Annotated in this window: 51 protein-coding genes (1 of these 51 running past the window's edge); 21 read left to right on the top strand and 30 right to left on the bottom strand. The window is 37.2% G+C overall.

Features of this window, described 5'->3' with window-relative positions:
- The 16 genes from pseC to Q4496_RS09515 form a co-directional block, all read right to left on the bottom strand.
- Positions 1-944, bottom strand: partial view of a UDP-4-amino-4,6-dideoxy-N-acetyl-beta-L-altrosamine transaminase gene (pseC, locus tag Q4496_RS09590; protein WP_303610357.1) — the 5' portion only. 217 nt of this gene lie to the left of the window's left edge; 944 of the gene's 1,161 nt are visible here — the first part of the coding sequence; the start codon lies at positions 942-944; its stop codon lies off the left edge, out of view.
- Positions 945-952: 8 nt separating this feature from the next.
- Positions 953-1,966 carry a UDP-N-acetylglucosamine 4,6-dehydratase (inverting) gene (pseB, locus tag Q4496_RS09585; protein ID WP_303610356.1) on the bottom strand — a complete coding sequence of 338 codons (1,014 nt, stop codon included), beginning with the start codon at positions 1,964-1,966 and terminating at the stop codon, positions 953-955.
- Positions 1,966-5,394, bottom strand: coding sequence for a hypothetical protein (locus tag Q4496_RS09580; protein ID WP_303610355.1), 3,429 nt, complete (start codon positions 5,392-5,394; stop codon positions 1,966-1,968). Before Q4496_RS09580 ends, pseB begins: the two co-directional genes overlap by 1 nt.
- Before the next feature lie 29 nt (positions 5,395-5,423).
- Positions 5,424-7,139 (bottom strand): polysaccharide biosynthesis/export family protein, encoded by a 1,716-nt coding sequence (locus Q4496_RS09575; protein ID WP_303610354.1) that lies wholly within the window; start codon positions 7,137-7,139, stop codon positions 5,424-5,426.
- Complete coding sequence (locus tag Q4496_RS09570) at positions 7,136-8,374, bottom strand: lipopolysaccharide biosynthesis protein (protein WP_303610353.1); 1,239 nt, start codon at positions 8,372-8,374, stop codon at positions 7,136-7,138. Before Q4496_RS09570 ends, Q4496_RS09575 begins: the two co-directional genes overlap by 4 nt.
- Positions 8,358-9,029, bottom strand: coding sequence for an ABC transporter ATP-binding protein (locus tag Q4496_RS09565; RefSeq protein WP_303602222.1), 672 nt, complete (start codon positions 9,027-9,029; stop codon positions 8,358-8,360). Before Q4496_RS09565 ends, Q4496_RS09570 begins: the two co-directional genes overlap by 17 nt.
- A 48-nt stretch (positions 9,030-9,077) precedes the next feature.
- Positions 9,078-9,827, bottom strand: coding sequence for an ABC transporter permease (locus tag Q4496_RS09560; protein WP_303610352.1), 750 nt, complete (start codon positions 9,825-9,827; stop codon positions 9,078-9,080).
- A gap of 200 nt (positions 9,828-10,027) precedes the next feature.
- A complete protein-coding gene (locus Q4496_RS09555; RefSeq protein ID WP_303610351.1) occupies positions 10,028-12,115 on the bottom strand; it encodes a hypothetical protein in 2,088 nt (695 codons plus the stop codon).
- 3 nt (positions 12,116-12,118) lie between these two features.
- Positions 12,119-13,231, bottom strand: coding sequence for a hypothetical protein (locus tag Q4496_RS09550; RefSeq protein WP_303610350.1), 1,113 nt, complete (start codon positions 13,229-13,231; stop codon positions 12,119-12,121).
- Positions 13,232-13,369: 138 nt separating this feature from the next.
- On the bottom strand, positions 13,370-15,919 hold the full coding sequence (locus Q4496_RS09545) for a hypothetical protein (protein ID WP_303610349.1): 2,550 nt from the start codon (positions 15,917-15,919) through the stop codon (positions 13,370-13,372).
- Between the two features lie 17 nt (positions 15,920-15,936).
- Complete coding sequence (locus Q4496_RS09540; protein ID WP_215972044.1) at positions 15,937-17,145, bottom strand: capsule biosynthesis protein; 1,209 nt, start codon at positions 17,143-17,145, stop codon at positions 15,937-15,939.
- Positions 17,146-17,548: 403 nt separating this feature from the next.
- Positions 17,549-18,070 (bottom strand): VOC family protein, encoded by a 522-nt coding sequence (locus tag Q4496_RS09535; protein WP_303610348.1) that lies wholly within the window; start codon positions 18,068-18,070, stop codon positions 17,549-17,551.
- Positions 18,071-18,444: 374 nt separating this feature from the next.
- A complete protein-coding gene (locus Q4496_RS09530) occupies positions 18,445-20,199 on the bottom strand; it encodes a sugar phosphorylase (protein WP_303610347.1) in 1,755 nt (584 codons plus the stop codon).
- Positions 20,200-20,208: 9 nt separating this feature from the next.
- Positions 20,209-21,441: a glycosyl transferase gene (locus Q4496_RS09525; protein WP_303610346.1), complete on the bottom strand. Its 1,233-nt coding sequence runs from the start codon at positions 21,439-21,441 to the stop codon at positions 20,209-20,211.
- Complete coding sequence (locus tag Q4496_RS09520; protein ID WP_252727379.1) at positions 21,434-22,273, bottom strand: mannosyl-3-phosphoglycerate phosphatase; 840 nt, start codon at positions 22,271-22,273, stop codon at positions 21,434-21,436. Before Q4496_RS09520 ends, Q4496_RS09525 begins: the two co-directional genes overlap by 8 nt.
- A gap of 8 nt (positions 22,274-22,281) precedes the next feature.
- Entirely contained in the window at positions 22,282-23,157 is an 876-nt protein-coding gene (locus Q4496_RS09515; protein WP_303610345.1) for a kinase, read from the bottom strand.
- Positions 23,158-23,534: 377 nt separating this feature from the next.
- Between Q4496_RS09515 and Q4496_RS09510 the strand changes: the two genes are divergently transcribed.
- The 3 genes from Q4496_RS09510 (at position 23,535) to Q4496_RS09500 (ending at position 27,880) form a co-directional block, all read left to right on the top strand.
- On the top strand, positions 23,535-24,899 hold the full coding sequence (locus Q4496_RS09510; RefSeq protein ID WP_303610344.1) for a hypothetical protein: 1,365 nt from the start codon (positions 23,535-23,537) through the stop codon (positions 24,897-24,899).
- 52 nt (positions 24,900-24,951) lie between these two features.
- Positions 24,952-26,097, top strand: a complete 1,146-nt coding sequence (locus Q4496_RS09505) for an imelysin family protein (RefSeq protein WP_303610343.1) — start codon at positions 24,952-24,954, stop codon at positions 26,095-26,097.
- Positions 26,098-26,182: 85 nt separating this feature from the next.
- Entirely contained in the window at positions 26,183-27,880 is a 1,698-nt protein-coding gene (locus tag Q4496_RS09500) for a di-heme oxidoredictase family protein (protein ID WP_303610342.1), read from the top strand.
- 57 nt (positions 27,881-27,937) lie between these two features.
- Here Q4496_RS09500 and Q4496_RS09495 read toward each other — a convergent pair whose 3' ends face one another.
- Positions 27,938-28,903: an NAD(P)-dependent oxidoreductase gene (locus Q4496_RS09495; RefSeq protein ID WP_215972052.1), complete on the bottom strand. Its 966-nt coding sequence runs from the start codon at positions 28,901-28,903 to the stop codon at positions 27,938-27,940.
- Between the two features lie 74 nt (positions 28,904-28,977).
- A complete protein-coding gene (locus tag Q4496_RS09490; RefSeq protein WP_215972053.1) occupies positions 28,978-29,463 on the bottom strand; it encodes a putative 4-hydroxy-4-methyl-2-oxoglutarate aldolase in 486 nt (161 codons plus the stop codon).
- Positions 29,464-29,604: 141 nt separating this feature from the next.
- Between Q4496_RS09490 and prmA the strand changes: the two genes are divergently transcribed.
- Complete coding sequence (gene prmA / locus Q4496_RS09485) at positions 29,605-30,486, top strand: 50S ribosomal protein L11 methyltransferase (protein ID WP_303610341.1); 882 nt, start codon at positions 29,605-29,607, stop codon at positions 30,484-30,486.
- Positions 30,487-30,633: 147 nt separating this feature from the next.
- Here the strand turns inward: prmA and Q4496_RS09480 are convergent, their stop codons facing one another.
- Genes Q4496_RS09480 through Q4496_RS09465 form a run of 4 tightly spaced genes read right to left on the bottom strand, consistent with a single transcriptional unit; the run spans position 30,634 to position 34,219 of the window.
- Positions 30,634-32,469 carry a GGDEF domain-containing protein gene (locus Q4496_RS09480; protein WP_303610340.1) on the bottom strand — a complete coding sequence of 612 codons (1,836 nt, stop codon included), beginning with the start codon at positions 32,467-32,469 and terminating at the stop codon, positions 30,634-30,636.
- A gap of 19 nt (positions 32,470-32,488) precedes the next feature.
- Positions 32,489-32,764, bottom strand: a complete 276-nt coding sequence (locus Q4496_RS09475) for a hypothetical protein (protein WP_215972056.1) — start codon at positions 32,762-32,764, stop codon at positions 32,489-32,491.
- Between the two features lie 42 nt (positions 32,765-32,806).
- On the bottom strand, positions 32,807-33,628 hold the full coding sequence (locus tag Q4496_RS09470; RefSeq protein ID WP_215972057.1) for an SAM-dependent methyltransferase: 822 nt from the start codon (positions 33,626-33,628) through the stop codon (positions 32,807-32,809).
- A gap of 54 nt (positions 33,629-33,682) precedes the next feature.
- Positions 33,683-34,219: a GNAT family N-acetyltransferase gene (locus Q4496_RS09465; protein WP_215972058.1), complete on the bottom strand. Its 537-nt coding sequence runs from the start codon at positions 34,217-34,219 to the stop codon at positions 33,683-33,685.
- A gap of 288 nt (positions 34,220-34,507) precedes the next feature.
- On the opposite strand from Q4496_RS09465, the gene dusB reads away from it, so the two are divergent.
- The 5 genes from dusB to purD all read left to right on the top strand — a co-directional run bounded on the left by dusB (position 34,508) and on the right by purD (position 39,927).
- Positions 34,508-35,530: a tRNA dihydrouridine synthase DusB gene (gene dusB, locus Q4496_RS09460; RefSeq protein WP_215972059.1), complete on the top strand. Its 1,023-nt coding sequence runs from the start codon at positions 34,508-34,510 to the stop codon at positions 35,528-35,530.
- 43 nt (positions 35,531-35,573) lie between these two features.
- Positions 35,574-35,861 (top strand): DNA-binding transcriptional regulator Fis, encoded by a 288-nt coding sequence (gene fis, locus Q4496_RS09455; protein WP_114325692.1) that lies wholly within the window; start codon positions 35,574-35,576, stop codon positions 35,859-35,861.
- A 127-nt stretch (positions 35,862-35,988) separates the two neighbouring features.
- Complete coding sequence (gene purH, locus Q4496_RS09450; RefSeq protein ID WP_215972060.1) at positions 35,989-37,593, top strand: bifunctional phosphoribosylaminoimidazolecarboxamide formyltransferase/IMP cyclohydrolase; 1,605 nt, start codon at positions 35,989-35,991, stop codon at positions 37,591-37,593.
- 148 nt (positions 37,594-37,741) lie between these two features.
- A complete protein-coding gene (locus Q4496_RS09445) occupies positions 37,742-38,584 on the top strand; it encodes a class I SAM-dependent methyltransferase (protein WP_215972061.1) in 843 nt (280 codons plus the stop codon).
- 50 nt (positions 38,585-38,634) lie between these two features.
- A complete protein-coding gene (purD, locus tag Q4496_RS09440; protein ID WP_215972062.1) occupies positions 38,635-39,927 on the top strand; it encodes a phosphoribosylamine--glycine ligase in 1,293 nt (430 codons plus the stop codon).
- A 112-nt stretch (positions 39,928-40,039) separates the two neighbouring features.
- Here purD and Q4496_RS09435 read toward each other — a convergent pair whose 3' ends face one another.
- From Q4496_RS09435 to Q4496_RS09410, 6 genes are all read right to left on the bottom strand, one after another.
- Complete coding sequence (locus Q4496_RS09435) at positions 40,040-40,903, bottom strand: sugar phosphate isomerase/epimerase (protein WP_215972063.1); 864 nt, start codon at positions 40,901-40,903, stop codon at positions 40,040-40,042.
- 70 nt (positions 40,904-40,973) lie between these two features.
- Positions 40,974-42,707, bottom strand: a complete 1,734-nt coding sequence (locus Q4496_RS09430; protein ID WP_215972064.1) for a GMC oxidoreductase — start codon at positions 42,705-42,707, stop codon at positions 40,974-40,976.
- 49 nt (positions 42,708-42,756) lie between these two features.
- Positions 42,757-43,377, bottom strand: a complete 621-nt coding sequence (locus Q4496_RS09425) for a gluconate 2-dehydrogenase subunit 3 family protein (RefSeq protein ID WP_215972065.1) — start codon at positions 43,375-43,377, stop codon at positions 42,757-42,759.
- Positions 43,370-44,593: a sugar MFS transporter gene (locus Q4496_RS09420; protein ID WP_215972066.1), complete on the bottom strand. Its 1,224-nt coding sequence runs from the start codon at positions 44,591-44,593 to the stop codon at positions 43,370-43,372. Before Q4496_RS09420 ends, Q4496_RS09425 begins: the two co-directional genes overlap by 8 nt.
- 24 nt (positions 44,594-44,617) lie before the next feature.
- A complete protein-coding gene (locus Q4496_RS09415; protein WP_303610339.1) occupies positions 44,618-45,685 on the bottom strand; it encodes a sugar phosphate isomerase/epimerase in 1,068 nt (355 codons plus the stop codon).
- Between the two features lies 1 nt (position 45,686).
- Positions 45,687-46,862, bottom strand: a complete 1,176-nt coding sequence (locus tag Q4496_RS09410) for a Gfo/Idh/MocA family protein (RefSeq protein ID WP_303610338.1) — start codon at positions 46,860-46,862, stop codon at positions 45,687-45,689.
- Positions 46,863-47,023: 161 nt separating this feature from the next.
- Here Q4496_RS09410 and Q4496_RS09405 point away from each other — a divergent pair, with 161 nt between their 5' ends.
- Complete coding sequence (locus tag Q4496_RS09405) at positions 47,024-47,767, top strand: AraC family transcriptional regulator (RefSeq protein ID WP_215972068.1); 744 nt, start codon at positions 47,024-47,026, stop codon at positions 47,765-47,767.
- Between the two features lie 207 nt (positions 47,768-47,974).
- On the opposite strand, the gene fusA is transcribed toward Q4496_RS09405, so the two are convergent.
- Positions 47,975-50,077 carry an elongation factor G gene (gene fusA / locus Q4496_RS09400; protein ID WP_215972069.1) on the bottom strand — a complete coding sequence of 701 codons (2,103 nt, stop codon included), beginning with the start codon at positions 50,075-50,077 and terminating at the stop codon, positions 47,975-47,977.
- A gap of 291 nt (positions 50,078-50,368) precedes the next feature.
- Complete coding sequence (locus Q4496_RS09395) at positions 50,369-52,015, bottom strand: AMP-binding protein (protein ID WP_303610337.1); 1,647 nt, start codon at positions 52,013-52,015, stop codon at positions 50,369-50,371.
- A gap of 395 nt (positions 52,016-52,410) precedes the next feature.
- Here Q4496_RS09395 and rpsJ point away from each other — a divergent pair, with 395 nt between their 5' ends.
- From rpsJ to rpsQ, 11 genes are all read left to right on the top strand, one after another.
- Positions 52,411-52,722 carry a 30S ribosomal protein S10 gene (gene rpsJ, locus Q4496_RS09390; RefSeq protein WP_070375080.1) on the top strand — a complete coding sequence of 104 codons (312 nt, stop codon included), beginning with the start codon at positions 52,411-52,413 and terminating at the stop codon, positions 52,720-52,722.
- Positions 52,723-52,736: 14 nt separating this feature from the next.
- Positions 52,737-53,375, top strand: coding sequence for a 50S ribosomal protein L3 (rplC, locus tag Q4496_RS09385; protein WP_215972071.1), 639 nt, complete (start codon positions 52,737-52,739; stop codon positions 53,373-53,375).
- 16 nt (positions 53,376-53,391) lie between these two features.
- A complete protein-coding gene (rplD, locus tag Q4496_RS09380) occupies positions 53,392-53,997 on the top strand; it encodes a 50S ribosomal protein L4 (RefSeq protein ID WP_159822967.1) in 606 nt (201 codons plus the stop codon).
- Positions 53,994-54,296: a 50S ribosomal protein L23 gene (gene rplW, locus Q4496_RS09375; RefSeq protein WP_159821677.1), complete on the top strand. Its 303-nt coding sequence runs from the start codon at positions 53,994-53,996 to the stop codon at positions 54,294-54,296. The genes rplD and rplW overlap by 4 nt, the downstream gene beginning before the upstream one ends.
- An 11-nt stretch (positions 54,297-54,307) precedes the next feature.
- The gene (rplB, locus tag Q4496_RS09370) at positions 54,308-55,132 is read left to right on the top strand and encodes a 50S ribosomal protein L2 (RefSeq protein ID WP_215972072.1); all 825 of its coding nucleotides are present in this window, start codon (positions 54,308-54,310) and stop codon (positions 55,130-55,132) included.
- Positions 55,133-55,207: 75 nt separating this feature from the next.
- Entirely contained in the window at positions 55,208-55,483 is a 276-nt protein-coding gene (gene rpsS / locus Q4496_RS09365) for a 30S ribosomal protein S19 (RefSeq protein ID WP_011041718.1), read from the top strand.
- A gap of 11 nt (positions 55,484-55,494) precedes the next feature.
- Entirely contained in the window at positions 55,495-55,827 is a 333-nt protein-coding gene (gene rplV / locus Q4496_RS09360; RefSeq protein WP_215972073.1) for a 50S ribosomal protein L22, read from the top strand.
- Between the two features lie 12 nt (positions 55,828-55,839).
- Complete coding sequence (gene rpsC / locus Q4496_RS09355; protein WP_159821674.1) at positions 55,840-56,535, top strand: 30S ribosomal protein S3; 696 nt, start codon at positions 55,840-55,842, stop codon at positions 56,533-56,535.
- 12 nt (positions 56,536-56,547) lie between these two features.
- Positions 56,548-56,961, top strand: coding sequence for a 50S ribosomal protein L16 (rplP, locus tag Q4496_RS09350; protein WP_159821673.1), 414 nt, complete (start codon positions 56,548-56,550; stop codon positions 56,959-56,961).
- Entirely contained in the window at positions 56,961-57,152 is a 192-nt protein-coding gene (gene rpmC, locus Q4496_RS09345) for a 50S ribosomal protein L29 (protein WP_159821672.1), read from the top strand. The genes rplP and rpmC overlap by 1 nt, the downstream gene beginning before the upstream one ends.
- Positions 57,152-57,403 (top strand): 30S ribosomal protein S17, encoded by a 252-nt coding sequence (rpsQ, locus tag Q4496_RS09340; RefSeq protein WP_215972074.1) that lies wholly within the window; start codon positions 57,152-57,154, stop codon positions 57,401-57,403. Before rpmC ends, rpsQ begins: the two co-directional genes overlap by 1 nt.
- Positions 57,404-57,671: the final 268 nt, after the last annotated feature.

Genomic DNA, 57,671 nt, shown 5'->3' with positions numbered 1-57,671 from the left:
ACTTCTTTATGCGTTAAAGAAATATTCTCTAAATTAAGTCTAATAACATAAAGGTGTAAGCCTGAATAACTATTATCAATTTGAAACGGGGTAGTAACTGGCAACGGCGCAAGTAGCTGATTGTATCGCTCTGCTAATTTGTGACGTGCGGCCACGAATTTGTCTAAACGCTTCATTTGACTTACGCCAAGTGCAGCCTGCAGTTCTGTCATACGGTAATTATAACCTAATGCAACTTGTTGATAGTACCAGCCACCATGCGACGGCTCTGTCATTAAGTTTTCGTCGCGAGTAATTCCGTGGCTTCGGTACAATGCCATTTTGTCAGCAAGTGCTTTATTATTAGTGAGCGCTGCGCCGCCTTCTGCAGTGGTAACAATTTTAACAGGATGAAAGCTAAAAATAGTAATGTCTGAATAATGGCAATTACCGATAGGCTCATCAAAGTATTTGCCACCAATAGCATGCGAGGCATCTTCAATAATAGCAAAACCATATTCATCAGCGAGTGCTTTTATTGCTTTCATATCACAAGGTTGCCCACAAAGATGAACGGCAACTAACACTTTAGGTAAGCAATTTTTAATTTTAGCTTGTTCAAGCTTTTGCTTTAATTTTTTAGGGCATAAATTATAAGTTGCTTCGTCAATATCCACAAAGTCAATATTAGCATCACAATAGCGTCCACAATTGGCAGAAGCAACGAATGTAATTGGTGTTGTCCATAACCAATCATTGCTCCCCAAATCTAAGGCCATACAGGCAACATGTAATGCTGAGGTAGCACTGTTCATAGCAAATGCATATTTAGCACCAGCATGAGTGGTTAATGCATTTTCAAATGCTGGTACTTGAGGACCTTGTGTTAAAAAATCAGACTTCAATACTTCAACTACAGAGTCAATGTCAGCTTGTGTGATTTCTTGCTTACCGTATGGAATCATAATTCTAACTACACCTTAAAACTTGCATCTACATGTTCAATAATAAGCGCTCTTAATGAGTCAATAGTTTCCCATTCAGTATTCGTTCCTGAGTTATACTTGAAGCCAAATGGTACTTTAACTGCTTTATGATGTTGCATGTATTCTTCTTCTGTATATGTATATGAAACAGAAGGTAAAATGGCATAATACTTTCCTAAATCAATTGTATTCAAAGAGTCAGTATCCGTAATCATTTCTTCATGTAGCTTTTCACCAGGGCGAATACCTACATCTTTTGTTTCACACTCAGGCGCGATAGCTTCAGCAATATCAGTAATCTTATACGATGGTATTTTAGGTACAAATATTTCACCACCAATATGGTTTTCTATTGCATACATCACCATATTTACACCATCTTGTAATGAAATGTTAAAACGGGTCATTTCTCTATGGGTGATAGGTAATAATCCTTCCTTTTTCTTTTCAATAAAGAAAGGAATTACAGAGCCACGAGAACCCATTACATTGCCGTAACGTACTACGCTAAATTTAATATCTTTAGAGCCTCTTATGTTATTTGCAGCAGCAAATAATTTATCTGATGCTAATTTAGTTGCTCCATAAAGATTAATAGGAGCGCAAGCTTTATCTGTTGATAATGCTACAACGTCATGAACCCCACAGGCTAGTGCCGCATGGATAACATTTTCAGCACCGTCAATATTAGTACGAATACATTCTGTTGGATTATATTCTGCCGTGTCTACTTGCTTGATAGCTGCAGCATGAATAATTACATCAATTCCTTCACATGCTTGTGTTAAACGATCTCTATCTCGTACGTCACCTATAAAAAAACGTAATTGAGGAAATGAATTATGTGGATATTTTAGTTTGATCATTGACTGTTTTAATTCATCGCGTGAATAAATAACAATTTTTTTAACGTCTGGGTATCGCGCTAAAATTGTTTCAATGAATTTTTTACCAAACGATCCTGTGCCGCCTGTTATTAATACTGATTTATTGTTTAACATTAGTTAGTTCCATTTTTTGTTTGTTCATTTTTCCAGTTCTCTAATTTATCGCATAGTTCCTGAACCAAAACCTTTTTATTTCCGGGAGGTGAAAATACATGTTTCATGGAATCAAACCACACATCAGTATTCTCTTCATCTTTCATTCTCCATAATATTTCACCGTGCGTGGACAAATATATTGTAGGACATCCTATAGCTCCAGCAAGATCAGTAGTAACAGTACATGGAGCTATTACCATATCTAAGTTTTCCATTAAAGAAAGAACACTATCAAAATCGTTATATTGATCAATATCATCTAGATTAATTAACTTGCCGGGGTATCGTTCTTCAACCCAGGAAATTTCAGAATTGCAATTGTCATATTGTAAATTTACAAAAGTGATGTTCTTTATTTTAAATAATGGTTCAAGCTCTTGAATTGTTAAATAGTGGATATTCCGCTGGCTATTCGTTAACTGACTGCGCCAGCCAATTCCCACTAAGGTTTTATTCTTAGGTAAGCGCTCAGCAAGTAATTTATTTTTATCATGATTAGTTTTGAGGTAGCCATCTTGTACAGGAAAATCCTTATAATTTTTTCTAAAGTGCCATAATAGCTCTGATAGTAATTTTATTTGTTTAGACTCTTTTGCAACTTTATAGCCAGTATTATCAAGTATATTAACTAAATCAGAGCCAGGAGTTTTATCAAAAAGCTCTCTTGGTATATTTGGATTAAAATTTCGGGCTCTTGTAACAGGTATAAACCTAATATTAGGAAATGATCTGGAGAAAATTTCAAGTAGCCGTGGCTCACAGGATATTTTAAAGTTTTCATTCCCTAATGCTGATGATATTTCATTATAAACAGATGCAAATCTAACTTCTTCAGCAGGTCCAAAACTACAAATTAGAAATAGATCATCTGCATCTAAACTTTCACTTTCCTTATATTTATCATTGCCAAAATATGAAACCAATTTTTCTCTAACAGCTGATTGTAAGAAACATTTAAAACCAAGTTCAATTTTTTTTAAACCAAAATATATTGGCATGATATGCCCATCATCAGTCAATTTTATGTTCTGTTCTTTCGCTACACTAACCCAATGAATAGCTTCAGAAAACCTCCCTTGAAACTTTAAAAGTCTTAGCAACTCAGTATAATTAGCATGTGATGGCTCTATGTTAATAGCCTGCATAAGTATATCCTCAACTTCATCATACTTACCTTCTTCGAAAAGAACTTTGCTATAAGTGACTAATAATTTATCAGTAATAGGGTTATTGCTTAAAAGGTTTTGAATAAGATGGGATGCTTGTTCTACTTTTCCTGTTTCAATAAGGGCGATGACCTTTTGGTGTGTTTGTGCATTATCTAAATTTAAAATGGCAAGAAATACTTCCAGAGGGAAGTCGTTATCAAAAAAATGTTTTACTATTGCTGTAGTCCTATTTAACCTATCCGGGTTCTGAATTAATTGTTTAGCTAATTGTATAAAGAGGTTTTTTTTGTCTAGAGCTCTGTCTGTTGGTATATTTTCTAGCCCCATATGAACAGCTGCTCTGTTATGTAATTCCCAGTTTATGTGTTGCATGAATGTAGAAAGCTTAGCTACGGACTTCCAATCAAAAGTAAGCTCTGCAATTTGAGCAACTTTTAAAAACAAACCGGAATTAGCTTCATTATTTAGCATGGCATAAAACGCTAAGTCCAATGATTCGTTAAACTGTTTTGAGTTTTTTAATATATCTAACTGTAAAGAATTATTTGATATTATTGGTGGCAGTATATCGGTATCATTTTCCTCAATATCATCGCAGGCACTCATTACTTGTATAGCATCATCGATATCTCCAACTTCACTTAATAACCAAGATAGGTTAGAAATTAAAACTGCTTCTTTTTTTATTTTTATTGCTCTTAATAAAAAATCATTCAGTATATGATACTCGATATGACTTCTTACTTTATGTAAAAATAATTCTTTTGATTTATGATTATTTAACTTCCCATAGACCGCGTGTAATAATGTACTTTTAAATAGATCTGCGTTTGCCCCAAATAGAAAATCAGAAAAATTAATATCATTAATTGCTGAATCAAAATCTTTTCCCGTATAGTTATTTGTAAAAAAATACATAGGCCAGAAATTAGTGCTTAAAAGATATTTGTCATTTTCTTTATCTACTGATATAGCCTTATAGTACTTATGTTCCTCTATTTCTCTCTCTGCACAGATACGGTAGGCAGCGGCTAAAAATCCAGTATGTATGTTTGAATGGTCACCTAAATACCTTGGGTATAATAAATACGTACCAGCAAAGACTTCTTCGATCGATAACTTAGCTGTGCGTCTTTTAATAGTTACTCTGTCATCAGTAACCCCCCAACCGGAATAAAAAGGTGCACCCACAGTGGTTACCTTTTTATTACGTATAACAGCTTCAAACCCTGATAAGGAGCTAATTGTGTAAACATGATCAACAGCTTCAATAAAATCAATAATATTTTCATCGGGCGTTGTTATTGTTGCATACTTTTCAACACTTTGAGCTTTAAACTTGCTATTTTGAAATCCTTGGTAAACTTCTGGATGGGGTCGGTAGAATATTTCGCAATTAGGGTTTTCATAAATGGCCAGCTTAATTAATTCTTCAGAAGTCCAATTGTCAGGGTTTCCTAATCTAATCGATGCATCACCATCAACTTGTCCAAGTACAGCAACTCTTTTTCTTAATTTTATATTTTGATTAACCCCTTCTACGTTTTTCCGAGGGAGGTTGTATTTTGATAATCTAAGTTCTTTAATTAATTTAATACATTCTTGAGCGTTCTGCATTAAAGCTGTATCAGCTTTAAAGTCATATGTATTAAGAATGTTCTCTATATCAGATGGCTCGTAACAATTATAATAAAAACCTGTTTTGTCTAAAATAAGCGAATAAGGTGTTGCATGTTGAGCACCTAATTTGGCAGAGCGAATAAAAGCATCTTCCATTCGGTATATAGGTAAATTATTCTTTTTAGCGTAACGGGTAACATGTTGTGATTCTGTATAGCCCCAAACAATAATAACGCTTGGTTTATGCTTTAATTTCTTTAGCTTATGAATATCTAAAAAAGACATTTTATTGCGAGGTAAGAAAGCAGTTCTATATTCAGGTAAGTAATCAGCAGTAAAACCTAATTTCCAGTCGTTAAAACCAACCATTAGTGCGATATTTTGATTGTTATTTTTTAACCAGTTGTTACCAACCAAATAAAGCCAATCATAACCAGAATTCAAACCTATAACATTATCAGAGTTATGAACTTTATAACTATATTCTTTACCTGATGGTTTTTTTTTATTAAAAACTTGTAATGCTTTGTTTTTAAAGTATAGATCCACTTCTTTTTTCAGTTTGATGGTTTGCTTGCTTTTTATTATTTCATTCATAATTTTGATTATTTGATTATTGGTACTAATTATAATGCTAATATCACAGCAGCTGAAACTGCTATTTGATACATCACTTGTGTTATATCTTTGGTTAATTGGAATGATTTTGCATCAGGTTTCGCTAACACAAATATTTCATCCCCTGGGTTAATCTGTTTTTTACTGTTTAAGTGTTCGTTGACATCAACAAAGTCGCCATTGGGCTTCATGATTAATATATTCATATTATCTACATCATCAGTAGCACCGCCTGCCTTAGCGATATACTCATTAATATTCATCTGGTTGTTGTAAGCGATAGCAGTAGGGAAGAGCACCTCACCATGGATCATGACTAAGTTACGTTTCGTTGGTACCACAATGCGGTCACCTTGTTGTAAAATAATTTGCGAAGCATTGTAGCCGTCAGATAATAATACTTGCCCTTTAGGCTCTACCAATTTTGCCTTTTCAATCCACTGTAATATAGTGCTTGCTTCAGCTGAGCGTAATTGTGCGGCTTCATTGGTTTGTGAACGCGCGGTTAATACGCTTTGCTCTAGTGCTGATAAAGAAGCCAGTAGCATATCTTTTTGGCGTGTGGCAACTGAGGCTCTAAATAACTGAATAGCGTCTTTATTAGATAATTTGGTGTATTTCACATCAGCCAATAAGTCCGCTAAACTTGCCCCCCAAGGTAATACAATTTCAAACTGAGAGTTATGCTCGCCAATGAGTTCAACACTAATTTTTTTGGCGCGTAGCTGTGAAGATACTTTAATAAGTGAGCCTGCTTTGACTTCAATGGTGTTATTGGTCAGCGCCTCACCCATGGCATATTGTTGTACTGATAATTCATTTTCACCATCACTATTTTCTGGTGCAATCACCGTAATATGGGTGGCTTTTTTCTTGGTAATAACCGCATTTAGGATATTACTTAATTTAGCGGTATCTTCTTTTAGCTGGTATGTGCCACTAAAACCAACATCGCCTTCAATGGTGACGTCGCCATGTTTAGCCGCAATAAAAATTACATCACCTTCTTGTAATTGAATAGCGGGCATAGTGCCATGTTGAATAAAGTCGTATAAGTCGATGGTATATTTTGTTTGGTTATTTCGCTTTACTTCAATATGGCGCATACTGCCAAGTTCAGCTTTTATACCACCAGCAAGATCAATAAAGCGTAAAATACTATCAGCACTTTGTCCTTCATATAAGCCTGGTTTGTTTACTAACCCTGATAAGAATACCTTTACCGTTTGGCTAGACATTAAATTAACATAAGCTTCAACATTTGATTTATAAACGCGCTTTATGCCTTTTAATACCACGTTATTAATTTCTGCGTTACTAACCCCTAATACTTTAATTGGGCCAACTTTAGGAATAAAGATATTACCTTGTGGGTCAACTTTTACTTCTGCTTGATAATCGATGCCACCCCATAATTGCACAAGTAAACTATCACCTTGGGTGATTTTATAATTTGGGTTACTGCCAACAAATGAATTTTCTTTAAAGCCTCCGGTAAATAACCATTGGCCATAAGCTTGGTTAGCGTTGTTACTGTTACTATTGTGGTTAGCATTTTCGCTTTTGTTTTTGTTATTTTCATTACTGTTATCACTAGTTAGTGATATTGCTTGCTTAACTTCATTGCTATCATCTTTGTTGATGGTTACCGCAGCGGAAGCAATATTACTGGTTAGCACTAGCATTAGCGCGCTGGCGATGCTTTTTATAAACAAATTTTTCACTCTTTGTGTTCCTTAATAACGGCCACTACCATTTTTAATACGCCATAGACTAAAAGCATGGCGATAAACCAGGTAAAAATACTGTATAAACGACGTGGGTATTTATTTTCTTGCGCTAAAATGGGCTGCTCTATTACCAGTAAATGTTTTAGCGTTCTAAAAGCATCACTACGAATCAGCTCTAAGCTTGCTAAGGTCGATTTATAAAGGTCTGCGGCTAGCTGGCTATTTAACTTAATTTCTTGATAATCTAAATTTATTTTATTTAACGATTGCTGTTCTTGATTAGTTAAACGGTTTTTTTCTTGCGCTAATTGTGTCTTTAACGCGTCTATATTTCTATTTATGGCTTTTATATCAGCAGAATCGGCACGCATAAAAGACGATAACGATTTAAGTTTAGTTTCTTCTTCTATTATTTTTGCTTCAAGGGCGTTCATTGCTGATACTATGGCACTGCCTTGTTCTTCAGGGCTGTATAGTTTGAATTTATCTTGAAAGTTAATCAGTTCATTTTGATATTTTTTTAGCTCGTTATAAGCACGGTTAACATCTTGCTGGGCATAATCTAATTGCTGAGTTACCATTTTTTGCCCAAGCTGGTTAATTAAGGTTTCACTTAGTGCTATAATTTCATTGGCCACTGTTAACGAAAATTCAGCATCAAAGGTTTGTACTTCAACCATCAGTACTTCTGACATTTCATCGTAATGGACCAGAATATGATCTTGATAATAGGCGTGATATTGTTCAACACTGCCATTACCGGTAAGCCGACTAAACCAGTCCCAGTCAGTGGCTTGATAATGCTGTTTTAAACCGACACTTTCTTCAAGGGCGACCGCCATCGAGCGTGATTGAATATACTTTTGCAAAATTAAGGCGTCACGGACACCAGGTGAGCTACTGGCAATAGACATTAAACCCGCCAGTGGAATGTCGTTTGAGCCAATTTCTTTTACCACAAATTGACTTTCGCTAACATAACGCGGTGACGCAATTAGGGTGTAATAAGCGATAATGGCGATTACTGCCGCAAGAACAATAATAAACGAGCCGAGCTTTGCCGCGGTGTAATAGGCGGTTTTCTTTGCTTTGATATAAGCTTTAGAGTCAGCAATAAATTGTAATGGCTCACGCTTAAGCTTGCGTGCTTTACGTGCAACAGAACTCAAATCCTGTTTACCGTCTTTATTAGCTGCTTGCTGAGTTGATTGTTTAATTGGTTTTGACATAGTGTTCATTATATTCTTTTATTGCAGACTCAATATCTGCATGATATTTCAGGTTTTGGTTAATAATAACTAACCCCGCTTGGCAGTTTTTACGTAGTTCACCCATAGAGTGACTCACCATAATAAGTTTAGTTTTTTCAAATTTTTCTTTTAATAGCGCCTCACTTTTTCGGCGAAAATTGGCATCACCGACTGCACCCAGTTCATCAATTAGTAATACGTCAAAATTAAAATCAAAGGCCATGGTTAAGCCAAAAGCCACCCGAGCTTTCATGCCATTAGAATAGGTTTTGACGGGTTCATCAAAAAACTTACCGATTTCGGCAAAGTCAGCTATTAATTTTTCAATTGGTTTGGTATTTTTATACCCGTGTATGCGGGCAACAAAACGGACATTTTCACGGGCACTCATCGTGCCTTGTAAACCGCCTTGCAAACCTAATGGCCAGGATATTTTTTGCTCTGATGTTATTTGCCCTTTACTGGGGAAATCGGCACCACCTAGCATTCTTATTAACGTTGATTTACCAACACCATTTGGGCCTAGTACCGCAATATTACGATCAGTTGGTAATGCTAAATTAACATTTTTAAGAACGTAATGCCGCCCCTGTTTTGTTGGATAATATTTACTGACATTATCAAAATGTATCATTAGCTCGTAAAACCTACGATAAGAAAACCCAACATAAAAAAATTCATCTTAGTTAATAAATCGGTGACGGTTAATTCTAAACGCCATTAAGCCAAGTGTAATACTAGTTAAGGCAATAAAACTAACAAAATACCAATCACCAATAGGGGTTGTATAAGAAACAAAAAATGCATCTCGGCTTAGTTCAATTAAATGAAAGATAGGGTTCCAGCTAAATAAATACCAATATTGTTCAGGTATCATGGTTGCGCAATATAAAACCCCTGAAATTAGATACATGGGGGTGGTAATCATAGCAAATAATTTTGCAGTATCAGGCCAGTAAGAAACTGCACAACAGAATAATAAACCAATCCCCACAGCCAATATTAATAATAAAAAGCAAGCAGCCAATAGTGCTAATAAGTCATTAGGCAATACCTCAAAATCGAGCCAAGCCATGGTGCCAAGTATTAAGACGTAAACAATAATAAAAGTAACGGTTTCAATTAAAATCCTTGTAATTATCGGATCGATAGCAGTAACTTGTCGATAAGTAAGTAACGCTTTATTTGCACTGACAGCTGCGCCAACCTGAGGTAGTAACTTCATAAAAAATTTAAACGGTAAAATACCGGTAAAAAGGAATAATGCGACAGGTATACCTGAAATACTCGAACGTCCTAATAAGGTAAAGATTAGTGCCATCACTGATGCTTGTGCTGCCGGCGATGCTACAGCCCAAAAGTAGCCTAAGCGATTAGTGCCAAACCGAGTTTTAAGTTCTCGCATTAACAGCGCATGAACGGTGGCGTTCATTATTTGTAATGGAGTCCTTTTTTGCGCTTTGATCATGCTTGAAAATATTCCATTATATCGACAGCAAAATGATTGACGCTGACGAGTACCTATCTTATTTGGTGTGATTGTATCAAAATTGTCTTAAGACGTTTAACTCATTGAGTCGATTTAAAGTAAATGTTTTTATTTTTTTGTATCAATCCATGTTTTAACCGAGGTTAAAATATTGAAATAAAGTTACCGTCATTAAACATTATACCTACTAAATCTTTTAGTACGCGTGGTGTTCCGTATTCATTTGATGTTAGTGATACATATCCATCGGCTTCTTTGCTTGCAAGTGTTATGAACCATTCAACACCGTCTTGGTTTTGGCCTTGATAGGTGAAGTTATTGGTTCTGCCAGCAAAGGTAAAATGGGCGAGTCGGCCTTCAAAATAGGCTGCCATATCAATGTTATCTATTGATAATCCTTCTTGGGCATTGTCTAAATCCATATATACCGTTAATAATGGCTCGCCTAACCCTAAAATAGCAGCAGAGTAGGTTACTGTCGCGGTCATGCCGTTTGGAATTAGGTTTTCACTGGTTTCTTGATTTACATTTGGATGAACCATACTGACTGATAGTTGATGTTCAGTGTCGTCATCAAAAAGCGTTCCAAAAATAGAAGCCGATTCAAGAGTTTCAATAACACCTATATTTTCAACCAAGTGCAGCTCAATTCGTGCCGTCATCGCCCCTGTAAACTCTTGCGTCTGTTTCGTTATTGCCATATTTTGTGCGTTGATAGCAATAAAGCCGCTGCCGTCAGGCGTTCCTGAGAAAATATCATCAGCAGGGTCTAGTTTTATTTCAAATTCAGCATCGGTTAGCGTTGAATGTAGTTCGTTTGACGTTATGGTGCCATTCGCCGCAATAGTAAACAAGTTACCTTCTGTGGCATTTAGCTGAATGGTGTTCATTCGTATGGTTAAATCAAGTATTAGGTCTTGGTATTGCCCTGTTAGTACCCATTCTAATTCACTGTCTTGATAAACAATATTAAGGTCATTCAATTGGTAAGAGCCGTCATTAGAGTTTAACGGTACTGTATCGAGTACATCATTAAATAACGGAAAAACATCTACTAATATTGTATTGGTAAAGCCATCAATGAGTTCATAGCCATCGCTTAATGTGGTGTTGACTTGATCGTAAGCATCGTCATTGTTTTCAAAGGTATATAAAATGCTGCGAAAATCATTTAAAAATGATTTGCTTTTAACTAGGTCGGTTTCTTGAACATAAGGTGAGGGTAAGTAACCTTTTTCTGGGTAAATATTTTTTGATAAAAGATAAGCGCGTAACCTTGAGATCTGGTATTGCTCTTCTTCAGTGACTACTACACAGTTGGTTGCTGTGCTTGTTTGCGCTGCGAGTAATGCTTCGGCTAAGGTATTGGTATTCGTTAAACAGTTATCGTTGCTATTATTTAAAATGATATCTTGTAAAAATAAATCTGCATCAGCTATATAAAACTGATTGAATTCATCAATTAAATTTTCTTCATCGATTAAAGTGAAATATAAGCGTCTAAAAATGCTGCCTAGATGATCGTTTACATTGTTATATATAAGTCTATTCTCAAACAGTAATGCAGCATTAAATGCTTGCATATTCCAATAATTCCAACTGCTTTTGTCTGATTGTTGATCTGCTTGGTTATATCCTAAAAAACCTAAGGTATTGGCTAATACCGATTGTGTTTGTTTTAGGGTATTTGAGTTTACTTCGTCAACATAGTTTGATTGTACAAGTTGTGCAACAAGGTCTGTAGTAACATCGACCGTTAATGCTTGATCACCCGTTAATTCAACAATTGCGGCTAATTGCAGTCGCGTATTGATTGGTTGGCCAAAGGCAATGGATTCATATTCATTATTGCTAAAGAGTGTTTCAATACAACCGTTAGGGAGCGAACAACGAATTGCGCTTCGGTTATTGTTTGGGTTAAACACTATTTTATAAATGTGGTTTTGTTCAAGTGCTAATGTGGCGGTGGTTAGCCCTTGTTCGTCGGGGTATACACGTGTTTGTTTAACTAACGCATTATTGTCTGTTAGATCATAAACAAAGACTTCTTCATCACTTATCAAGTAATTAGGCATTATTGATAAGGTTAATTCTGCCGTGTTTGACGGGTTTGTTTGTGCCTCTGTTACTGGTAAATTATCGGCTGTGCTGGCGTTATCTGTTGATGATGAATTACACGCCGTTAGGTTTGATAAAATAATTACTGTAAATAAAGCGATGAAAATTTTCATGTGTTATAAACTCACTTCAAAACCAAGAAAAAGACTGAGACTATTAGCATAACCAAAATCAACATCGTCGAACATTATATCTAAATAGAAAGTTCGATATTTGCTGTGTAAGCCTAACGCGCTTCTTTGAAAATTATAACTTATAGCAACATTGCTATCAGCAAAAGGGGAGTAGCCACCTTTTACACTCACTGAATCCATCACTTCGTTGTATTGGTACTGTACTGATAAATCAAACTTTTCAGCGATGATTTTTTCTACACCAAGATCAATACGTACTGGCAAGTGTTGAGTGAAAGAGTGTTGCTCTGAACCTTCGTGTGTATATAAATTGGTTAATGGATTTTGTTGTAATACGTCTTGGTCGTCGTAATAGAAGTCGTCAACTTGAAAATTACCTTGGGCGTAAGGTGATTCGTCCCAGGTAACAAAATGAAAAGCATCTTTTACGTTTAAGTCTACTTTGGTAGTGCTATTAATTTGGTAACTAATATCAAAGTCTAAACTTGCGCCATAGCCTTGTGGAGTATCATCTACCGTTAAGAAACCGTACAGTGTGTCTTCAGAAAAATGATAGTCTGCGTCAGCATCACCTAAGCTAGTTTTACCGTTAATATAGCCGTTTTGTATGTCTCTATCTTGAAATTTAGACGAGTACAATACATTTAAGTAACTAGTGACGGTTAATTTATTATTGTATTGATAGTTATAACCAACACGCATGCCTTGTGTGGTTAATCTTTGTTCTTTAAAGTCATATATGTAGTCACGATCTTGAAGGTTGTCACGATCGTTATGAAAAGTGTATCGGTATTCTGCTACATCAGGGTGCATGGTTAAGTAGTAATCGTAACGATAAAAGATAGCAAACGACAATGCTTCGTATTGAACGCCTATTTGAAAGAAGTTATTAGCAATTGCTTTGCTGCCTTCGTTATATTCTTTTGCGCCCTTCCATGAGCCAAAAAAGTCAACAACAGGTACTGAAGGCGTATAGTTATCACTATAACCATTAGCAAACAATGTATAACTTTCGGCATTCACTGGCAGCGAGGCTAACGTTACGTTAGATAGGGTAAGAGCAATAATGCTTGTTTTAACTGTTTTTTTTCTCACGATTATTACTACTTTATTTAGAATGATTACAGTTGATATTGCATGAAATTGAGTATATTCAATTTCCAAGACCATTATACCTAAAAAGGCCGCTTTAAAAGCGACCTTGTTTTAGTTTACGATAATATTATGACAATATTAAGGTTGTGCTACTAAATCAGCTTGGTCAAAGTATGCACTTAAACCTTCCATTAATTTTTCTACGTTTGCAGGAGCAATCGGAGTACCATTAATGTTGAAGATGAAGTCGCCAGTTGATACATATGAATTACAAGTACTTGTTGTGTTCATTAAGTCAGCAACGTCAGTATTGTTTACATAAATATCACCAGTCCAGCTACCACACCATACAGGTTGTGTAAGTTCATCACTTACGTCTGCAGCAAGGTTTTTCAATGTCATCACATAGTTTTCACTTGCGCGACGAACATTAGCTGTTTTACTGATTTTCTTCTTGTTACCTTCTTTGTAAATGATAACTTCGCCATCAATTTGGTAGTCTGAAACAGAAGTACCAGAGATAAAGTCAGGGTTAATTGTAACATTACCTTGTTTCAGTACGTTTGCACTAGCAAAAGACTTATAGTCACCGCTATATTGGAAAGTCATTTCTGCTGAACCACTTAGCTTCTTATTCATTTCGCCTGTATAAACAGCTACTTGTGGAAGATCAAACTTCACTTCAGCATCAGCCATTGTTAAAGCAAGGTTATTAAGCGCTGCGTTAGGGTTATAAGAAGCAATTGATGCATTTGCATATTCACTTGTTGTTGGGTTAACACCAAATGTAACTAGTGCATCAGCTGTTGCAACTTGACCTTTAAATGTTAAACCAGTTAATACTTTCGCATCGTCGTTAACACCATTGTTGTAGTTATAGCTAACATTAAATTTAACTAATGTTGTATCGGTATCTAGAACTGTAATAGTGCTATCTACATCATTTTCCATAAAACATTCGTTAATGAAGCCGTCTGTACCCGTTGAACAATCAAAGACACTAAAAGGTCCTGCCTGTGCTGGTAGTGAATCTAAGCTTATAATTGTACCTGATAAGTAAGTTGATGCACCTGCGCCATTACCGCTAACTAAGTTACCTAAACCACTCGCATCGTTAGCAGTTACTGTATTGTATATAACAGCATATGCAACTTCACTTGATGCACTTGTAGCAGGTATATTAACTACGAAGTCACCATCTGTTACACCGTGTAAACTTGCTTCTGCTAATGTATCTTGAACAACATAACGAATATCACCAGCTGTTTTAATTATCTGTTTATTTACATCTACAGATAATCCGTCAGCAGCAAAGAAGTTACTTGTAACAGATGATGCCGTAGCTGCATCTGCTGTATTAGGGTTACTTGGATTGCTTGGGTTACCTGGGTTAGCTGGACCTTCAGGGTCAGTTGGATCAACTGGAACAACAGGGTCAGTTGGGTCAACAGGGTCAGTTGGGTCAACAGGGTCAGTTGGGTCAACAGGATCAGTTGGGTCAACAGGGTCAGTTGGGTCAACAGGGTCAGTTGGAGTAGGTGTAATAACTGTATCTACTTCATCTTCAATTGCTGCAATATCTTCGTCAGTTAATGAACCTTCAGCAGTTTCAATAATAGTAACAACACTATTGATAGCATCATTAATCGCATTTAAGCTTACGCCGTCAACTTCATCAGAAATATCAGAAGCAAGTTCTTCTGCAAAATCACCAGAGCTAAAATCTTCAGCTGAAACTGGTAATGTAACTGTTCCACCTAGCGTATCATTTAGTAGTGCAAATTCTTGTTGAAATAACGAGTCATTTGAAAGCGCTATTATTGCAGCTTCGAAATTGTTAGCGATTTCATCTCTTTCTGTTGAACTACCATTTTCGTCAGTAGCAGAAAGGATTTTACTTGTCATGGCAGCAAGAGCAGCAGAGATATCTGCTCCATCTTCAGCACCTTCTTGCGCTAATTGTAAGATAAGAGCATTAAGCATTGATAATTTTGTATCTTGCAAAGATAACGCTGCTGCATCTTCAGCACTTAAGTCTGAAATAGTTGTAGGGTCAGTAATGTCTTGAGTTAAAAAGTTCTCAGGAGCTATATCTGTTAAACCAAAAACTAAAGCCACTTTTTTAGTTGATAATTTAGCTAGCGCATCAAAACCTGCTTTACCAGAGGCATTTAAATCAGCTAGACCTGTAGATGCTTCCATTATTTGTGCTGTAGCGTTAGTTAACGCATTCACAGGGAATTCTACAGCAGATGTATCAGTATCTTCATCGATAAAAGCAACAGTAGATAGTGCAATGCCTGGTGTGTTAGTGATATCTTCACCAAAACCAACACCATTACCACAATCGCTAGAGTCACAACGCATAATACTGTCTGCATTGGTTGTTACCGTTACTTTAATAGCACCAACGAAGTCTGATGGTATATCAAGTGAATAACTTCCGTTTTCATCAGTTACAGCACTCGCTATTTCATTACCATCTGCATCATATGCTACAACATCTGCACCGATCATAATACCTTTTACAGCGGCACCTGTAGCTGTGAATGTTTCAGCTGTTGGTGGTGTAACTACTGGTGTTTCTGGATCTGTTACTGGATCTGAGCTTGATGAGCCACCACATGCACTTAGCGTTAATGCTAGTGACGTTGCTATTGCAAGCTGTGATAATTTAAAATTTAACATGACGTATCCTTTTCGTTTTATTGGTTATTTAAGTTAAAAAATTTATCAGTTACGGCTTGCAAAACAAGTTCCGGTTGTTGATAAAAACTGCCTGGGATTTGGTTTTCTGATTTTAAAAATTGATTGAACTTTTTAAATGTGATTTCACATGGTTTACAACATGTTTTCCAAAAATCATCTAATGGTTTTTGACTTGTTACTCCGTCTAAGTCATACACCGCACGCCCCAATACTTTTGTAGGTGTTGAATGATGTAATGATGATATACCAACGGTACTGTTTATAGTTACTAAGCCTTTGGCTTCTTTAATTAGCGTAGGTAGATGAGCATCATGACAATACAACACTCTACCTGTTAAGTCATAAGCATAGCAAAGTTTTTTAATGTATCTGGCATAATTGTTAAAGCCTCGGTCCATTGGATGATGCTTAAAAACGAGATAATCATCTTTTGATGCTTTTTGAGAAAACGATTTAATAACAACGCTAATGAACTCTTCAACTGAGCCATAAGGTGAATGGTATAAAATTTGGCTATCAACACTTACTTGAAGAGGAACCAAGAAATACTTCTTGGATAGCGTAGTTGTTAGCTGCTTAACAATTTTTCGTTCTTGACCTTTATATTTTAACTTTCTAAAGCCCGCTTTAATCCAATGCAAACACTCTTCCGTGGCGTACCAAGGGCGGTGATGGATATAATGAGGGAAGTTTTTTGTATAAAGTTGCTTGAAAAAATAATATTGAATGGCGTTAATGGACATATCCCAAAAAGGACTACGCAAACGCGTATTGTTATTCGATATCTCTTCTAGGTGTTTCTCTTCAAGTACACTAAAGTCTAAACCTAAAAGTGAAGAATTACCGTTTACACCACCTTCTTCTAAGGTAATAAACGAAGGTCTTAAATAGCCTTCCTCAAACACCCAAAAAATCAAGTTCATCTCTTCTGCAACAGATTTTGCGATGCGATGATAAAATCGACAATCACCAAAAACAACAATATCTGTAATACCGTGTTTTTCGATATAATCACTTAAATATGCTTGCCACTCGGTTGGTTTGCCAGAGTACGCGTGAGAATATCTTTTATCACTAAACCAGGCATCTCCGCCATTGAATGTGATGTGATGGGCACTCGAAGTGGTTTCACTATCTATATATGATGATAGTAGCTTAAAAAAATTGCCCAACGGGCCTTGCAAGAAAAGTATGTTTTTTTGCATATCGATAGCCACTAAGAAACCATAACGCTAATTTGTGAACAATTTGATGTGGTATTAATATGTAGCAACTAGTAGTCCTTTTGTTAGCTGTATTGTTATATTTATTACGAGCACAATCCTCTATGCATTGACGTTAATCCCTGCGGTTTCTATTTATCTATTAGGAGGTTGTATTTATACTCTTATATTAAATTAGTTGGTAGAACATATGCTCTACCAGCTTATGCTTTTTACTATAGCTAATGTAAAGTATGAAAACAAGCTTAAATAAAACAATAATCAGTATTGTTTTTTATAAAAAGATTAGGTTTATTCAATATTGTTAATATACTGTTAATTCATTGTTTCTATTAATTGTTTCTATTAATTGTTTCTATTAATTGTTTCTATTAATTGTTTCTAGCTATTTCTTTGTTGGCGTGTAAGCAAATTCAATACGGTTACCACTCGGCTCTCTAATCATCATGTGTATTGTTGGGCCTTTACCATTTAATTCTGGGGCGAACTCTATAACTAAATCGGGCACTAATGTAAATCTGCGATGCAATTCATCTAATATTTCTTTACTAGCAACAGTTAAAGCAAGGTGATGTAACCCAACATTATTTTTTCGATCAAATAAAACAGTTTTTTCTACATCGTTGGTTTGCCAAAGTGTCAGAAAAATATCGCCATCAGTCACAAATATTGATGGATAATCAGGATAACCACCTGCTTTTTTCCAGCCTAAGGTATTGATAAAAAAGTCAGCTGATGCTTGAACGTTTTTTACTGTTAAGCCTAAATGATTTAGGCCTTTTGTCATTATTTTATCTTGATAAAGGGAGGTGCTGTGTTTGTCGTTTGCATTCGCTGCGTTTGAGGAAATTAGTAGTAGGGTTAGTGTTATTGGCAGTAATAAAGTTTTTTGCATTGTGTTAGTCATTATTTTATTCACTGTATTTTAAAATAGGTTAGTGATTACAGTTGACCGAGAATCGTGAATTAACTATTCAATTTAATTGCTTATTTGAATTACTATTAATGTACTTAGGTTTAGCCAATTTACATAACAACGTAAATTGTGGAGCTATTGCCTCATTAGGGGGTTATTCAATATTGAATCGTGGTTAGTCTGTTGCTGTGGCTAATAGCTAACGGTGATTGGTATCGGCCTAGCTGAGTTGTCGCGCATAAATCTTGATGTTGCATATGTGCTAAAACGATTGTGATTTTAGATGAAGGATGAGAAATGAAAGAGAGAGTAAAGGCCATAGCGTGTATGACCTTGTTACTATTATAACTGGTTACTATTTTAATTTATTCTGCTTTAATGTTAGCTATCCAAACAGTTTGATAAGGTAATAGTTCTATCGATTCAGTTAGGTCTGTTACGTCAGCACCGCTAATTAATTCAACCCAGTTCTCGGTAACAATTAAATTCAGCTCACTTAATGGCAAAGATAATGGTTTATCCGTAATATTACTGACACAAAAAATACTTTGCTTTCTGTTTTGGCTTTGTCGCCAAAAGCCAAATAAGGATAAGCCTAAGTGCAATGTAAATTGGGTTGCGTTAGGGTGAAATGCTGGCTGTTTAATACGAATATCTAGTAATGACGTTAACGTTGAAAGTACTTTTGCATGATGTAAACTTTCATCTTTTAATGCCTCAGTTAATAAGTCTTCATCCCAACGATGTCGATTGATTGATCGGTTATGATGAGTATTGGCTAGCTTTTTATAATCATTTTGCGTACCAATTAGGCTATGAATGTAAATACCTGGGATTCCTTCGAGTGCAAACATGATTGCGTGAGCACAAATAAAGCGTTCAAAGTTCCACTGATCTTTGCCGTTCACTGTCCCTTGCATAGCGTCATACAAGGCTATATTCATTTCATAGGCTTTTTGATCGCCACCTTCTGTAGTTCGCCATGATATTTTCCCGCCAAAGCCCTCAACTGTTTTAACTAAGTTGTCTAGTTCTTCTTCACTTAATAAGCCTTCGGCAGGGCGTAGACCAATGCCATCATGAGAGGCAATAAAGTTAAAGTACATGGTGCCATTTTGAGGAGGTGGCATACTCATTAACCAACGTTTCAAATATAAACAGCTACCAGTAAGCAATGTATTTAATAGCAATGGTGGTAATGAGAAGTTGTAAATACCATGAGCTTCATTGGCATTACCAAAATAGGTTAGATTTTGAGTATTCGGTATATTAGTTTCTGTAATGATAATTGCATCTGATTGTGCTGACTCAATTAAAGTTCTTAATAGCCGTACTACCTCATGGGTTTGAGGTAAGTTAATACTTGTTGTTCCTGCAATTTTCCATAAGAAAGCAATAGCATCAAAACGAAATATTTTAACGCCACTATCAAGGTATTGTCTGATAATAGTGGTAAACGCTTTTAATACTTCAGGATTTCGAAAGTCAAAATCGACTTGATCGTGACTAAAGGTACACCAGACAAACTTTTTACCATTACTGGTTTCTATTTCTTTTAGCAATGGCGATGTGCGTGGTCTAACAACGTCAGATAAGTCATCGTCTGGTAGTGCGGTGAAAAAGAAATCATTGCCTATTCCTTCTCCTTTAACAAAGTTGTCAAACCAAACACTGCGACTTGAACAATGGTTAATGACTAAGTCAGACATGAAGTTGTAGTCTTTGCTAATGGATTCAATATCATCCCAAGAGCCTAATGATTCATTAACCGATGAGTAGTCAATAACCGCAAAACCATCATCTGAACTGTATGGAAAGAAAGGTAGTATATGTACGCTATTAATCGTATTTTTTATTTTGGTATCTAAAAAGTTCTTCAACGTTTTCAGCGGAGGTTGTTCTTCACTTATTACGCTGTCACCATAAGTGATCAAGATAACATCTTCTTCAGACCAGTGATTTTTAAAAGGCTCAGCAAGCTCTACCGTTGTTGATAACCGCATGATATCGATAAGTGCTTGTGCAATATCGTCACATGAGCTTTCGAGCGGAACGTCTTTATAGATACAAGCTAGCTGCTGAACTAGCTTTTCTTTCAATAGATTAATTTGTGCGGACATACTTCACCTTTACTTCAAGGATTGACTAAATTCTTCATTGTCTAGTTCTACGGCTTCTTTTAACTGCGATAAAATATCAGGTATAGCGCTGACTACTCGGTTCCAAGCCGGGATAAAAGGCGTATCCATAGGTTGTTCTAAGAAAGTATGACCTGCAGTTAATATATTTTCAGCGAACATTTCTACTGCTTTTTCTTCGTTATGAATATCGAGTTGTAGTCCATTCATCATAGCGTCATTGCGATATGTCTCAACATAATCTAATGCAATACGATAATAGGTAGCTTTTAATGTTCTAAACTTTTCAGAGGTGAATGTTTCGCCCTGTGTGGCCAGTTTTCGAATAAATGATTTAGTAATATCAACGGACATTTTCGATAAACCACCTTGATCATTATCTAAAGATAAATCTTGATGCTTATGATCATAGGTTGCCGCAATATCAACTTGGCATATACGATTTGGTGCATAATTACGGTACATTTCAGAAAGTACACCGATTTCTAAGCCCCAATCACTTGGAATACGAATATCACTTAATACATCTCGACGGAAAGAAAATTCACCTGCTAATGGGTATAAAAAGCTGTCCATATATTCAAGATAGTCACAGTGACCAACGGTTTTCTTTAATGCTTTAATTAGCGGTGTTACTAATAAGCGCGAAACGCGACCATTAATTTTGCCACTGGCAACACGTGCATAATAACCTTTAGAAAATTCATAGTTAAACAGTGGGTTGGCAACAGGGTAGAGTAGTCTGTCGAGTAATTCTCTTTCGTAAGTTAAAATATCACAATCATGTAAAGCAATTGATTCAGCTTTACCTGACGCTAGAATATAGCCCATGCAATACCAAACATTACGACCTTTACCTAATTCTTTCGGTGCTAGCCCAAGCGCTTGTAATTTTGCATCGATTGCTTGTAATCTAGGTCCGTCATTCCACAATACTTTATGGTGTTGTGGTAGTTCACCAAAAAACGATAGTGCATGTTTATATTGGTCTAAATCAGCACGGTCTAAACCAATAACTATTTCAGATAGATATTCTACACCTTTAAGCTTACTAACAATATCAGGCAACGCTTTACCTTCTAGCTCTGAAAATAATGAAGGTAGAATAAGCCCTAAAGGGCGTTTTTTGGAAAATTCTAATAATTCGGCCGCCATATCTGCGGATTCACGTTGTGCTAAATTATGTAACGTTGTTACTGTTCCGTTTTGATAAAAATCAGCCATGATTTACCTCTGAGTTAATTGAATTTGATAGCAGTTGTTGTATTGCTTCTGCCCAACCTTCGGGCCCATATGATTTTGTTTTCGTTGTTTGGTATTGACGATATAACGTTGGAAATTCATGTACAGGTGAACGAATTTGTACTGCAAAGTCAGCAGCTTCTAACATTGAGTTGTCATTTTCTCCATCACCTAAGGCAATGGTTACAATTGAGCTGTTGTAATGTTCGCGGTATTGCTCTGCCAACCAAATTAACGCTTGGCCTTTATCGCAATAGTCACCTATATGAATGAATCGACCTCCTTGAACAACATTTGCACCTAAATCAAGCATGTGTTCAATAAATTGCTTTTTCGTTGTTTCATCACCTAACCAATGAATTGGTTCACCAAATTGTCTTTGTTTTGCTCTATTTGCATCCGCTAAAGATAAACCGGTAATTTCTGCTAATTCCGCGTCAGTTAATGTTGAAAATCCTTGGTATTGATTCGAAAATTGACCTGATTTTTCAGATAATAATGTCAACCAGTATTCTCGAGGTAGGCAAAATGATTTCACCCAAAAACCTTCTATTGTTCGAGTGTCTTCAGGCTGTTTTGCAAAAGTGCCAATAGGTATGTAAATAGCGGCACCATTTTCAACAATAAATGGCGCATTAAGATTAAGACTTTGGTTAATAATTTCTAATTCAGCTAGCGTTTTACTCGTATTTAACACAACCGGTATCTTTGAATTTTTTAATTGTTCAAGTGTTGTGCTTGCTGGCGTTGATTGATAAGTGTAATGGTCAAGCAAGGTTCCATCTAGATCACTAAATATCACAGTTGGTAACATGTTCATCCCTATTCTATTATGTGCATTTCAGTAATGCTGCGATCAGGACTTAGGTGAAAAATTGTGTCGGCAGAATGAGAGATGCTATTGCAACCCTGTACACTGAGCCTTTGAAAGTATTGTGTGAAATTTAACACTTCTGCTGGGGTCATAATTTTTGAATTAGTTAAGCCTTGGTTTCTTGCTTCTAGCTTCTGTTCTTGCTCTAAACGCCATTTATAAACGCAATCGAAAGAAGGAGCTTGTAGCGCTAACCAAAAATCCATATTTTTATATAGAGGTTCATATAATGACTTTAGTTGTTGATTGACATAATTTCGCCAGACACCATCGGCATCGTGTTGTAATTCAAGTTCATTAATGGGTTTTTGTAATTGCTCAGCTGTTTGTGATTTAACGCCCCAGCACCAGCCTTCTATAAGAATGATATCTACTGGTTTTTCAATTGAGTACCAAAGTTCTGTTGCAAAAGGTTCGTCAGTTGCTTTATCAAATTTAGGAATAGAGAAACCTGTTTCCTGTGCTTTTAATTGACTAATAACTTTGGTCAGCGCGGCTACATCGTGAGTGCCAGGTACACCTCGAGTAGCTAATAAGGGGTGTATATCTTGTGCTAATTCATTGCGTTTTTCACTAGAATAATAAAAGTCATCCAACGACATAACCACAACATTAACTTTATATTGGTCTATTAAATATTCAGCAATATAATCAGTTAAGGTTGACTTTCCACTGCCTTGGCAGCCGTTAATACCAACAAAATAAGGCTGTTTTGCATCGTTAAACTTGCTAAATATTCTATCCGCTAGCGGCTTATAGTATTGCTTTACTGTATCTTTGAATTCTTCTGGTAGTTTATGTTCTTTAAGAAATGTCGAAAGCATAATTTCCCCTTAGTCAAATAGTTACTATCATTATGTATCAACCTTTATGCCACTTTATAAATTTTCTCTATTATTTGTAACTCAATGTAAAACAAGGAATATATTTTTTAGTTGTTAGAGTTCTTGTGATCTTAATTCGGCCAATGCGCATAGAAATAATTTAATTGCCCTGTATTGGTGCAAAAAGTAATGGAGAGTTCGATAGGTTTATATATTTTTATAAAAACTGCATTCATTCTTTATAAATTAAGTTGGTAGGCTTCGACTAGCGATAACACATCATTAGAAATGAGAATGATTTTCACTTGTAATGCTGGTGACGAAGGATTATCATAAATGCAAATAGTATTGGTTCTTATTTGTATTTGGTTGGGTTAATGAAACGTTTATTTGTATCTATCTTAGTTTATGGGGTTTGCTCTTTAAATAATCACAGTGTTGCGGCAACTCAATCAGAGTTGGAGCTAGCGCTAGCAAAGCAACAACAACAGCTTGCGTTAATTGAAAAAAAATTAGCGTCTTTAAAAGCCGACTCGCTTAAAGCGTCTGAAAATAAGCAGTTGAATGAAGGGACAGATCTTGATGTTAAAAAGAATTGGCAAATTAATTCTTATGGCAGTCTCCTTTATAAAAATGAAGACGTTTATCAGAACATTCAGGATACAAACCCAGAGCGAAGAGCGACAACTGATTTAGAGCGCGTGGTGGTAGAGTTTGTTTATGACTTTGATCCTAAGTGGCAAGTTGAGATCGAGCTTGAATATGAACATGGTGGTACAGGTTCAACTTTAGAATATGACGGTTTTGAAGAGTTTGGCGAGTTTGAGACTGAAGTTGAAGCTGGTGGTGAAATTGTTGTGGAAAAAATGCAAGCTCAATATATTGCCAATAAATACTTCACGATGAAGATGGGACATATTTTTGTTCCTGTAGGTCTAGGTACTGATTTACATAAGCCAACACAATATGTTGCTACGCAGCGCTATTGGAGTGAAGCAACCCTTATTCCACAAGTTTGGCATGAAACCGGTGTAAATTTAATAAGTAAATGGAATGACTTTACCGCACAAACCTTAATTACCACTGGCCTTAACTCTGAATTTTTCCGCACGTATAACTGGGTGGCTACTGGACATCAAAGACGTTTTGAAACAGTAAATGCCGATGATTTAGCATTCACACTTCGCCTAGATTACGGCGATATTAAAGCGGGTAAAGGTGTAGGTGTTAGTTTTTATACTGGTGATACTTCAGGTAATAGAAACAATGATACTAAGGTGGATGGCGACGGTAATCTTACTATTTTCGGTCTTCATGGAGCTTACAGTTATAAGAATTGGCTTGTGCGTGGCCAATATTTATTTGGCTCGTTAGATGATAGTGAAGCGATCACTAATGCGAATAAAACAACACCAGGATTAAAGCCGGGAAATTTTTCACAACTAGGTAGCGAAGCTGAATCGGCATTTGTCGAGTTATCGTATAACAGTCAAGATCTGTTCAATGTTAGCAAACCACTCTATTTATATAGCATTTATGAATATGCAAATCCGATCAAAAAGCTTGAACAAGGTATCGCCACAGATCGATTTAACACACAGTCTATCGCTTTAGGTATGAACTATTACCCAATTAAAAATATTGTATTTAAAGCACAGGCGGCACAAACAAAACACGCACAAAACAACTTAGATGATAGCACCAGCTTTAGTTTGTCTATGGGTTACTTCTTTTCTATATAACACAGTCAACACAACAAAATTAACATAACAAAATTTAAATAAGGGACATAACATGATATTTAAGAAATCTTTATTGGCAGCTGCCATCTCTGCATTAGTTTTAACAGCTTGTGGTGGCAGTTCGTCAGACAGTGAAACCCCTGTGGTTGAGGAAACTCGTTTCAGTTTTGAAGCCACTGAAATGATCACTAATTTAACTAATGATGTCATCGTGGCGGGTTATCAAAACCTTAATGATGGTGCGACAGACTTTTTATTAGCAACTCAAAATTTAGTAAATACACCAACAGAAGAGAATTTAGCATTAGCGCAACAAGCTTGGAAAGAAGTTCGAGTACCTTGGGAGCAAGGTGAATCACACATTTTTGGCCCAGTTGACGCACTTTCTATTGATCCTCATTTAGATACTTGGCCGTTAAATACCAGTGACTTAGAGGCGTTATTAGCATCTCAAGCAAGTTTTAGTGCTGATGAACTCAAAACGTTTAATGATGACGTTCAAGGTTTTCATACCATGGAGTTTCTATTGTTTGGTGATGGTGTAGAAGATAATGAGAAAAGCATTGATGAAATGACTACGCTTGAAAGTGAATATTTATCTGCCGCTGCAGAGGTATTTAAAACTTATACACAATCATTGTTAGATGCATGGATAGTTGCGAATGATCCAAACGATGCTAATTCGCCAGCATACAAAGATTTATTATTAACTACGAATAATGATATTTATGCATCTCAGTTGGGTGTAGTAGAAGAATTAATCAACGGTATGATTGGTATTGTTGATGAAGTAGGTAATGGCAAAATAGCGGAACCGTTTGGTAGTAATATCGATAATATTGATACTTCTAAAGTGGAATCACAATATAGCTGGAATTCATTGGCTGATTTTACTGACAATATTCGTGGCGTACAAAATGTGTATCGCGGTGAGTTTTCAGGGCAGGCTGATAAAGCGGGTATTATTGACTTTGTGAATGCGGCTGATGCCGATCTTGCCACAAGAGTCGATACTGAAATAACGGATGCTATTGCGGCGATTGAAGCAATTGCTGGTGATAATGATTTACCTTTTAGACAAGCCATTAATGATGCTGATGCGCGAGTGAGAATTCAAGCTGCGATTGATGCGTTATCAACGTTACAAACTTCTTTTGAAAATGACGTCTTAACTAAGCTACAAGATTGGCAACAATAAGTTAGTTAACTATTTATTGAGTCATTCTCAACAATTATTGCGCAAGGATGCACAATAATCTACACCTGTTCTGGGCATCCTAGCAATGATTAATCTAAGTAAGTTAAAAAAGTTAAGTTATTTAAGTAACTTTAATTATTTATATAAACTAAGTAATTCTGATAGTTCAACGAAACAACGCCAAGTAAAGCTTTGCCATGTAGTGTTAGTCATAACGAGTGCAATGATTATCTCTGGCTGTAACTCCAGTAGTTCAAATGAGACGAGCAAAGAAACCGAGCAACCACAAGCGGCTTATACTTTTGTAAGTTTATTAGGCGGTGAGGCAACCGCTATTGATGCTAGCGATTCAGGGCATGGCTTTTCAACGCCGATGCCAAATTTAACTGCTGAAGAGTTAGACAAACATTTAACTGGTGACACACATTTTGAAACCGCCTTTACTACCGCACCAAATGATGAGCACCCTGATTTAGACGGGTTGGGGCCAGTATTTAATAACCAAGATTGTAATTCATGTCATCAACGTGATGGTCGACCTTCTACGATTACCTTAGCCGAAGGAGAAAGTCGGGTATTATTGGGATCTAATGCCGGAATTTTCTTACGTATGAGTATTGATGATGGTGAATGTTTGGTGCCATCAGTAGAAAATAACTATTGTAAAAATGTAGGGGTTGATGGTTTTGGTACGCAATTATTCCATCGAGGTGTTCTAAAGGCTCGGGATGATTGGCAAGAGAATCCTTTTATTGGCCAAGCTAATGTATATCTTTCATATGAGTATTCAACGGTAACGTATGCTGATGGTAATACGGTAACGCTTAAAAAGCCGATGTTTACAATTGAAAAACCTTATGATGTAGCACCTGAAAATTCGCTAAATAGCGCTATTTTGCAAGCGAATGTACGTTATAGCCCAAGAAACGGAATGCCTATATTTGGTTTAGGGTTGCTAGAGTTGATTAGTGAGGCTGATATTTTAGCATTAGCCGATGAGAACGATACTAATAATGATGGTATTTCTGGTCGCCCTAATTGGGTTTTTGATCCGGTAAAAGCTAACAATAATGATCCTATTCCCGTGTCATTAGGACGCTTTGGTTGGAAAGCCAGTACACCAAGCGTTCGAGTACAGTCGCTTGCAGCCTTGCGTGGCGATATGGGGATAACGAATCCTTTATTTCCTGAAGAGAGTGTTGTTAATACTCCGTTACACGAGAGCTACCTTGCACGTACTGGGTTTGTTGACACAGGCACTGATGAGCAAGGAAATACCGAAGCTACTCAGCAGTTCTCAGATGAAGTGGTGTTTTATGCTGAAACGTTAGCGGTTCCAGCTAGGCGTAATATTAATGATGAATCAGTGATTGCTGGTGCGCAACTATTTACCCAAGTGAATTGTACTGGGTGTCATCAACCTGACTTTATTACGTCTACAGGTGAACTTTTAGTGGGTGGTTTAGCTGCGCCAGAGGTACTAAAAGGGCAACATATTTATCCATTTACCGATATGTTATTACATGATTTAGGTGAAGGACTCGCTGATAACCGCCGTGATTTTACTGCGAATGGTCAAGAGTGGAAAACACGCCCTTTGTGGGGAATCGGTTTAACTAAAACAGTGAACCCTGCGGCTGGATTTTTACATGATGGTAGGGCTGCAGATGTTGAAGAAGCTATTCTGTGGCATGGTGGTGAAGCTGAGCAAAGTAAAAATGCTTATATGGCTTTAGCGGAAGCCGAACGTCAATCATTAATCGATTTTGTTATGTCGTTGTAGAGCGTGGTAAAGAAAAGTATTAGGTGAGTTTAGTTCACCTAATACTGGAGGGGTAGATTATTCGCCACTTATGATTACTTGGGTGGCGATCTCGCTATTCGCTAATGCGGCATTCTTAGGTAATACTTCATTGCCGTCTAATAAATAAATAACTTTTTGGCCTTGTGCCGCTAATTCCATAGCATGTTGATAGTTAATTAATATACTTGAGCTGATGCTTTGTAAAAACTTTTCAGCATCGCGTCGTATATATTCAATTAATTCAATATTAACATCTTCATCATAAAAAACAGCATCAGCAAATTGCATCGCTCGATGGGCATTTAGTGTTAAGTTATCTGGGTTGCCGTTTTTTGTATGAATAAAGATAATTTCACCACTCGGTGGCGCGATTTCTTGTTTTATACTGGCAATTAATTGTTGCTCTGCTTTTTGTTGGTCGCCATCGAGTACCGCTTGTCCTATTGGCCCTTTAAGAATGCTTTCCCAAAAGCTGCGCCTATTGCGTAATCCTTTAACGCGTGCTTTGACATGATCACGAAACTTATATGAAAAATCGGCAAGTTTTCCATAGCCTTGAGGAAGTGTTTTTTCAATTTGCTCCCTTAACATGCGTACGAGAATAGGTGAGCTGCCTGAACTTGATAGCGCAATAAGCATTGGACTTCTGTCAATGATTGCTGGCGTAATGTAAGTGCATAATTCAGGTTGGTCGACAACGTTAGTCAGTATATTTAATGGTGTCGCTTCTTGATAAATCGCTTCATTTACCACTGTGTTATCAGTAGCGGCGATGACTAAATTGATATGCGTTAAATGCCCAGCTTGGTAATTATGGGGTAACCAAGTTAATTGATGTAATGTAATCAAACGTTCGATACTACTACATACGCTCTCACTCATTATTGTGATATTAGTGGTCGCTTTTAAGAGCAATTCAAGTTTGCGGGTAGCTACCTCGCCACCCCCTATAATCATAGCGGATAGATTGTTGGCATCGAGGAACACAGGAAAATATTTCATGACATAACTTAGTACAAAGACATTATTAACTTAACTGGCTTAACTTTATCATAAGCCTGTAATGAAAATCTTTACTAGTCTACGGTTAATCGATTTTTACTAATGGCTAAACCATTTAAATCGCCGTAAATAAAGTCGCCAGCCTTAAAGTGTAAATTGGCAAAGGTAATATCAACATTAATGTCGCCAACGCCTAACTTTTCTGTTTTTATTGGGTTACAGCCTAGCGCTTTTACACCAATAGGCAGGGTGGCAATAGTGCCAGCATCGCGAATGCAGCCATTGATCACAATAGCTTGCCAACCATTCTCAACCGCTTTTTCTGCTAACATATCACCTAATAAAGCGTTGGTAGTGCTAGCTTTACCATCAACGACCATGACTTTACCTGTGCCATCGGTGGCAACTAATTCTTTTACTTTTGAATTATCGTTAAAGCAAGATACAGTGACAATTTCACCAGAAAAAATAACCTTACCGCCGTAATCATTAAATATTGGCTCCGCTAGTTGTAATTGTTCAGGGTAAAGATCGAATAAATCAGGGAGTAAATCTAACATTATATTTTACGTATTAAATGAATTTGTTCCTACTCTAGCATCAATGAATGATAAACTATCATTACGAATATGTATGATCAGAATAAACAATGTTCATAAATAACCACAATCAATTTAATTAATTTCATCGGAAAACATAACATGCCTTGGATACAACTTAGATTAAGCGCTAATGAAGAAACTGCAGAAAAGTATAGTGATTGGTTAGTAGCCTGTGGCTCACAAGCAGTGACTTTTATTGACGCTAAAGATACACCTATTTATGAACCCTTACCTGGTGATGAAGTAATCTATTGGTCTAACACTGTTGTTATGGGCTTGTTTGATGCGAGTCATGATATGGATAAAGTGATCAGTTATTTACAAGGTATTCATCCTGATAAAAAGCAGATGAAATACAAGTTAGAACAATTAGAAGATAAAGACTGGGAACGTGAATGGATGGATAACTTCCACCCAATGAAGTTTGGTAAACGCCTATGGGTTTGCCCAAGCTGGCGTGATGTACCAGAGCCTGATGCGGTCAATGTTATGCTTGACCCCGGCTTAGCTTTTGGCACAGGTACACACCCAACCACAGCGCTTTGCTTAACTTGGCTTGACGGCTTAGATTTACAAGGTAAAACCGTAGTCGATTTTGGTTGTGGCTCGGGTATATTGTCATTAGCTGCGTTAAAGTTGGGGGCAAAGAAAGTTATTGGTATTGATATTGACCCACAGGCATTACAGGCAAGTCTTGCTAATGCGAAACGTAATAATGTAGATGATAGGTTAACGCTTTTTCTTCCAAAAGATCAGCCTACTTTTAAAGCCGATGTAGTTGTGGCGAATATATTAGCAGGCCCATTGCGTGAGTTAGCGCCTACTATTATGGAATATGTTGGTGATAAAGGTTTATTAGCATTGTCTGGTGTATTAGAAGAGCAGGCACAAACATTACAAGATATATATGGTCAATGGTGTAACATGGAGCCGGTGACTATCCAAGAAGAGTGGGTTCGTTTAAACGGTCAACGTAAGTAGCTTATAATATAGATATTTTTTGCTGCAGTTCAGGTTAGTGAATATAAACTATGTGTTAAAGCACTAACTTGAATTAACCGTTAGTGCTTTATTTATAATGAGTCTGTTATCTTTACTACTATTATAATAAGTTCAAAATACAATGACTTAAAAAGCATTTCGTGACGAATCGAGCGGTATTGTCTCTTGTGCTTTTTTCTTATTTTTTTTCTCTTGTAGCTCTTCTTTGGATTGAAAGATGGTCACTTGATTGCGTCCATCATATTTAGAAGCATAAGCAGCACTATCGGCATCAGCTAAAATGTCATCTAAATCATAACCACTGGTTTTAGTATCGGTTACACCAAAACTTGCGGTAATATTAAAATCAAAACCAGACTCTTTTGTTGTAATGTTTGCAATGGCTTGTCGATAGGTTTCCGCTCGTTGAGACGCTGAGTGTTTATCGCAGCTTGTTAATAATATACAAAATTCTTCACCGCCTAATCGGGCAAAAATATCGTTTTGACGGCCGATAGCTTTACAGGCGTATATTACATTTTTTAATGCCCAGTCACCGCATGCATGACCATAGTCATCATTAACTTTTTTGAAATAATCTAAATCAAACATAATGATACTTAATTCTTGATTTGCACTTTTGCAATATTCTAATGCTGAGTTCGCTATTTGAGTAAAATGGCCGCGATTATATATACCGGTTAGTGAATCATATTCAGCTAATTGTTTAATACGTTTATGGGCCTGTAATAATCGAGACCCCCACACTAATAGTATTGAGATTACTATAACTAATATAAGTAAAATAAAACGTGTGTTATCTGCGTTAGCTTTGATTAAGGCTTGTTCTGCAATTAATAAATCATTCTGTTGATTTAATAACGCGATTTGATTTTTTTGCTCTAGTTCTTTGTGTACCGCTAGTTGATAAGCTAAGTACTTATTTTTTTCATCTTCTAAGTGAGCTTTATTCGCTTCTGCATATTTTATATAGTGCGCTAATGCGGCTTGATTATCATTGTTTTCTACGGCAACTTTATACAGTATTGAATGGCTTAGTATGAATGACTGCATATTGCCAGGGCCATCGGTTTTTGATAATGCTTTGTGAGCATACTGAGTCGCTTCAACAAGGTTACTTTGTTTAAAATATGCTTGTGATAATAACGCATAAAACCCAGCCATAACCGGGGCATAGTTAGTTTTTTCGACTTCATCAAGCTTAGGGAGCAATAGATCTATCGTTTTTGTGGCTTGATTCTTTTCTAATAATACTCTTGCTAGGTAAGTTCGTATGACATTACTAACGATTTTTTCGTTGATTTTTTCACATGAGTTTATCGCTTCATTTATCTCTTCACTATTCTCGTCGAGTTGCTTTAGCTTTAATTTTGCTTCTAACACTAAATGATTAGCAAAACATAAAGGCCTAGCCTCTTGAGTTTCAGATTGAATTCTTTGGGCGTATGTTAACCCTAATTCGTATTGACCAATTAGATTGTAAAAAATGACAGCGATAATTAAGCCATCTTCTTGTACTTTTTTATCCTCAATTTCTTCTAGCATGTCAAAGTTATTGGATAAATGCGCTAGTCCTTCTGACCAGTTTTGGGCAATAGCATAAATATTCACAATAGAAGAGTTGGCTCTAAACTTTAGCTCTTTACTCGCGTTAGAATTTATAATTTCTTTATAACCCGTAATAGATTCTTCAAACTGACCCGTAAAGGAATGTTGATAGGCTAATAAATAATTTAAATAATGTTTTTGATTGCTAGATAACTGCTTGTTCTTCTCTTTAATTTTGTCAAGGATAATTGTTAGTTGTTTAGGGTTAGTACTGCGAATAGTGTCAGCATCTTTAAGTAGTTCGTCGATAGTTCTTGACTCATCATTAGACGCATTAGCTTTATGATGTGCACCAAAAATTACAATCAATAATAGGTATACAATAGTGATGGGCAGTATCTTTTTATCAGTCATAATCTTTGGTATATTTGCTTTATGTGCTTATAGCTGTTTTATTTTCTTCATTTTCTTCACTATTTTGTTCGTCGTCCTCAACTGCAGCTTCATCATCTTCAGCAGGATACATCGCACAAACAATATTAGCGCGAACTTGCAGTTGGTATTCTAATGAAGATACGTCTTTATCAATAATAGCTTTTGCAATATTGGCACTACACGCTGTAGTCACTAATAAATCTTTAATTGCATCTTCATTTTGTAAGCTTGAGTCATTACCCATCTTTTCTAATATTTCTATCGTTTTTGACATAACTTTCACTCTGTTTTTTTATTATAAGGATAGTGTTTACCTTTATATCACTAGCGTTAATTTGGGTCTATGTTTACTTTTAGCCTCTTTATTATCTATCTGAGCTAGTTTAGTTAATAGATCGTTATTTGGTTGTGGTTTTTCACTTGGAGGAATAACCAGAGTTGTGTGCATAAATAATTCTATGTTAACTAAATCGTGTAACGCAATGGTATCAGCGCGAACGTTATCAATAGGTAATACCTTGGCTTGATACAAAATTACCTGATGATCAGCTGGGTATGTTTCAGTTAGTAAATCGACCAATACTTGTAAGGTCTCTTTACTTGCCGCATATTTGGTTAACGATTTATCACCTGCTAAAGCAACTTGCCATAATATAAGATGAGCTGTAGGGTCAATGTTACGCTTATAAAACATAAATTGGCTTGCTTCATAATTTATACAACCACTTTCTCCGGGATCAATATTTAAGTCAGCATAAAGGCAATCTTCTGCTGATATACCTGCTTCCATATGTGCAGGGTAGTTTTCTTTAGTCGCTTGCTTAATAGCTCTATGACCAACACAAGCAAATACACCAGGGTGCCCGTAAAAAGCACACACTACTTTTTTACCTAGCCTGACTTCCGCTATTATCGCCTCAACCATTTCATTGTAGGTAATATTGCGGTTTTTTCCTTCTTGATAATAACATTGCAAACTACGAACATCATGATGCATTTCATCAATCCAACGTTCGGTGATTCCGGTCGACATTAATGAGAAAACTACATCGGCCTGCTCAATATAGCTTGTAGATATAGGACTAATATGCCCCCCGAGCATCATGCCCGTGCCAACACAAACTAAACTACCTTGCATTCATTTAAACCTTTTATAGTATGGCGGTATATGTTTATACATTTTTAGGAATAGTTATCCTATTATCGTTTTTATGTAATGTCTATGCCATGTGTCTTTATAAACTGAATCGATTCTTTGTTGGGAATCTAACGGTTGTTTGCTTGTATCACAAACAAAGCCGGTTTTTTTAGCTACTCTTGCTGTTGCTAAATTTGCTTTCGCAAAATGGGCGTTAATTTGTTGCAGGTTTAAATGGTTAAATCCATATTCTATTAATGAACCTATTGCTTCTTCGGGAAATAGCATGCCATTGAATTGAGTGGCGAGCATAATACCTATTTCAGTTATATTAGGTGTTTTATTATATAAAGCTTGTAAACCAATAAGGTTATTACTTTTTAAGTCAATAATTACCCATACCATTACCTTTGGCTTTTTTTTCTGCATGACGGTTAACGTATTAGTAAATGCTTCTGTGGCTTCAATGCTAGTTAATGGAGGGCCAATATTTCGCATTATTTTCGCATCACTATAAAGGCTAATGTAAAACGCTTTATCAGTTTCTTCTAATGGGCGTATTAATAAACGTTTGGTAGTAAAACTTTTCATTTTTGTTTTCCTGTTTCGATTAGTTATTTATTTTTCTTTACAAATTTACCCTTATTTTTTTAAAAAATAACTAGGTGAATAGGTGATTTTTAACGCAAAACCTGTTAGTGCATTGTACATTGAATTGTACAGAATCTGCTCACTTTAATGGTTTGGCAAAAGTCAATATTAAAAAGGCAAATAAAAGCTAATTTTGTTCAAATTATATGCTTTTCAATTCAATAAAAAACACGTAAACTTAGCGCCCTTTTGTAATGGTGCTTAAAAAATAGTCAGCGTGGTAATGGTTTGAAAATCGGCTCGTATCAATTTGACAGTAATGTTTTTCTTGCGCCTATGGCGGGCATTACGGACCAACCTTTTAGAGAATTGTGTTGTCGGTTAGGTGCAGGTTTGGCAGTGTCAGAAATGATATCGTCGAATCCTAAGGTATGGAATACCGAGAAATCTAAACTAAGAATGGTTCATAGTAAAGAGGCTGGTATTCGTAGCGTACAGATTGCTGGTAGCTGTCCTGATGAATTAGCCTTTGCTGCTCAGATTAATGCTGAAAATGGTGCTCAGATCATTGACATTAATATGGGATGCCCAGCAAAAAAGGTAAACAAAAAATTAGCGGGCTCTGCTTTATTAAGAGAGCCAGCACAGGTCGAACAAATCGTGAAGTCTGTGGTGAATTCGGTAAATATTCCGGTTACGTTAAAAATTCGCACTGGTTGGTGTGAAAACAGTCGTAATGGCATTGAGATAGCTAAAATTGCTGAAGATAATGGTATTGCATCGCTCGCAGTGCATGGTCGAACCCGTAATGACTTTTATAAAGGTAATGCGGAGTACGACACCATAAAAGCAATTAAACAAGCTGTTTCAATTCCCGTTGTAGCTAACGGCGACATAACCTCAGTAGAAAAAGCTGAGCATGTATTAAGCTATACCGGAGCCGATGCAATTATGATCGGTCGAGGTGCCCAAGGGAGACCTTGGATTTTTCGAGAAATTAATCATTTTTTGAAAACTGGAACTCAGATGGCTGCACCTTCAGTAAATGAGGTGAGTTCAATCGTACTTGAACATGTTAAAGAGTTACATCAGTTTTACGGTGACTTTATGGGTGTGAGAATCGCTCGTAAGCACGTGTCTTGGTATATCCATTCATTTGCCTTATTAGGTGATGCATTGGGTGATGATTTTTCTGCAAAATTTGCAGGAGATCAAGGCAAAATTTTTAGATCTACTTTTAATGGTTTATCGTCTACAAGTGAACAACTTGAAACGTTAAACCTTTGTTTTGATCAACTTGTTCAGCGATGAACAGTGGGTCGTTAATTTTTATTAATAGAAAGAGTTGTACATTATGTTCGAACAAAATATTTCTTCTCCGTTTATCACTGGTGATATTCAAACGCAAACTAAAACGTCTCCTTTACGTACGCAAGCTAAAATAGCGATTAACAATTACTTAAAGCAATTAAACGGTAATGATGTTGACGATATGTACGACCTTGTACTAAGTGAGATTGAAGCACCAATGTTAGAAGAAGTAATGATGTATACACGCGGCAATCAAACAAGAGCTGCAAATTTACTAGGTATCAACCGTGGTACTTTACGTAAAAAATTAAAAAAATACGGAATGAACTAAGCCGATATTTTTATTGAAAGCACCTTCGGGTGCTTTTATTGTTTTTAAACTAATTTAAATTTTCATGTAATTTGACAAGTTAGCAATAAACTAGCAGTAAGTTACAACTAAAAAGGTAAATACATCGATGGATACTCCACGTCCAATTAAACGCGCATTATTAAGTGTTTCAGATAAATCAGGTATTGTTGAATTTGCACGTCGTCTAAATGAGAAGGGTGTTGACCTTCTTTCTACTGGCGGTACGGCAAAATTATTAGCCGAAAACGGCATTCCAGTAACAGAAGTTTCTGATTACACCGGTCACCCTGAAATTATGGATGGTCGTGTTAAAACATTACATCCTAAAGTACATGGCGGTATTTTAGCACGTCGTGGTATCGATGAAGGTGTAATGGCTGAGAACAATATTAATGCTATTGATATGGTTGTTGTTAACTTGTATCCATTTGCCAATGCTGTAAGTGATGAAAATTGTTCATTAGAAAACGCTATTGAAAACATCGATATTGGTGGTCCAACAATGGTACGTGCCGCAGCGAAAAATCATAAAGATGTAACGATTGTTGTTAACGCTAGTGATTATGATCGTGTTTTAGCTGAATTAGACAGCAACAATGATTCATTAACGTATCAAACACGTTTTGATTTAGCAATTGCAGCTTACGAGCACACGGCTAGTTACGACGGTATGATCGCAAACTATTTTGGTAAAATGTTACCAGCATACGGCGATACAGAAGCTACAGCGCCTTTACCTGGTGAAAAAGTTAAATTCCCACGTACTTTTAATAGTCAGTTTATTAAAACACAAGATTTACGTTACGGTGAAAACTCACATCAAGCAGCGGCTTTTTACAAAGAAGCAAACCCAGAAGAAGCCTCTGTGTCTACAGCCACTCAGTTACAAGGTAAAGCATTATCTTATAATAACATTGCTGATACTGATGCCGCATTAGAATGTGTTAAAGAATTTGACGAGCCAGCTTGTGTTATTGTTAAACATGCTAACCCATGTGGTGTTGCTATTGGTGATGATATTTTAGCGGCTTATGAAGGCGCGTACAAAACCGACCCTACCTCAGCATTTGGTGGCATTATTGCTTTTAACCGTGAGTTAGATGCAGATACAGCTGAAGCGATTGTGTCACGTCAATTTGTTGAAGTTATCATTGCTCCAAGCGTTTCAGATGCGGCAGCACAAATTGTTGCAGCTAAACCTAACTTACGTTTATTAGAATGTGGCCAGTGGGATACCAAAACAACAGGGTTTGATTTTAAACGTGTCAATGGTGGCTTGTTAGTGCAAGATACTGATCAAGGTCGTGTATCGCGCGATGATCTTAAAGTAGTGACTAAACGTCAACCGACAGAAAACGAAATGCGTGATTTACAGTTTTGCTGGAAAGTAGCAAAATTTGTGAAGTCTAACGCAATTGTTTATGTTAAAAATAGTGAAACTATCGGTGTTGGTGCCGGCCAAATGAGCCGTGTTTATTCAGCTAAAGTTGCTGGTATTAAAGCTGCTGATGAAAACTTAGAGGTTAAAGGCTCGGTTATGGCGTCAGATGCATTCTTCCCATTCCGCGATGGTTTAGATGCCGCAGCAGAAGCAGGCATTACAGCTGTAATTCAGCCTGGTGGCTCTATGCGTGATGATGAGGTGATTGCCGCAGCAGATGAACACAATATTGCTATGGTGTTTACCGGTATGCGTCACTTCCGTCATTAAGATAGCTATTAATTCCAGAAAATTAAGCAGTGTTGATTTATTTACTTACAATGAAAATTGCTATAAATAAAATCACCACTGCTTGTTTATTTAAAATCTGCTATAACTAGTGTTCTTTTAGTAACTTAAAACAGTTAATGGAAATATTATGACTCATTTAAAAAGCTTTAAATCTTTACTTTGTTCAACAGTAATCACTGCAACATTAGGCTTAAGCGCACTCGCTAGCTCAAATCTTTATGCCCATGCTAATCATGATCATAACAGCTCTGCACTTGAGCAAGCTGTGTCAGGTGAGCATCGTTCAGCTAAAAATAAAGCGCGTGATGAATATCGTCATCCGGTTGAAACATTGAAGTTTTTTGGTTTTACACCAGAAATGACAGTGGTAGAACTTACTCCAGGTGGTGGTTGGTATACTGAAATTTTAGCGCCTGCTCTAAAAGAGTCGGGTAAATATTATGGTGCTCATTATCCTGATACAGGTGAAGACAATTACTATTCTAAATCACGTAAAGCATTAGAGAAAAAAATTGCCTCGAACGATATTTATAGTGAAGTTGTATTAACTGACTTTGTTCCGCGTAAAGCAAGTGAAATAGCCCCTGAAGGGACGGCTGATCTAGTGTTAACTTTTCGTAACTTACATAACTGGAAAGCTGAAGGTGTAGAGCAAGTGTTTAAAGACGCTTACAAGGCACTTAAGTCTGGTGGTGTACTAGGTGTTGTTGAGCATCGTTTACCAGCAGGTGTTGCCCCTGAAAAAGCAGCGGGTTATGTTTCAGAAGCAACGACTATTAAGCAAGCTAAAGCAGCAGGTTTTCGTTTTGCTGGCGCAAGTGAAATAAATGCTAACCCGAAGGATATGGCTCAGCATCCTAAAGGTGTATGGACTTTACCACCGTCATTACGTTTAGGCGAAACTGATAAAGAAAAATATTTGGCGATTGGCGAAAGCGATCGCATGACCTTAAAGTTTGTTAAGCCTTAATTTAACGGTGTTAGCAACTTTAAAAGCAAAATAAACAATAGGAAAAATACATGAAAGTTTTAGTTATAGGATCAGGTGGTCGTGAGCATGCGTTGGCATGGAAAGCGGCTCAATCTAATCAAGTTACTAAAGTATTTGTTGCCCCAGGTAATGCTGGAACTGCAACTGAAGAAAAATTAGAAAATGTTGATCTTGATGTTAGTGATAACGCCGCTTTGGTTGCTTTTGCACAAAGTGAAGGTGTGGCATTAACTATTGTTGGCCCAGAGCAACCTTTAGTTGATGGTGTTGTTGATGCATTTCAAGCACAAGGTTTGGCTATTTTTGGTCCAAGTGCTAAAGCAGCGCAATTAGAAGGCTCAAAATCATTTACTAAAGACTTTTTAGCGCGTAATAATATCCCTTCGGGTAGCTATGAAAACTTTACTGAAGTTGAACCTGCGCTTGCTTATGTTCGTGAGAAAGGTGCACCCATTGTTGTTAAAGCTGATGGTTTAGCGGCAGGTAAGGGCGTTATTGTTGCACTAACATTAACTGAAGCAGAAGATGCTATTAAAGATATGTTAGCGGGTAATGCTTTTGGTGATGCTGGGCATCGTGTTGTTATTGAAGAGTTTCTTGAAGGTGAAGAAGCAAGTTTCATTGTTATGGTTGATGGTAAAAATGTTTTACCAATGGCAACAAGCCAAGATCATAAACGTGCATTAAATGGTGATTTAGGTCCGAATACTGGTGGTATGGGCGCTTATTCTCCAGCTCCGGTAGTAACACCTGAAATTCATGATCGCATCATGGCTGAAGTTATTATGCCAACTGTTGAAGGTATGGCAAATGAAGGCGCACCTTATACAGGTTTCTTATACGCTGGTTTAATGATTGCAGCAGATGGTACTCCTAACGTTATTGAATATAATTGTCGTTTTGGTGATCCTGAAACGCAACCAATAATGATGCGTTTACAATCAGATATTGTTGAACTTTGTTTAGCTGCTACACGCGGTGAATTAGATAAAGCAACGATTGATTTTGATAGTCGTGCTGCTGTTGGTGTTGTATTAGCTGCAAACGGCTATCCTGCAAGTTACCCTAAAGGTGATGTGATTTCAGGACTTGAAACTAATACCAATGCCTCTGCAAAAACATTTCATGCCGGTACTAAGTTAAATGATAAAGGTGAAGTTGTAACTAATGGCGGACGCGTATTATGTGCCACTGCTTTAGGGAACACTGTTACTGAAGCTCAACAATTAGCGTATGAATTACTGCATCAGATCTCTTGGCAAGGTGTAGAGTTTAGAACAGATATTGCTTATCGTGCAATTGCGCGTGAACAAAACGCTTAAACTGATATTTGCTACATTGTAATAAATAAAAGGGCTGATAATAAATTATCAGCCCTTTTTTATTATGTTGTCTCGTCGTTAATTATTTAACAATTTAGCAAAAACCGTCACATTATAGTTTTTGTAATATTTTATCTAAGCCCATTTTTGATTGTGCCACCGCTTGTAACGGAGTTAAACCATTTGGATACTCTTCTTGTTCGACAACTATCCATGAAGTGCCACCAACAGCAATATTCGTTTTAGTTAGGTTTAACCAGTCAATAGTATCTTGACCAATAATAGGTAGTTTACCTGTAGTACCTTCAGGCAAGCGTACTTTGTAATGTGTGGTTAATGTACGACCAGGATAACGTTTTACGTATTCGATTGGATCTTTACCTGCATAAGTTGTCCAACCTACATCTTGCTGTAAAATAACGTTAGGTGTGGTGTTTTTTGCTAAGTAATCCCAATAGGTTGAATGATTGAACTCATTAAATTCTTGGTCATGGTTATGAAAACCAATTTTCATACCTAACGGTGCAAGTTTTTTTGCGAAGTAATTGAGTTTTTCAACGATGATTTTAATACCTTCTGGATGCCATGCTCGTTCATCCCAAGGAATGATTAAATAATCTATTCCCGCAGTTTTATAATAGCTGGTTGTTTTTTCAAAATTTTCATCATTAAGTTGTTCAAAAATAATATGGCCACCGCTTCCTTCCATGCCAAGAGAAGCAAGGTAGTTTTTTAATCCTTTGGCGTCATTTTCGAATGGACCAAAATCACGTGCAAATTCAACTCCTTGAAATCCTAATTTTGCTAGTTGTTCAATAGTGCCTTTAAAGTCTTCCTTAAGCTCGTCTTTAACCGACCATAGTTGCACACTTATTTTAGGAATTGGTTTTGTTATTGCTTTATCGTGATCTGCATGAGCAAAGCAATTTGTTGATAATGTTAGCATCGCGAGCAATAGTAAATTAATTAATTTCATATATTTTCTCTTATGTAGTTTTCTTTTTTTGATTTATAGCTACTAATTTAATCAGTAATACCGAGTGTTATTAAATCCGCTTATTATTCATTTCTTTTACGGCATAATCCACAGCACGAACAGTAAGCGCCATAAAGGTTAATGATGGATTAGCCACACCAGATGAACAAAAGCTCGAGCCATCAGTCACAAATAGATTTGGAATGTCATGTGTTTGGTTGTAGGCATTCAAAACCGATTCAGCTGGATCTTTACCCATTCTTGCCGTTCCTACTTCATGAATAGCGAGTCCTGGTGCATTTTTATCAATAGAGGTATAGCTCTTTACATCTTTCAAGTCTGCTTTAAGTAGCATTTCTTTAGCTGTTTGCGCAGCATCTTCCATCATTAATACTTCATTGTCAGACCATTGACAGTTAATGTGTAATTGTGGAATACCCCATTTGTCTTTTTTAGTTTTATGAAGAGAAACTTGGTTTTCAAAACGTGGCAACATTTCACCTTGCGCATGTAAGCCAAAATGCCAGCTACTAGCCTGTGTTAGTTGCTGTTTATATGCAGCTCCAATACCAGTTTCAAAACGCGCATCTCGCCAATCTTTACGACCAAATCCGCCCGCTAATGCATAACCTCGTTTATAGTTCTTCTTATAAAGTGAAGGTTTAAATTGAAAGTTAGGCATATAAGCTTCTGTCGGACGACGGCCAGAATAATATTCGTCTTCGTAACCTTCTACTATTCCTGTGGCCCCCGCATTATAGACATGGTCCATTAAGTAATGGCCTAAAACGCCAGAGCTATTGGCAATGCCTTGTGGGAATTTTTTGGAAATAGAGTTAAGCATGATCTGTGTAGAGCCAAGTGTTGATGCACACACGAATACTACCTTGGCAAAATACTCTCGAGTAGTTAGGTTATCATTATCAATAACTTTAACGCCTTTTACGCGGTTGGTTTTTTCATCATAAATTAAGCTATGAACAACGCTGTTAGGTGCTATATGTAAGTTACCCGTTTTTGCTGCCGCGGGTAATGTTGAGCTTTGTGTTGAGAAATAAGCCCCAAATGAACAGCCTTTTTGACATTCATTTCTTGATTGGCATTGTACTCTGCCTTGAGATATGTGAAGTTCAGAGGGTTTAGTCAGGTGAGCGGCACGTCCCATTATCATTGGTCTTTGAGGATATAACTTCGCTAGTTTATTTTTTATATCAAACTCAGGTTTAGTCCATTCAAATGGCGGTAAAAAAACACTATCAGGTAACTGAGGTAGGTTGTCGTAATTACCACTAATACCAACATGCTTTTCAACATGGCTATACCAATGCTCTAAATCTTTATAACGAAGTGGCCAATCAATACCAATACCGTCAGCCTTATTGATATTAAATTCATTATCACTAAAGCGATAAGATTGACGATGCCAGATTAACGATTTACCACCTAGTTGATTAGCCCTAATCCAGCTGAAGTCTGTACCTTTTTCTGTTGAGTAGGGTAAATCTTTATCATTACCAAAAAATTGTTTTGTAGCATCATGGAATGCGTAACACTTTTTCTGAATTTTATATTGTTCTTCAACTAATAAGTTGTCGACCTTCATACGGTTAGCAAATTCCCAAGGGCCTTTACCTTCGTCAATATAATCTTTTTGATGCTCTACTACACGTCCGCGTTCTATCATTAAGGTTTTTAAGCCGCGTTCACATAATTCTTTCGCTGCCCAGCCACCAGAAATACCAGAGCCTATGACTAAGGCATCATATTCTTCATTACTTTCGTTAATATACAAATCTTTATCCATAAAATACTTCTTAGCATTTATTACTAGTTTAAGTCGAGTTCAGGCTCTTTTAGTAATACGCTAAAGACCCCCATGCTTTTTTCAAGGATGAATAGGATACCGAACCTTTAAATCCGCCAGGAACAGCTTGATAGTTTAGTGCTTGAGTTGCACCAACTTCAGTGGTGAAATAACCAAAAATTAATAAGGCTTTCAATTCTTTAAATTGTTCTTTGTTTTCTAGATTAAAGCCTAATTTTTGTGATTCTAATGCCACTAATAAAGCCGTTTGTTGGTCGGCAGTAATCGTGGTAAATGGTTGAGAAAAATTAGCGTTGCTTTGCTGATTAATTGTATTCACAATATTTTTAGCATGTGCTTGTTGCTCTTGGCTATGACACGCAGATAGTTGATGATCTAAAAAGCCATGTACATCTAATTCTGCAGCACTTGGGGTATCTGTTGCTGGTAAAACGACAGCACAAATATCATGCAAAATTTGCATTTCTAACTGAGAAAATAGTTTACCATTTTTTAGGGTGCTATTAGCTTGGGCTTCATATTTAAAAGCTGAAGCTAGCGCATTAGTACTTGTTAATTGGGAGATGGCAACGCTTCCCATTATTGCAGTTAAACCACGTAAAAATTGTCTTTTACTATTGTGATAAGCGCTTTCATGTTTATTATTCACGTGTTACCTCAGTCGCTTTAGTTGATTTGCGCATAAATATTACCAATGCTGTAAAAGCAAAGATAAGCACAAAGGGAAAAATACTTAAATTAGCCAATGTTGCTTGGCCAGCTGCTAGTTCGGCTAGCTCAGGTGAGCTATTGACAGCTAATGCTTCAAGGCGTGCTTTATCAATCCAACTACCAATAATAGGATTCCACATACTAACAGCAAACATACCGATACCACCAAGTATGGACATGCCTAAAGCACCTGACTTGGGAATGTTTTCAGCGACAAAGCCAACCATAGTTGGCCAAAAATAGGTTACGCCTAAAGCAAACAATAAAGCCGAAAAGTACACCATATTACCTGTCGCTATACTCATGCTGTATATGCCGAGTGTGGTAACGATAGCAGAATAGAGTAATACGCCTGCGGGATTAAACTTATGAATAAGTGGTCCTGCAAAATAACGACCTACTGCCATTACACCAGTGATCATTGCCATAATAAGCATAGGCGATGCCCCTGATGAACCTAGAATGCGTTCAATCCATTGTTGCGTGCCTAATTCACTTGTAGTTGTTAGTGTCATGCAAAATGCGATAAATAAAAATAAAGGGGAGAATAATGCTTTAATATTAACGGTTGTGGAAGTGTTGATATTTGTGGTTTGAGGGAATTTTTGCGTAAAAATTAAATAGCCATAGATTATCGTAGGAACCAGCATAACAGCTATTTGTGCTTGCCAACCAAAACTCATATCGGTCATATTTTTTGAAATTAATGCACCAATGACCACTCCTCCAGGAAACCATACGTGAAAACGGTTTAGCATAGTGGTTTTATTTTTATGATAAATATCGGCAATAAGTGGATTACAAGCGGCTTCTACTGAACCATTAGCAAAACCAATACAAAAGCTGGAAATTAATAGTGTCCAGAAACCTGCTGCATTCATTGTTAACAGTAAACCGAGTAAATGCCCGATAAAAGCTATCAATACTAATTTCTTGGCTCCTAGGAAATTATATAACAAACCACCTAACATCGTTGCAACAGGAAATCCTAAAAAGGCCATTGCGTTAATCCATCCCAATTGAGTATCGGAAAGAGAGAAATCTTGACTTAGTTGACCTAAAATACCTGCTCTAATGGCAAAGGTCATGGCTGTGACTGTTAGCGCTAAACAACAGGCAATAAACAACTTGTTTTTATTAATATTTGTTGACATATTTCGTCACTTATTTGTAGTTTGTTATAATCCTAGAATATCTCGATTCAAGTTGGCATCTTCACCACTAGCTGCAAAATCATCAAAGGCATGTTCAGGTGTTCTAATTAAGTGTTGTGCGATAAATGGCGCGCCTTCTTTTGCACCATCTTCAGGGTGTTTTAAACAACACTCCCATTCAAGTACTGCCCAACCATCATAACCATACTGTGTTAACTTACTAAAAATCTGTTTAAAGTCTATTTGACCATCCCCTAATGATCGAAAACGACCTGGTCTATTCTGCCAATCTTGGTAACCGCCATAAACACCACTTCTTCCATTGGGCCTAAATTCAGCATCTTTAACATGAAAGGCTTTAATTTTTTCATGATAAATATCGATAAAAGCTAAATAATCTAATTGTTGAAGTACAAAGTGACTTGGATCGTACAGTATATTTGCTCGTTGATGATTCCCTGTTGCTTCAAGGAAGCGCTCAAAAGTAACGCCATCATGTAGATCTTCACCAGGGTGTAATTCATAGCAGACATCAACACCTGCATCTTCGAACTTATCTAGAATAGGCAACCATCGTTGTGCTAATTCTTTAAAACCATCTTCTACTAAGCCAGCAGGGCGTTGTGGCCAAGGATAAAAGGTTTGCCATAATAATGCGCCAGAAAATGTGGCATGGGCTTTTAACCCTAATTTTGCACTCACTTTTGCGGCCATGCCTACTTGTTCAATTGCCCAGGCTGTTCTAGCTTGCGGGTTATTTTTCACTTCATCAATGGCAAAATTGTCAAACTGTTTATTGTAGGTTGGATGAACCGCGACTAATTGTCCTTGAAGATGGGTTGATAATTCACTAATTGATAAACCTGCATCGGTCACAATACCATTAATCTCTTCGCAATAACTTTCACTTTGATAAGCTAATTCTAAATTAAATAGTCGCTTATCCCAGGTAGGAATTTGTACCGCTTTATAACCCATTGCTGCTACCCACTGACAAATGTCGGCGAGATTATTAAAGGGCGCTGTATCTTGGCAAAATTGAGCGAGGAAAATGCCAGGGCCTTTGATTTGTGATTTAAAAATAGGTTCCATATTAGTTCACTTCCATTGGGGTTATGTTCAATGATAACGCTTGCCACTTCTCATTTGATTGATTGGATTGCACAACGTTTTCGATAAATGCCATGCCCCTAATTGCATCTTCAATACTTGGCACATCAAATTCTTGATTAGAGCAATCTACACCATTTTTATGTGCGCGGATCTGCTTGACAAAATTAAGATATATATTGGCAAAAGCTTCTAAATAACCTTCTGGATGACCTGCCGGAGTACGTGTGGCTTGCTGAGCCGCTTCACACATTTCGCCAACCCCCGTTCTAATTAATTGAGTCGGTTCATTAGTTGATTTTAGCAGCAAGGAGTTTGGCTCTAGCTGCGACCATTCAATACTTTTTTTATCGCCATAGATACGTAGCTTTAAATTATTTTCATCACCTACTGCTATTTGACTCGCGAATAGTAGACCTTTTGCGCCATTAGAAAATTTCAATATGACAGTTCCGTCATCATCTAAAGTTCGACCGGGGATAGATGAGGTGAGATCTGCACATAAATGCGTAATTTTTATACCTGATACATATTCAGCTAAATTAGCAGCATGAACTCCTATATCACCCATGCAGCAACTGACACCTGACTTTTTGGGATCTAATCGCCAGCTAGCTTGCTTACTGTTTTCATCGCTTTTTGAGGCAAGCCAACCTTGCGAGTATTCAACGACAACTTTAACAATATTACCCAATTCGCCTTGATTGATAAGGTGCTTAGCTTGCTTAATTAGAGGGTAGCCATTGTAGGTATGGGTTAGTCCATAAAGAACATCATGTTTTGCTAGTATTGATTGTAAGGTTAATACTTCTGATAAGTTTAACGTTGCGGGTTTGTCTGACATTACATGAAAACCACGTTCAATAGCTGCTTTAGCTATTGGAAAGTGCAAATGGTTTGGGGTAACTATCGCGACAAACTCCATACGTTCATTAACAGGTAATAACGCCTCAGCGATAAACATATCTTCATAGTTGGCATAGCAGCGTTCTTCAGGTAAATAAAGTGCAGCACCTGAATCGATCGAACGTTGTGGGTCGGAACTAAAGGCGCCACAAACTAATTCTATCTCGCCATCAAGAGAAGCAGCCATACGATGAATTGCACCAATAAATGCACCTTGACCACCGCCAACCATTCCCATGCGAACTTTTTTCATCAATTCATACCTAACTTATCGCTACAAAGGATTTACTATATAGAGCGAACGAAGAGGGTGTTATTAAAAATTCGGTGGACAATGCAATAAATTCGGCGTTTAATTTTTGTTTTGAAAGTTTTCGTGTTAGTTTTACCTTTCATAAAATGAGAATATAAATAATGATTATTGAACAGCATTCGACGTCTTTTCTTGAACATATTGGCGTTAAACAGTTAGTTAATATGTTTGATTTATTGTCTAGTGATCTTTTTTGGATTAAAGATAGAAACCATGTTTTTATTCATGCTAATCAGGCTTTAATAGAGCACCTTAATGCAAAGAGTTTAGACAGTATTCTGGGGAAAACTGACTTTGATTTTTCACCTGCTCATCTCGCTAAGCAGTTTTTTCGTGATGATGACAAAATTATAGCGGGTGAACAGGTGACTGAACGATTAGAAATGAATATGAATCATGACGGTGATATTGCTTGGTACACTACATCAAAAAGGCCTATTTTTGACAGTGTAAATAATATTGTAGGCTCGTATGGCATAACTCGACATTTACAAAAACAAGCCATTGCTTTTTCTGGCGTTGATGCCATTAAAGAGCCGGTGGACTATATTAGAAAAAATTATCAAACTCATTTTAGTATTGAACAACTAGCCAATGTAGCCCATTTGTCAGTGAGTGCATTGGAACGAAGATTTAAGAAGTATTTAGCGAAAACGCCTAAGCAATTAATTAATGAAATTAGGTTAGAGAACTCCCGCAGGCTCCTAGTAGAAACTAATATGCCAATTGCTGAGGTAGGTGATGCGACTGGTTTCACTGATCATAGTTATTTCAGCAAACAATTTCGCCTTTTTTTTGGTGAACTACCCTCTGAGTTTAGAAAGAATTATCGTAAGAATGCTTAACTATGACGAGCATTGAGTCAGAAGCTTAAAGATAGATGCAACAACGCAACATGTCATCATCATGAACTTGATTCAGGATCCCAATAGGTATGCTGCATACTACATGAGATTTAGTTCCAGCAGATAATCATTATTGGTTAATAAACGACAACCAATAAAAAAGGATGCCGAAGCATCCTTTATTCAAAATAATTAAAATTTAATTATTTATTTTCTCGCTGCGTCTTTCGCTGCTTTCGCTGCTTTAACTTCAGCAATTACTTCTTCAGCTACGTTGTTAGGACAAGGCATGTAGTGAGAGAATTCCATAGAGAATTGACCACGACCTGATGTCATTGTACGTAGAGATCCGATGTAACCGAACATTTCTGAAAGAGGTACGTCAGCTTTGATGCGAACACCAGTAGTACCAGCTTCTTGGTCTTTGATCATACCACGACGACGGTTTAAATCACCGATAACATCACCAACGTGATCTTCAGGAGTAAATACGTCAACAGCCATGATAGGTTCAATTAACTGAGCACCAGCTTTTGGAATTGATTGACGGAAAGCACCACGAGCAGCTAATTCAAATGCAACAGCAGATGAATCGACAGCATGGAAGCCACCATCGTATAATTCAATTTCAACATCTAATACAGGGAAGCCAGCAAGAACACCAGTCTCCATCATGCCTTTGAAGCCTTTCTCGATTGCTGGGAAGAATTCTTTAGGTACATTACCACCAACAACTACAGAGTTGAATACGAAACCAGAACCAGGTTCGCCAGGCTTGATACGGTAATCAATTTTACCGAACTGACCAGAACCACCAGATTGTTTCTTATGTGTGTAAGAATCTTCAATTTCTGATGTGATTGTTTCACGGTAAGCAACCTGTGGTTTACCTACTTCTAAATCAACACCGTAAGTACGCTTAAGGATATCTACTTTGATATCTAAGTGAAGCTCACCCATACCACGTAAGATTGTTTCGCCTGAATCAACATCAGTTTCAACCATGAATGTTGGATCTTCTGCAACCATTTTACCAATAGCAACACCCATCTTCTCAGAACCACCTTTATCTTTAGGCGTTACAGAGATAGAAATTACTGGAGCAGGGAAAACCATTGCTTCTAGAGTACAAGGGTCTTTAGGATCACATAATGTGTGACCTGTTTGAACATTCTTCATACCAACGATAGCTAAGATATCACCGGCTTGTGCTTCAGAAAGCTCAGTACGGTCATCCGCTTGCATTTCAACCATACGACCAACACGCTCAGTTTTACCTGTGAACGAGTTAAGAATAGTATCACCTTTCTTCAATGTACCTGAGTAGATACGAATAAAGGTAAGAGCACCAAAACGGTCATCCATTATTTTGAATGCTAACGCTTTGAATGTTTCTTTAGTATCAACAATTGCATATTTACCAGTAGGCTCGCCTGCTTCATCAGTTAACGGTTGAGGGTTAACGTCTGTAGGACAAGGTAAGTAATCAACAACAGCATCAAGAAGAAGTTGCATACCTTTGTTTTTGAATGCAGAACCACAGTATGTAGGGAAGAACATTAATTCGTTAGTACCTTTACGGATACACGCTTTAATTTGCTCTTCAGTCGGTGTAAGTTCACCTTCTAAGTATTCCATTAATAAATCTTCGTCTGCTTCTAAAGCAGTTTCGATCATTTGTTCACGGTAGATAGCAGCATCATCAACCATGTCAGCAGGAATATCTTCAATTGTGTAGTTTTCTGGAAGACCAGTTTCGTCCCAGATGTAAGCTTTTTGGCTTAATACATCAACAACACCAACGAATTCATCTTCTTCACCGATTGGTAAAGTCATAATAAGCGGTTGAGCACCTAGTACTTTTTTAACTTGGTCTGTTACACGGTAAAAGTTAGCACCTAAACGGTCTAATTTGTTAACGAAGATTAAACGAGCTACTTTAGAGTCGTTAGCATAACGCCAGTTAGTTTCTGATTGTGGCTCAACACCACCACTACCACAGAATACACCAACACCACCATCAAGAACTTTTAATGAACGATAAACTTCAACAGTGAAATCAACGTGACCAGGAGTGTCAATTACGTTAAAACGGTGTTTTTTCCATTCACATGTAACCGCTGCAGATTGGATGGTAATACCGCGCTCAGCTTCCTGTTCCATGAAATCGGTAGTTGATTCACCGTCATGAGTTTCACCAGATTTATGGATTTTCCCGGTTAATTTAAGGATTCGTTCAGTTGTTGTGGTTTTACCAGCATCAACGTGAGCGAATATACCAATGTTTCTGTACTTAGATAAATCTGCCATTGTTTTACTCTATTTAGTTTAAGGTCTATTCTGCTTTCTTTCTCCTTAACACTTTATATAAGTAAAGGAAGAACAAAAATACAGAATTGTTGAAAATTTGCGCGCGAGTATAACATTACTCAATTAAGATCGATATAACATTGAGAAAAAAAATGTAAATGTTCACTCGTTCTGTTTATATATAGGAATATTAATAAAAAGATATAGTAATATTACTAGAAATAGCAAATAAAAAAGCTAGGTTTATCGTAAATATGCGCCTAGCTATTATTTTTAAGTTGCTTTAAAAGATTATCTAAGTTCTCTACGTAGTAATTTTCCTACCGTAGATTTAGGAATTTCATTAATAAAAATGACATGCTTAGGTACTTTATATGCTGTTAATCCTTGGCGACAAAAGTCAATAACATCTTGTTCAGTCATATTACTATATTGGGCATCTTTATTTTTCACAACAAACAGCTTAACTGCTTCACCTGTTTTTTCATCCGTTACACCAATACAAGCTGACTCTATAATGCCGGGCATGTTGGCTATTTCCGCTTCAATTTCATTAGGGTAAACATTAAAACCTGAGACATTAATCATATCTTTTATACGGTCTACGATATGGAAAAATCCCTTTTCATCGAGCATAGCAACATCGCCTGTTTTAAAATAACCATCGAGTGTCATGCAATCTTCTGTTGCGTGATCATTATTCCAGTAGCCAGACATGACTTGTGGGCCTTTAGCACATAATTCGCCAGCCTCACCTTGTGGCACTTCATTACCATTATGATCTCGAATAGATATGTCAGTATTAGGAAGGGGAATACCGATACCAGGTACATAGATTTCTTCACCATTAATTGTGGCACCAAAATTCAATGATAAAACGGGGGACGTTTCTGACAATCCATAACCTTCTTGAAGTCTAGTCCCAGTGACTTGTAACCATTTATCTGCCACAGCTTGTTGAACGGCTGCGCCACCACCAATACATAGCTTTAATGCAGAAAAGTCTACTTGCTCAAAACCTGGTGTGTGCAATAGGCCGTTAAATAAGGTATTTACTCCAGTGAACGTTGTTGCAGGTGTGTTTTTCCATATTTCGACAAAGCTGGGCATATCACGAGGATTCGTAACTAAAACATTTTTAGCGCCGAAGGTAAAATAGGCTAGGGTGTTCGCCATTAAGGCGAAGATGTGATACATAGGAATCGCGGTAATAACAATATCATTACCGTAGTCTATTTCATTTTTAGCAAATTCTTCATACTGCAATATATTCGCAATTAAATTACCGTGACTAAGCATAGCGCCTTTTGATAATCCGGTGGTGCCACCGGTATATTGTAAATACAATAAATCGTCTTGGCATAGCTTAGGCTCCGCTAATTCACTATTCTTTCCTTGAGCTAAGGCGTCGGTAAAGCTAATAGTATGACTTAAACGCTCATCAATAGGTTCACTCGGTAACCCTTTGTTGATTAAATCATCTAAATTAATGGTAATCACATTCTTTACGTTAGTTTTGCCAATAACATCAGCGAGCATTTTAGTTGATGAAGAAAATATAATGATAGTGTCTACTTGGGCATCATTAAGTTGATGCTCTAATTCGCGCGGTGTATACATTGGGTTTACATTTACCTGTACTCCTCCAACACGAATAATGCCCCACATAGCAATTGGGAAGCATAAAGTATTTGGACACATTAAGGCGACACGATCGCCTTTGGTAATATTCAACTTGTTTTGTAAAAAAGCGGCAAAATCTCGTGATAAACTATTTACCTGATTGAAGGTCAGTTCCGCGCCAAAATTACTAAAAGCTGTTTGCTGTTGATATTTAGCCGTTGTTTCATGAAATAAGTCTATTAATGAAGTGTAACGGGTTAAATCGACCTCATGAGCTACATTTGTAGGATAATTAGTAAACCAAGGTTTATTCATGTCCTTCCCCTCTTTATATGATGATAATTATTATGGTTAATTCTTTTTATAGTTATTTCGAGTGTAATGAATATTCAATTGAAACGCTATTAGGTTAACAGGCTGAATATTTAAAACTTAGCAATGAGTAATTAATACTTGCTCATATTCTAATCTTATGTATAATACGCGACCACATTCAGGAGAACTGGGTGTAGTTTTGTTTATACAGTTTTGTCTGTTTTATAAAGATAATCATTCAAACGTAAACAAACTAAGGTATTAACGTATTAGTTATTTCCTTATACAGCAACGCTAATTTTGCGTTGAATGTTTATTTAGTAATACACCCCCTTCCAGTACATAAGGAAGCAGAGGGATGTATTTTTTTGTTCTTTTAAAAGGGGATTTGATAAATGTCAAATCAAAGAATTCGCATTCGTTTGAAAGCGTTCGATCATCGTTTGATTGATCAATCTACAGCAGAGATCGTTGATACTGCTAAGCGTACTGGCGCACAGGTTCGTGGTCCTATTCCACTTCCAACTCGCAAAGAACGTTTTACAATATTAACTTCTCCACACGTTAACAAAGATGCGCGTGACCAGTACGAAATTCGTACTCACAAACGCATGATTGATATCGTTGAGCCAACTGAAAAGACTGTAGACGCATTAATGCGTTTAGATCTTGCAGCTGGTGTTGATGTTCAAATCAGCTTGGGCTAAGAGGAGTTTTAACAATGACTATAGGTCTAGTTGGACGTAAAGTGGGTATGACTCGTGTCTTCACAGAAGATGGCGTTTCTACTCCTGTTACAGTTCTAGAAGTTGAAGCGAACCGTGTTTCTCAGGTTAAAACTGTAGACAACGATGGTTATTCAGCGCTTCAAGTTACTACGGGCAAGCGTAAAGCAAGCCGTGTTAACAAACCAGCAGCTGGTCATTTCGCTAAAGCAGGCGTTGAAGCAGGTCGTGGCCTGTGGGAATTCCGCTTAAATGCAAATGAAGGTAGCGATATTGAAGCTGGCAGTGAAATCACTGTTGAGATTTTCAATGAAACTAAATTAGTAGATGTAACTGGTACCTCTAAAGGTAAAGGTTTCCAAGGTGGTATCAAGCGCTGGAATTTCAGCATGCAAGATGCAACTCATGGTAACTCGATTTCTCACAGATCTAACGGTTCGTTAGGTCAGTGTCAAACACCAGGTCGCGTTTTCAAAGGCAAAAAAATGTCTGGTCACATGGGTGCTGTGCGCGTTACTACACAAAACCTTGAATTGGTTCGCGTTGACGCAGAACGTAACTTGTTGCTTGTTAAAGGCGCAGTTCCGGGTGCTATCAACGGTAACGTAATCATCAAACCAGCTGTTAAAGCTTAGTCCAGGAGATTTTGTGATGGAATTATCATTAAAAGACGCATCAGGTGCTCTTGAAGTTTCTGAAGCAACTTTTGGACGTGAGTTTAATGAAGCTTTAGTACACCAAGTAGTAGTTGCATATGCAGCTGGTGCTCGTCAAGGTACTCGTGCTCAGAAAACTCGTTCAGAAGTTAGCGGCGGTGGTGCAAAACCATGGCGTCAAAAAGGTACAGGCCGAGCTCGTGCCGGTACTACTCGTGGTCCAATCTGGCGTTCTGGTGGCGTAACATTCGCTGCTAAACCTCAAGATCACAGTTTAAAAGTTAACCGTAAAATGTATCGTGGTGCTATTGCTAGCATCTTATCTGAATTAGTTCGTCAAGAACGTTTAGTTGTAGTAAACGATTTTTCGGTAGAAACACCTAAAACTAAAGAATTAGTTGCTAAGTTGAAAGGCTTAGAGCTTAAAGATGTATTGATTGTAACTAAAGAAGTTGACGAGAACTTGTTCTTATCAGCACGCAACTTATATAAAGTTGACGTTCGTGATGTTGCAGCAATTGATCCTGTAAGCTTAGTTGGTTTCGAAAAAGTTTTAATTACTGCTGATGCAGTTAAAGAAATCGAGGGGATACTAGCATGATAAACGAAGAACGTTTGTTGAAAGTGCTTTTAGCACCAAATATTTCTGAAAAAGCAACTGTAGCAGCTGAAGCAAACAACACTGTTGTTTTCAAAGTTACTACTGATGCAACTAAAGCTGAAATTAAAGCGGCCGTTGAGAAGCTTTTTGAAGTTTCTGTTGTAGGTGTTAATACACTTAATGTTAAGGGTAAAGTAAAACGTACTGGAGCTCGTTTTGGTCGTCGTAACGACTGGAAAAAAGCTTACGTAACTCTTGCAGAAGGTAGTGACATCGACTTCGTTGGCGCTGAATCATAGGAGTAGTTAAAATGGCTATTGTAAAATGTAAACCTACTTCTCCGGGTCGTCGTCACCTAGTTAAAGTGGTAAACAAAGAGCTTCATAAAGGTAAGCCTTACGCACCATTATTAGACACTAAGTCTAAGTCTGGTGGTCGTAACAATAATGGTCGTATTACCGTTCGTCATATTGGCGGTGGTCATAAGCATCATTATCGTATCGTTGACTTTAAACGTAATAAAGATGGTATCCCTGCGAAAGTTGAACGTTTAGAATACGATCCAAATCGTAGTGCTAACATCGCTTTAGTATTATATGCAGATGGTGAACGTCGTTACATCTTAGCCCCTAAAGGCTTAAAAGCTGGTGATTCTATCCAGTCTGGTGTTGATGCTCCTATTAAAGCGGGTAATACTATGCCTTTACGCAACACGCCATTAGGTAGTGTTGTGCATGCAATCGAACTTAAACCAGGTAAGGGCGCGCAAATTGCTCGTGCTGCTGGTACTTACGCACAATTAGTTGCGAAAGATGGTGCTTACGTTACTTTACGTCTTCGCTCTGGCGAAATGCGTAAAATCGAAGCAGATTGTCGTGCTACTTTAGGTGAAATCGGCAATGCTGAACACATGCTTCGCTCTCTGGGTAAAGCTGGTGCTTCACGCTGGCGCGGTGTTCGCCCAACTGTTCGTGGTGTTGCCATGAACCCAGTTGACCATCCACACGGTGGTGGTGAAGGTAAAACATCTGGCGGTCGTCATCCGGTATCACCTTGGGGTGTACCAACTAAGGGTTACAAGACTCGTTCGAATAAGCGTACTGATAAATTTATCGTACGTCGTCGTACTAAGTAATTAGTGCATTAAACTAAATACTCATAATTATCGATTAATTTCGGTAATTAGAGTAATGATAATTAAGGAATCACCATGCCACGTTCCCTCAAGAAAGGTCCTTTTATTGACCTACACTTGTTGACGAAGGTAGAGAAAGCGGTGGAAAGCGGGAATAAAAAGCCAATTAAAACTTGGTCCCGTCGTTCAATGATCATCCCTACGATGATCGGATTGACCATAGCTGTCCATAATGGCCGTCAACACGTTCCTGTATTTGTAACCGAAGAAATGATCGGTCACAAATTAGGAGAATTTGCACCAACTCGTACTTATCGCGGTCATGTCGCTGATAAGAAAGCGAAGAAGTAAGGGGAAGTTAGATGGAAGCAATTGCTATACATAAATTTGCCCGTGGTTCTGCGCAAAAAGCACGTTTAGTTGCGGATCAAATCCGCGGCGTACACGTTGAAAAAGCTCTTGAAATACTAACGTTTAGCAACAAATCTGCTGCTGACTTAGTTAAAAAAGTTCTTAATTCAGCGATTGCTAATGCAGAGCACAATGAAGGTGCAGATATTGATGAATTATTCGTTAAAACAATTATGATTGACGATGGTCCAACAATGAAACGTATTATGCCACGAGCGAAAGGCCGAGCCGATCGCATCATCAAGCGCACTAGTCACATTACTGTGATTGTGTCTGATTCTTAGGAGTATATTAGTATGGGTCAAAAAGTTAATCCTACCGGTATTCGCCTAGGGATCACGAAACCTTTCGCGTCTACTTGGTTTGCTAACAGCAAAGATTTTGCTAGCAACTTAGACGGCGACCATAAGGTTCGCGAATTTTTAAAAGAAAAGCTTAAACGCGCTTCACTATCTAAAGTAGTTATTGAACGTCCAGCTAAATCTATCCGCGTAACAATTCACACGGCTCGTCCAGGTGTTGTTATTGGTAAGAAAGGCGAAGATGTTGAGAAGTTACGTTTAGCTGTGTCTAAAATTGCCGGCGTTCCTGCTCAAATCAACATTGCTGAAGTACGTAAGCCAGAAATGGATGCGCAGCTTGTTGCTGACAGTATTGCTAGTCAATTAGAACGTCGTGTTATGTTCCGTCGCGCTATGAAGCGTGCCGTGCAAAACGCTATGCGTTTAGGTGCTAAGGGTATCAAAGTTCAAGTTAGCGGTCGTTTAGGCGGCGCTGATATTGCACGTGCTGAATGGTATCGTGAAGGTCGTGTACCTTTACATACATTACGTGCTGATATCGACTACGCAATTGCGCGTGGCGACACGACTTATGGTGTAATTGGTATTAAAGTTTGGATCTTTAAAGGCGAAATCATTGGTAAAATGCCACTTGTGGCAGAACAACCAGCGGCTAAACCTAAAAGAAAGAACAACCGCAAAGCGAAGTAAGAGGAATAAGTAATGTTACAACCAAAACGTACTAAATTCCGTAAGCAATTTAAATTACGTAACCGTGGTCTTGCACAGGTTGGTAGTTCAGTTAGCTTCGGTACTTTCGGTTTGAAATCGGTTGAGCGCGGTCGTATGACTGCACGCCAAATTGAAGCCGCTCGTCGTGCCATGACTCGTCATGTTAAGCGTCAAGGTAAAATCTGGATACGCGTTTTCCCTGATAAGCCAATTACCAAAAAACCTCTTGAGGTTCGTATGGGTAAAGGTAAGGGTTCAGTAGAATATTGGGTTTGCCAAATTCTTCCTGGCCGTGTTCTTTATGAAATGGAAGGTGTTCCTGAAGAAGTAGCGCGCGAAGCATTTGCTTTAGCTGCTGCTAAACTTCCGTTTAAAACTACCTTCGTAACTAGGACGGTAATGTAATGAAAGCTAGTGAACTAAAAGCAAAAAGCATTGAAGAGCTTAATGCTGAATTACTAGAGCTTCTACGTGAGCAGTTTAACTACCGCATGCAAGCAAGCACTGGTCAATTAGCACAAACTCATTTGCTAAGAACTGTACGTCGCAATATTGCACGTGTTAAGACTATCATCACTGAAAAGGCAGGTAAGTAATGAGCGAAGCTAAAATCCGCACACTACAAGGCGTTGTTATCAGTAACAAGATGGATAAGTCTATCGTTGTAATGATCGAACGTCGTGTTAAGCACCCTATATATGGTAAGTACATCACGCGTTCAACTAAGTTGAAAGCGCACGATGAAGCTAACGTATGTAACGAAGGTGACTTAGTAACTATTACTGAAGTTGCACCAATTTCTAAGTCTAAGAACTGGAAATTAGTTGACGTAGTAGTTAAAGCTTAATTAATATTTTTTAATTAACTTTATAGTTACTTAAAAGCCCCTAGTATTTATTTACTAGGGGCTTTTTTATTCCTCAACTCAAACACAACTTAATAAAATGAAATTGGTACAATTTCTAAGTCTAGCTCTAGCTGATAAAAGGCATGTGGAAATTAGTTGACGTAGTAGTTAAAGCTGCTTCTTAAAGGAATAAATATTTTTTAATTAACTTTATAGTTACTTAAAAGCCCTAGTATTTATTTACTAGGGGCTTTTTTATTCCTCAACT

It is taken from the genome of Colwellia sp. 5_MG-2023, assembly GCF_030547795.1.
In the GTDB taxonomy this organism is placed as follows: Bacteria; Pseudomonadota; Gammaproteobacteria; order Enterobacterales; family Alteromonadaceae; genus Colwellia.
This window is presented reverse-complemented; position numbering and strand designations above follow the sequence as displayed.

Excerpts from the sequence above, each read along its gene's own strand:
- Q4496_RS09520 (WP_252727379.1), bottom strand. The coding sequence starts at position 22,273 with ATGTTACCAACTGTGATATTTAGTGATCTAGATGGAACCTTGCTTGAC.
- Q4496_RS09555 (WP_303610351.1), bottom strand. The coding sequence starts at position 12,115 with ATGAAAATTTTCATCGCTTTATTTACAGTAATTATTTTATCAAACCTA.
- Q4496_RS09395 (WP_303610337.1), bottom strand. The coding sequence starts at position 52,015 with ATGAATAAACCTTGGTTTACTAATTATCCTACAAATGTAGCTCATGAG.
- Q4496_RS09465 (WP_215972058.1), bottom strand. The coding sequence starts at position 34,219 with ATGAAAAGTTTTACTACCAAACGTTTATTAATACGCCCATTAGAAGAA.
- Q4496_RS09580 (WP_303610355.1), bottom strand. The coding sequence starts at position 5,394 with ATGAATGAAATAATAAAAAGCAAGCAAACCATCAAACTGAAAAAAGAA.
- fusA (WP_215972069.1), bottom strand. The coding sequence starts at position 50,077 with ATGGCAGATTTATCTAAGTACAGAAACATTGGTATATTCGCTCACGTT.
- Q4496_RS09540 (WP_215972044.1), bottom strand. The coding sequence starts at position 17,145 with ATGCAAAAAAACATACTTTTCTTGCAAGGCCCGTTGGGCAATTTTTTT.
- Q4496_RS09420 (WP_215972066.1), bottom strand. The coding sequence starts at position 44,593 with ATGTCAACAAATATTAATAAAAACAAGTTGTTTATTGCCTGTTGTTTA.
- purD (WP_215972062.1), top strand. The coding sequence starts at position 38,635 with ATGAAAGTTTTAGTTATAGGATCAGGTGGTCGTGAGCATGCGTTGGCA.
- rpsQ (WP_215972074.1), top strand. The coding sequence starts at position 57,152 with ATGAGCGAAGCTAAAATCCGCACACTACAAGGCGTTGTTATCAGTAAC.
- Q4496_RS09515 (WP_303610345.1), bottom strand. The coding sequence starts at position 23,157 with ATGCTTTCGACATTTCTTAAAGAACATAAACTACCAGAAGAATTCAAA.
- Q4496_RS09560 (WP_303610352.1), bottom strand. The coding sequence starts at position 9,827 with ATGAACGCCACCGTTCATGCGCTGTTAATGCGAGAACTTAAAACTCGG.
- Q4496_RS09405 (WP_215972068.1), top strand. The coding sequence starts at position 47,024 with ATGATTATTGAACAGCATTCGACGTCTTTTCTTGAACATATTGGCGTT.
- Q4496_RS09475 (WP_215972056.1), bottom strand. The coding sequence starts at position 32,764 with ATGTCAAAAACGATAGAAATATTAGAAAAGATGGGTAATGACTCAAGC.
- Q4496_RS09510 (WP_303610344.1), top strand. The coding sequence starts at position 23,535 with ATGAAACGTTTATTTGTATCTATCTTAGTTTATGGGGTTTGCTCTTTA.
- Q4496_RS09545 (WP_303610349.1), bottom strand. The coding sequence starts at position 15,919 with ATGTTAAATTTTAAATTATCACAGCTTGCAATAGCAACGTCACTAGCA.
- rpsS (WP_011041718.1), top strand. The coding sequence starts at position 55,208 with ATGCCACGTTCCCTCAAGAAAGGTCCTTTTATTGACCTACACTTGTTG.
- rpsJ (WP_070375080.1), top strand. The coding sequence starts at position 52,411 with ATGTCAAATCAAAGAATTCGCATTCGTTTGAAAGCGTTCGATCATCGT.
- Q4496_RS09430 (WP_215972064.1), bottom strand. The coding sequence starts at position 42,707 with ATGGATAAAGATTTGTATATTAACGAAAGTAATGAAGAATATGATGCC.
- rplD (WP_159822967.1), top strand. The coding sequence starts at position 53,392 with ATGGAATTATCATTAAAAGACGCATCAGGTGCTCTTGAAGTTTCTGAA.
- Q4496_RS09565 (WP_303602222.1), bottom strand. The coding sequence starts at position 9,029 with ATGATACATTTTGATAATGTCAGTAAATATTATCCAACAAAACAGGGG.
- Q4496_RS09495 (WP_215972052.1), bottom strand. The coding sequence starts at position 28,903 with ATGAAATATTTTCCTGTGTTCCTCGATGCCAACAATCTATCCGCTATG.
- Q4496_RS09435 (WP_215972063.1), bottom strand. The coding sequence starts at position 40,903 with ATGAAATTAATTAATTTACTATTGCTCGCGATGCTAACATTATCAACA.
- Q4496_RS09490 (WP_215972053.1), bottom strand. The coding sequence starts at position 29,463 with ATGTTAGATTTACTCCCTGATTTATTCGATCTTTACCCTGAACAATTA.
- rplB (WP_215972072.1), top strand. The coding sequence starts at position 54,308 with ATGGCTATTGTAAAATGTAAACCTACTTCTCCGGGTCGTCGTCACCTA.
- pseB (WP_303610356.1), bottom strand. The coding sequence starts at position 1,966 with ATGTTAAACAATAAATCAGTATTAATAACAGGCGGCACAGGATCGTTT.
- rplV (WP_215972073.1), top strand. The coding sequence starts at position 55,495 with ATGGAAGCAATTGCTATACATAAATTTGCCCGTGGTTCTGCGCAAAAA.
- Q4496_RS09415 (WP_303610339.1), bottom strand. The coding sequence starts at position 45,685 with ATGGAACCTATTTTTAAATCACAAATCAAAGGCCCTGGCATTTTCCTC.
- Q4496_RS09530 (WP_303610347.1), bottom strand. The coding sequence starts at position 20,199 with ATGTCCGCACAAATTAATCTATTGAAAGAAAAGCTAGTTCAGCAGCTA.
- prmA (WP_303610341.1), top strand. The coding sequence starts at position 29,605 with ATGCCTTGGATACAACTTAGATTAAGCGCTAATGAAGAAACTGCAGAA.
- rplP (WP_159821673.1), top strand. The coding sequence starts at position 56,548 with ATGTTACAACCAAAACGTACTAAATTCCGTAAGCAATTTAAATTACGT.
- Q4496_RS09480 (WP_303610340.1), bottom strand. The coding sequence starts at position 32,469 with ATGACTGATAAAAAGATACTGCCCATCACTATTGTATACCTATTATTG.
- Q4496_RS09470 (WP_215972057.1), bottom strand. The coding sequence starts at position 33,628 with ATGCAAGGTAGTTTAGTTTGTGTTGGCACGGGCATGATGCTCGGGGGG.
- Q4496_RS09525 (WP_303610346.1), bottom strand. The coding sequence starts at position 21,441 with ATGGCTGATTTTTATCAAAACGGAACAGTAACAACGTTACATAATTTA.
- Q4496_RS09445 (WP_215972061.1), top strand. The coding sequence starts at position 37,742 with ATGACTCATTTAAAAAGCTTTAAATCTTTACTTTGTTCAACAGTAATC.
- rplW (WP_159821677.1), top strand. The coding sequence starts at position 53,994 with ATGATAAACGAAGAACGTTTGTTGAAAGTGCTTTTAGCACCAAATATT.
- Q4496_RS09535 (WP_303610348.1), bottom strand. The coding sequence starts at position 18,070 with ATGACTAACACAATGCAAAAAACTTTATTACTGCCAATAACACTAACC.
- rpsC (WP_159821674.1), top strand. The coding sequence starts at position 55,840 with ATGGGTCAAAAAGTTAATCCTACCGGTATTCGCCTAGGGATCACGAAA.
- Q4496_RS09500 (WP_303610342.1), top strand. The coding sequence starts at position 26,183 with ATGATTAATCTAAGTAAGTTAAAAAAGTTAAGTTATTTAAGTAACTTT.
- rplC (WP_215972071.1), top strand. The coding sequence starts at position 52,737 with ATGACTATAGGTCTAGTTGGACGTAAAGTGGGTATGACTCGTGTCTTC.
- Q4496_RS09410 (WP_303610338.1), bottom strand. The coding sequence starts at position 46,862 with ATGAAAAAAGTTCGCATGGGAATGGTTGGCGGTGGTCAAGGTGCATTT.
- rpmC (WP_159821672.1), top strand. The coding sequence starts at position 56,961 with ATGAAAGCTAGTGAACTAAAAGCAAAAAGCATTGAAGAGCTTAATGCT.
- fis (WP_114325692.1), top strand. The coding sequence starts at position 35,574 with ATGTTCGAACAAAATATTTCTTCTCCGTTTATCACTGGTGATATTCAA.
- Q4496_RS09505 (WP_303610343.1), top strand. The coding sequence starts at position 24,952 with ATGATATTTAAGAAATCTTTATTGGCAGCTGCCATCTCTGCATTAGTT.
- Q4496_RS09570 (WP_303610353.1), bottom strand. The coding sequence starts at position 8,374 with ATGTCAAAACCAATTAAACAATCAACTCAGCAAGCAGCTAATAAAGAC.
- purH (WP_215972060.1), top strand. The coding sequence starts at position 35,989 with ATGGATACTCCACGTCCAATTAAACGCGCATTATTAAGTGTTTCAGAT.